48 protein-coding genes (2 of these 48 cut by a window edge) are annotated in these 57671 nt (G+C 60.3%); 24 read left to right on the top strand and 24 right to left on the bottom strand.

The annotated features are described in order from the left end of the window. Positions 1-744 carry the 3' portion of a LysR family transcriptional regulator gene (locus tag ACSOSP_RS24295; protein WP_455313453.1) on the top strand. 165 nt of this gene lie to the left of the window's left edge, so the window shows 744 of its 909 coding nt (coding positions 166-909); its start codon lies off the left edge, out of view; its stop codon occupies positions 742-744. A 1053-nt stretch (positions 745-1797) separates the two neighbouring features. On the opposite strand, the gene ACSOSP_RS24300 is transcribed toward ACSOSP_RS24295, so the two are convergent. The 3 genes from ACSOSP_RS24300 to ACSOSP_RS24310 form a co-directional block, all read right to left on the bottom strand. Further along, a complete protein-coding gene (locus ACSOSP_RS24300) occupies positions 1798-2841 on the bottom strand; it encodes a nucleoside hydrolase (RefSeq protein WP_455313454.1) in 1044 nt (347 codons plus the stop codon). A 2-nt stretch (positions 2842-2843) separates the two neighbouring features. After that, positions 2844-3956 (bottom strand): porin, encoded by a 1113-nt coding sequence (locus ACSOSP_RS24305; protein WP_455313658.1) that lies wholly within the window; start codon positions 3954-3956, stop codon positions 2844-2846. 280 nt (positions 3957-4236) lie between these two features. Next, positions 4237-5001 carry a GntR family transcriptional regulator gene (locus tag ACSOSP_RS24310; protein WP_455313455.1) on the bottom strand — a complete coding sequence of 255 codons (765 nt, stop codon included), beginning with the start codon at positions 4999-5001 and terminating at the stop codon, positions 4237-4239. 157 nt (positions 5002-5158) lie between these two features. Here ACSOSP_RS24310 and ACSOSP_RS24315 point away from each other — a divergent pair, with 157 nt between their 5' ends. From ACSOSP_RS24315 to ACSOSP_RS24340, 6 genes are all read left to right on the top strand, one after another. Further along, entirely contained in the window at positions 5159-6379 is a 1221-nt protein-coding gene (locus tag ACSOSP_RS24315; RefSeq protein ID WP_455313456.1) for a pyridoxal-phosphate-dependent aminotransferase family protein, read from the top strand. A gap of 64 nt (positions 6380-6443) precedes the next feature. After that, a complete protein-coding gene (locus ACSOSP_RS24320) occupies positions 6444-9467 on the top strand; it encodes an FAD-binding and (Fe-S)-binding domain-containing protein (protein ID WP_455313457.1) in 3024 nt (1007 codons plus the stop codon). A gap of 205 nt (positions 9468-9672) precedes the next feature. Next, on the top strand, positions 9673-10974 hold the full coding sequence (locus tag ACSOSP_RS24325; RefSeq protein WP_455313659.1) for an MFS transporter: 1302 nt from the start codon (positions 9673-9675) through the stop codon (positions 10972-10974). Between the two features lie 47 nt (positions 10975-11021). Beyond that, a complete protein-coding gene (locus ACSOSP_RS24330; RefSeq protein ID WP_455313458.1) occupies positions 11022-11804 on the top strand; it encodes an enoyl-CoA hydratase/isomerase family protein in 783 nt (260 codons plus the stop codon). Between the two features lies 1 nt (position 11805). Continuing rightward, on the top strand, positions 11806-13035 hold the full coding sequence (locus tag ACSOSP_RS24335; protein WP_455313459.1) for a CaiB/BaiF CoA transferase family protein: 1230 nt from the start codon (positions 11806-11808) through the stop codon (positions 13033-13035). Between the two features lie 290 nt (positions 13036-13325). Further along, complete coding sequence (locus ACSOSP_RS24340; RefSeq protein ID WP_455313460.1) at positions 13326-14222, top strand: DMT family transporter; 897 nt, start codon at positions 13326-13328, stop codon at positions 14220-14222. Between the two features lie 39 nt (positions 14223-14261). Here the strand turns inward: ACSOSP_RS24340 and ACSOSP_RS24345 are convergent, their stop codons facing one another. The 3 genes from ACSOSP_RS24345 to ACSOSP_RS24355 form a co-directional block, all read right to left on the bottom strand. Continuing rightward, positions 14262-14891: a LysE family translocator gene (locus ACSOSP_RS24345; RefSeq protein ID WP_455313461.1), complete on the bottom strand. Its 630-nt coding sequence runs from the start codon at positions 14889-14891 to the stop codon at positions 14262-14264. Positions 14892-15009: 118 nt separating this feature from the next. After that, a complete protein-coding gene (locus ACSOSP_RS24350) occupies positions 15010-15384 on the bottom strand; it encodes a DUF4406 domain-containing protein (RefSeq protein ID WP_455313462.1) in 375 nt (124 codons plus the stop codon). Next, complete coding sequence (locus tag ACSOSP_RS24355; RefSeq protein ID WP_455313463.1) at positions 15381-15977, bottom strand: NUDIX domain-containing protein; 597 nt, start codon at positions 15975-15977, stop codon at positions 15381-15383. Before ACSOSP_RS24355 ends, ACSOSP_RS24350 begins: the two co-directional genes overlap by 4 nt. A gap of 92 nt (positions 15978-16069) precedes the next feature. On the opposite strand from ACSOSP_RS24355, the gene ACSOSP_RS24360 reads away from it, so the two are divergent. After that, a complete protein-coding gene (locus tag ACSOSP_RS24360) occupies positions 16070-16825 on the top strand; it encodes a DeoR/GlpR family DNA-binding transcription regulator (RefSeq protein ID WP_455313464.1) in 756 nt (251 codons plus the stop codon). An 88-nt stretch (positions 16826-16913) separates the two neighbouring features. Continuing rightward, complete coding sequence (locus tag ACSOSP_RS24365; RefSeq protein WP_455313465.1) at positions 16914-18701, top strand: serine hydrolase domain-containing protein; 1788 nt, start codon at positions 16914-16916, stop codon at positions 18699-18701. Between the two features lie 25 nt (positions 18702-18726). On the opposite strand, the gene ACSOSP_RS24370 is transcribed toward ACSOSP_RS24365, so the two are convergent. The 5 genes from ACSOSP_RS24370 to ACSOSP_RS24390 all read right to left on the bottom strand — a co-directional run bounded on the left by ACSOSP_RS24370 (position 18727) and on the right by ACSOSP_RS24390 (position 22536). Next, on the bottom strand, positions 18727-19416 hold the full coding sequence (locus tag ACSOSP_RS24370) for a nucleoside 2-deoxyribosyltransferase (RefSeq protein ID WP_455313466.1): 690 nt from the start codon (positions 19414-19416) through the stop codon (positions 18727-18729). A gap of 348 nt (positions 19417-19764) precedes the next feature. Then, complete coding sequence (locus ACSOSP_RS24375; protein WP_455313467.1) at positions 19765-20316, bottom strand: shikimate kinase; 552 nt, start codon at positions 20314-20316, stop codon at positions 19765-19767. Positions 20317-20492: 176 nt separating this feature from the next. After that, positions 20493-21296, bottom strand: a complete 804-nt coding sequence (locus ACSOSP_RS24380; protein ID WP_455313468.1) for an enoyl-CoA hydratase/isomerase family protein — start codon at positions 21294-21296, stop codon at positions 20493-20495. Positions 21297-21339: 43 nt separating this feature from the next. Continuing rightward, positions 21340-21876: a hypothetical protein gene (locus tag ACSOSP_RS24385; protein WP_455313469.1), complete on the bottom strand. Its 537-nt coding sequence runs from the start codon at positions 21874-21876 to the stop codon at positions 21340-21342. Between the two features lie 18 nt (positions 21877-21894). Then, entirely contained in the window at positions 21895-22536 is a 642-nt protein-coding gene (locus ACSOSP_RS24390; RefSeq protein ID WP_455313470.1) for an isochorismatase family cysteine hydrolase, read from the bottom strand. 150 nt (positions 22537-22686) lie between these two features. Between ACSOSP_RS24390 and ACSOSP_RS24395 the strand changes: the two genes are divergently transcribed. After that, positions 22687-23298, top strand: coding sequence for a winged helix-turn-helix transcriptional regulator (locus ACSOSP_RS24395; protein WP_455313471.1), 612 nt, complete (start codon positions 22687-22689; stop codon positions 23296-23298). 460 nt (positions 23299-23758) lie between these two features. After that, on the top strand, positions 23759-24874 hold the full coding sequence (locus ACSOSP_RS24400) for a porin (RefSeq protein ID WP_455313472.1): 1116 nt from the start codon (positions 23759-23761) through the stop codon (positions 24872-24874). A gap of 75 nt (positions 24875-24949) precedes the next feature. Here ACSOSP_RS24400 and ACSOSP_RS24405 read toward each other — a convergent pair whose 3' ends face one another. Further along, on the bottom strand, positions 24950-26272 hold the full coding sequence (locus ACSOSP_RS24405) for an MFS transporter (RefSeq protein WP_455313473.1): 1323 nt from the start codon (positions 26270-26272) through the stop codon (positions 24950-24952). 262 nt (positions 26273-26534) lie between these two features. Here ACSOSP_RS24405 and ACSOSP_RS24410 point away from each other — a divergent pair, with 262 nt between their 5' ends. The 6 genes from ACSOSP_RS24410 (at position 26535) to ACSOSP_RS24435 (ending at position 34445) form a co-directional block, all read left to right on the top strand. Continuing rightward, positions 26535-27470: a LysR family transcriptional regulator gene (locus ACSOSP_RS24410; RefSeq protein ID WP_455313474.1), complete on the top strand. Its 936-nt coding sequence runs from the start codon at positions 26535-26537 to the stop codon at positions 27468-27470. 124 nt (positions 27471-27594) lie between these two features. Continuing rightward, positions 27595-28278: a TetR/AcrR family transcriptional regulator gene (locus tag ACSOSP_RS24415; RefSeq protein ID WP_455313475.1), complete on the top strand. Its 684-nt coding sequence runs from the start codon at positions 27595-27597 to the stop codon at positions 28276-28278. Between the two features lie 71 nt (positions 28279-28349). Beyond that, the gene (locus tag ACSOSP_RS24420) at positions 28350-30170 is read left to right on the top strand and encodes an alkyl sulfatase dimerization domain-containing protein (RefSeq protein WP_455313476.1); all 1821 of its coding nucleotides are present in this window, start codon (positions 28350-28352) and stop codon (positions 30168-30170) included. Between the two features lie 42 nt (positions 30171-30212). Further along, positions 30213-31859 (top strand): long-chain-fatty-acid--CoA ligase, encoded by a 1647-nt coding sequence (locus tag ACSOSP_RS24425; RefSeq protein ID WP_455313660.1) that lies wholly within the window; start codon positions 30213-30215, stop codon positions 31857-31859. Between the two features lie 501 nt (positions 31860-32360). Beyond that, positions 32361-33503: a diguanylate cyclase domain-containing protein gene (locus ACSOSP_RS24430; RefSeq protein WP_455313477.1), complete on the top strand. Its 1143-nt coding sequence runs from the start codon at positions 32361-32363 to the stop codon at positions 33501-33503. A 543-nt stretch (positions 33504-34046) separates the two neighbouring features. Then, a complete protein-coding gene (locus tag ACSOSP_RS24435; protein ID WP_455313478.1) occupies positions 34047-34445 on the top strand; it encodes a nuclear transport factor 2 family protein in 399 nt (132 codons plus the stop codon). Between the two features lie 139 nt (positions 34446-34584). On the opposite strand, the gene ACSOSP_RS24440 is transcribed toward ACSOSP_RS24435, so the two are convergent. Continuing rightward, positions 34585-34863: a transcriptional regulator gene (locus ACSOSP_RS24440; protein WP_031358352.1), complete on the bottom strand. Its 279-nt coding sequence runs from the start codon at positions 34861-34863 to the stop codon at positions 34585-34587. A gap of 273 nt (positions 34864-35136) precedes the next feature. On the opposite strand from ACSOSP_RS24440, the gene ACSOSP_RS24445 reads away from it, so the two are divergent. Further along, positions 35137-35961: a DUF2278 family protein gene (locus tag ACSOSP_RS24445; RefSeq protein ID WP_455313479.1), complete on the top strand. Its 825-nt coding sequence runs from the start codon at positions 35137-35139 to the stop codon at positions 35959-35961. Positions 35962-36013: 52 nt separating this feature from the next. Here ACSOSP_RS24445 and ACSOSP_RS24450 read toward each other — a convergent pair whose 3' ends face one another. After that, complete coding sequence (locus ACSOSP_RS24450; protein ID WP_455313480.1) at positions 36014-36355, bottom strand: zinc ribbon domain-containing protein YjdM; 342 nt, start codon at positions 36353-36355, stop codon at positions 36014-36016. Positions 36356-36413: 58 nt separating this feature from the next. After that, the gene (locus ACSOSP_RS24455) at positions 36414-37601 is read right to left on the bottom strand and encodes an alpha-hydroxy acid oxidase (RefSeq protein ID WP_455313481.1); all 1188 of its coding nucleotides are present in this window, start codon (positions 37599-37601) and stop codon (positions 36414-36416) included. A gap of 97 nt (positions 37602-37698) precedes the next feature. Between ACSOSP_RS24455 and ACSOSP_RS24460 the strand changes: the two genes are divergently transcribed. Next, positions 37699-38526 (top strand): IclR family transcriptional regulator, encoded by an 828-nt coding sequence (locus tag ACSOSP_RS24460; RefSeq protein ID WP_455313482.1) that lies wholly within the window; start codon positions 37699-37701, stop codon positions 38524-38526. Positions 38527-39501: 975 nt separating this feature from the next. Here the strand turns inward: ACSOSP_RS24460 and dapA are convergent. The 5 genes from dapA to ACSOSP_RS24485 form a co-directional block, all read right to left on the bottom strand. Next, positions 39502-40410: a 4-hydroxy-tetrahydrodipicolinate synthase gene (dapA, locus tag ACSOSP_RS24465; RefSeq protein ID WP_455313483.1), complete on the bottom strand. Its 909-nt coding sequence runs from the start codon at positions 40408-40410 to the stop codon at positions 39502-39504. Positions 40411-40436: 26 nt separating this feature from the next. Continuing rightward, on the bottom strand, positions 40437-42152 hold the full coding sequence (locus ACSOSP_RS24470; RefSeq protein ID WP_455313661.1) for an ABC transporter permease subunit: 1716 nt from the start codon (positions 42150-42152) through the stop codon (positions 40437-40439). Positions 42153-42249: 97 nt separating this feature from the next. After that, positions 42250-43347 (bottom strand): ABC transporter ATP-binding protein, encoded by a 1098-nt coding sequence (locus tag ACSOSP_RS24475; RefSeq protein WP_455313484.1) that lies wholly within the window; start codon positions 43345-43347, stop codon positions 42250-42252. A gap of 52 nt (positions 43348-43399) precedes the next feature. Beyond that, complete coding sequence (locus ACSOSP_RS24480; RefSeq protein ID WP_455313485.1) at positions 43400-44506, bottom strand: ABC transporter substrate-binding protein; 1107 nt, start codon at positions 44504-44506, stop codon at positions 43400-43402. A 110-nt stretch (positions 44507-44616) separates the two neighbouring features. Beyond that, positions 44617-46044, bottom strand: coding sequence for an FAD-binding oxidoreductase (locus ACSOSP_RS24485; protein WP_455313486.1), 1428 nt, complete (start codon positions 46042-46044; stop codon positions 44617-44619). A gap of 760 nt (positions 46045-46804) precedes the next feature. Here ACSOSP_RS24485 and rpoD point away from each other — a divergent pair. Then, the gene (gene rpoD, locus ACSOSP_RS24490) at positions 46805-48706 is read left to right on the top strand and encodes an RNA polymerase sigma factor RpoD (protein WP_455313662.1); all 1902 of its coding nucleotides are present in this window, start codon (positions 46805-46807) and stop codon (positions 48704-48706) included. An 89-nt stretch (positions 48707-48795) separates the two neighbouring features. Here the strand turns inward: rpoD and ACSOSP_RS24495 are convergent, their stop codons facing one another. Continuing rightward, positions 48796-49422 (bottom strand): ParB-like protein, encoded by a 627-nt coding sequence (locus ACSOSP_RS24495; RefSeq protein WP_455313487.1) that lies wholly within the window; start codon positions 49420-49422, stop codon positions 48796-48798. Positions 49423-49725: 303 nt separating this feature from the next. Between ACSOSP_RS24495 and ACSOSP_RS24500 the strand changes: the two genes are divergently transcribed. Continuing rightward, positions 49726-51624, top strand: a complete 1899-nt coding sequence (locus ACSOSP_RS24500) for a potassium transporter Kup (protein WP_455313488.1) — start codon at positions 49726-49728, stop codon at positions 51622-51624. A 77-nt stretch (positions 51625-51701) separates the two neighbouring features. On the opposite strand, the gene ACSOSP_RS24505 is transcribed toward ACSOSP_RS24500, so the two are convergent. Next, complete coding sequence (locus ACSOSP_RS24505; protein WP_455313489.1) at positions 51702-53258, bottom strand: acid phosphatase; 1557 nt, start codon at positions 53256-53258, stop codon at positions 51702-51704. A 247-nt stretch (positions 53259-53505) separates the two neighbouring features. Here ACSOSP_RS24505 and ACSOSP_RS24510 point away from each other — a divergent pair, with 247 nt between their 5' ends. Then, the gene (locus ACSOSP_RS24510) at positions 53506-54783 is read left to right on the top strand and encodes a cytochrome-c peroxidase (protein WP_455313490.1); all 1278 of its coding nucleotides are present in this window, start codon (positions 53506-53508) and stop codon (positions 54781-54783) included. Positions 54784-54786: 3 nt separating this feature from the next. Here ACSOSP_RS24510 and ACSOSP_RS24515 read toward each other — a convergent pair whose 3' ends face one another. After that, a complete protein-coding gene (locus ACSOSP_RS24515; RefSeq protein WP_455313491.1) occupies positions 54787-55680 on the bottom strand; it encodes a LysR family transcriptional regulator in 894 nt (297 codons plus the stop codon). Positions 55681-55813: 133 nt separating this feature from the next. On the opposite strand from ACSOSP_RS24515, the gene ACSOSP_RS24520 reads away from it, so the two are divergent. Together ACSOSP_RS24520 and ACSOSP_RS24525 are read left to right on the top strand one after the other, a co-directional pair. Beyond that, the gene (locus tag ACSOSP_RS24520; protein WP_455313492.1) at positions 55814-56665 is read left to right on the top strand and encodes an oxidoreductase; all 852 of its coding nucleotides are present in this window, start codon (positions 55814-55816) and stop codon (positions 56663-56665) included. 167 nt (positions 56666-56832) lie between these two features. Then, positions 56833-57282 (top strand): ester cyclase, encoded by a 450-nt coding sequence (locus ACSOSP_RS24525; protein ID WP_455313493.1) that lies wholly within the window; start codon positions 56833-56835, stop codon positions 57280-57282. A 110-nt stretch (positions 57283-57392) separates the two neighbouring features. Here the strand turns inward: ACSOSP_RS24525 and ACSOSP_RS24530 are convergent, their stop codons facing one another. Next, a protein-coding gene (locus tag ACSOSP_RS24530; protein WP_455313494.1) for a hypothetical protein crosses the window boundary here: on the bottom strand, positions 57393-57671 show its final stretch. Its footprint extends 333 nt past the window's final position; the window shows 279 of its 612 coding nt (coding positions 334-612); its start codon lies off the right edge, out of view; its stop codon occupies positions 57393-57395.

Consider the following 57671-nt stretch of genomic DNA (forward strand, 5'->3'; position numbering starts at 1 on the left):
CCATTGTTCGCGCGCTCCGCTCACCGCCTCACGCTGACCGCTGCCGGAGCAAGCATACTGCCGCTCGCGGAGCGCCTGCTCAACCATGCACGCGGCACGTTCGACGACATGGCCAGCACCTTCGCCGAACGCTTGCAGACGGTGCGCATCGCGATGATTCCATCGGTGGCGGGACGTCTGCTGCCCGTGTTGAACGCGTTCCGCGAACAACGGCCGTCGCTGCGCTTTACGCTGACTGACTTGCCGAATACCGCGCTGATCGATGCGGTCCGTGATGGTGTCGTGGATATCGGTATTGGCGTGCATGAGCCGGAAGCCAACCACGAAGCGTTGCGGTTCAAGGACGTCTTCGAAGATGAGATCGTGGTGGTCCTGCGGCGCGACGACCCGCTTGCTAAACGCAAGACCCTGCCGTGGGCGAAGCTGGTCGGTCGGGATCTTGCCGTGTTCGTACGCGGCAGTGTGAGCGACGCGCTGCATCGAACGAGTGGCGATGAAAAGCTGCGTCTCTCGGTGGCGTACCGGATGGAATATTCCGAGCCCCTTTACGCGTTGGCGCGCAACGGTCTTGCGATTGCGGTGCTGCCGAGCCTCTACACGCTGCATCTGCACGATCCCGAACTCGTAGCGCTGCGTCTTGACAAACCGCGCGTCACGCGTGCGATCGCGTTGATCTCGCTGGTCGGTGAGGATCGCGGCCCGCATGTGAAAGCGTGTTGGGACTATATTGCTGCGCATATTTAAATCATTGGTCAATGTTGAGTTGCAAGGTTTTGGGGTTAGTGGTCGGAGTCATTGCCGGGTTGCTGCTTTCGGCGTTAGCGGTCTGCTTGAGTTGGCTATTCTCTTTATCACTATTAGCCACTGCGCGTGGCGGCGCGTCATTTCTTGGTCCTTAGCGACAAAGAAACGAAGCAAAGAAAGCGCTTTCAAAACGAGGGCTCATAAGTTGACCCAGCGTGCACTTTGTGCGTTTTTGGCACCCCAAAAGCACGGTGCTCGCCAGAGCGACGGATGTGTGAACCCCTCTTTCTCCGAACACGGATACCCACACGCTTCGCCACCAGTGACTGAACCTGCCCAAGGAACACCCCGCGCTATCCGCGGAAAACCATCCACCGAATTTGTACGCATGACGAATCACGTCGCCAACCCACCCGGGAAGCAAAGCCGCCAAAACGCGTGAAGCCGTAACCGACGAAATAATCATGCAGCCCACTAGCCGGCTAACCAAAAATTGAAGCAGTAAATAGCCATCACGCCATGATCCGCGAAGCTGACCACACAACCCCTTCAGCGGCGACCGCTCGACCACCAGCCACCAGCCACCAGCCACCAGCCACCAGCCACTGACCACTGACCGAGAAGCGAAGCATTAAATGCGTGTGAGGCCGTGCGGGTTTTCTTGGCAAGGGTGCTTGCCCGAGAGCGTACGGGGCGAAGCGTGTGCGTGTAGGAATTCGCGAGAAGGAGGGGTTCACACATCCGTCGTTCTGGCGAGCACCGTGCTTTTGGGGTGCCAAAAACGCACAAAGTGCACGCTAGGTCAACTTACGAGCCCTCGTTTTGAAAGCGTTTTCTTTGCTTCGTTTCTTTGTCGCTTTGGACAAAGAAATGACGTGCCGCCACGCACAGTGGCTAATAGTGCTAAAGAAATGAGCCAACGCTAGCAGACCACTAACGCAGAAAGCAACAACCCGGCAATGACCCCAACCGCTAACGCTAGAACCAACGGCTAACTCCAAACCCCACCCCAAGCCCCCAACAAACCACCCCCCGAGTGCGAACGAAAATCCCTCACGGCAATGTAGCAATGCTAGCCCGTAACGCGGCATAAAACGCATCGGCGTCAACATCGGTAATCCAGGTCGCATTCGGCGCACGGCCGCTGTGGCCGCTCCAGTCGACCACCGTTTCGCCCAGCGTCCACTGCCCGGTCGTCTCTACCACCACGTTCACCAGGCGGCCCTTGAACAAGGTCGGATCGACGAGATAACCCGCTGCGGTGGGGTCGTACATCGGCGCTTCTTCCACGCCGCGGCGCCCCTTCTGATACTTCACTTCCGCCGCCATGATGTCCGCGACGATCGCGCCGCAGCGGTTGCCGATGGCGCGTATCGGCGCAATGCGGGCCGGTGTGATAGGCGCTTTCACAGCGACATCGCGTGGCAATACGACGATCGGCACGCCGCTCGCGAACACAATGCTCGCCGCTTCCGGATCGACGTAGACGTTGAACTCGGCGGCCGGCGTGATATTGCCGCGCTCGAAGAATGCGCCGCCCATCAGCACGATATCGCGCAAACCGTCGCGGATTTCGGGCGCTTCGGTGAGCGCGGTCGCCAGATTCGTCAGCGGTCCGATCGCGCAGATCGTCACGCTATGGGGCGCCGCCGCTTTCAAGGTGTCGATGAGATACGCCACCGCGTGCTGCTGCGCGACCGGCGCCAGCGGCTCGTGCAATTCCACGCCTTCGAGCCCGGTCTTGCCATGTACGTTTGCCGCTGTGATCAGCGGCCGCATCAGCGGACGCGGGCATCCCGCATACACGGGCAAGGTCTTCGTCTGACCCGCCCAGTCGCGCACGATGCGTGCGTTGCGCTCGGTCAGCTCCAGCGGCACATTGCCCGCGACGGCGGTCAGCGCACGCACGTCCAGCCGATCGCGCGCGCCGAGTGCGAACAGGATGGCGATGGCATCGTCCTGACCCGGATCACAATCGATGATCACCGTGCGGCGCTCGTTGGCCGCTCGCGCTAGCGGGTTGAACAGCGCACCGGCAGCCAGCGCCGCGGATGCCTTGAGGAACGTACGGCGAGGGACGTTAAAAGTTTGGCTCATGTTCAAAATACGTGGCGCATGCCGATGGTCGCGACCAGTTGGCGCGTGGTGGTCGACTGGGCGAACGCGAAGATCTGCGCATGCTGCGCGTCGCCGGCGGCTAGCTGGCCGATCACCGTCAACGCCACATCGGTACGCTTCGAAAGGAAATAGTCCGCCTGCAAGTTCACCTGATGCCACTGCGGCTTCTGGTTGATGACGTCGTACTTGCCGTCGGTGTAGCCATAGGCCGCGCCGAGGAACAGCGACGGGGTCATGGTGTACACCACGTTCACGCCGAAGTTCTGCAAGTGCAGATGGGAGTTGTCGAGGTAATCGTAGTGGACATCGGTGAAGAGCGCGGCGAATTGCGCCTTGCCTATCGTGTAGAAACCGCCGGTGCCGGCAATGCGCTGTTTGCTCGCGAACACGGACGGGTGGGTCGCGCTCTTGTCGAAGATCAGGATGGGGGAAGCGTAGTCGTTGGAGATCGCGCCGTCCGGGTTGGTGGGGCTGTCCGGGTGGTTGTACTGCGCGTAGACCGCGCTCCACTTGAACGGGCCGTTCTCGTAGCCGACTCCGAAGCTGTACGCGTTGTTGTCGCCGAAGCCGGTCGAGTTGCTGAAGCCATAAATGGCGGTGGCCTTCAGCCCGCGATAATCTGGGCTCACATACTTGACCGAATTCTGGACGCGGATGTCGTTATAACCGTTGTCGTTATCGCCGATGTTCACGCCGTTGCTCGCAATGATCACCGGGCCGATGTAATCGTGGATCGCGTCGTACTGGCGGCCGAGGGTCAGCGTGCCGTAGGTCTTATCGGCGAGACCGACATACGCCAGCCGGCCGAATTCGCGGCCGTTCTGCGAGGCCGTGCCGCTCATGATGTTGAAACCGTTCTCGAGCTGGAACACTGCGCTCAAGCCACCGCCAAGGTCTTCGCGTCCCTTGAGGCCCCAGCGCGGATTCTGGTTCGTGCCGCTGAGCGCCTCGTACGCGTTGTGACCACCCTGATTGGTCGCGAAGCCGACACCCCCTGAAATCAGGCCGTAAAGGGTGACGCTGCTCTGTGCATACGACGACGCCGTGAAGGCGCCCAGCACCGCGAGAGGGGCAAGCTTGAGAAGTTTCATGATGGTCCGGTGGCGAGTGGATGTTATTTGTCGCGCTCGGTTTTTGATGCATGGCGCGTTGTGACTACACCGGACTGTACAAAGCCGAAAACCATAAAAATAATTGTGTTTTCTTATAAACCCATCAAATGGATTTATACAAGGGGGCGTGCAGGAGGAATGTCATGCAGCGAAGGGACTTGAAGATGAGCGTGCGCGGCGTGTACTTGCGGGCAAGGCTGCGCTGAATTCGCAGACGGCGTCTACGAATTCAACGTTTTGGTCGTTCCGAACGTCAGTGTAATCAACCCAGCGGCGCGTCAGGCAGCGTGCCGCCTTCCGAGCGCGTGCGCAGCGTCGTCATGGTCCTCTCGGCCAAAACTGCATCGCGCTTGGCCAGCAAATGGCCGCGCATGACCGACGCCATGCGCTTGCCGTCGCGTGCTTCCAGCGCCTCGATCATGGCTTCGTGGTCGCAGATCGCGCTGTCCCACTTCACCGTCTGGAAGTTGGACCGGAACCGTAATGCCTGCAGCCGCCGGTTCACCGATATATAGGTCTGCCGCAGGGCCGAATTGCGCGCGGCGTCATTGATCTTGTCGTGAATGGCCTGATTGCGGCTGTAGTACCCAGACAGGTCGTTCTGCTCGCGGCACGCCAGCATGGCGTAATGCAGCGCCTTGATTTCGCTCAGCTCGGCAGGCGTTATGCGCTCGCATGCGAGTTCGCCCGAGAACGCTTCCAGCCCGCTCATCAGTTCGAACATCTCGCGAATCTCCCCCTCGCTCATTTGCGACACCGACGCGCCCCGGTTCGGCAGGATATCGATCAGGCCCTCGGACGCCAGCACTTTCAGCGCCTCACGCAACGGCGTGCGCGAGATGCCCAGCGTCTCGCACAACGTGCGTTCATTGAGCTTCACGCCCGGCGCGAGCAAGCCCTCGACAATGAAATTGCGCAGGTGCTCAACCACCGTATCGTGCAGCCGCTGGCGCTCGACCTTGGGGAGCGTGGTCGTGATCTGCGCAATCTCCGCGATCTGCGAACCCGCCAGATGATCATTTTGCATTCAATACCTCAACCCTTTCCGTTGACACGATTTTACCGTACGACGCCAGTAAGTTTGGAGGGACGGGTTTCTACCTAAGAAAAACAACCATTTTTCCCTTCCGATCACCGCGACGGTACGTTAAAGTATTTTGCATGCAAAATTCAAAGGACGCATCATGATAAAACTCGATTTCCATCCCGCTGGTCGCCATTTCCTGCAGATTCCGGGTCCCAGTCCGGTTCCGGACCGCATTCTGCGGGCGATGAGTTATCCGACGATCGACCATCGCGGACCGGAATTCGGCGCGTTGGGCCTGAAAGTCCTGGAAGGTATCAAGGCCATCTTCAAGACCGCGCAGCCGGTGGCGATCTATCCGGCCTCCGGTACGGGCGCCTGGGAAGCGGCGCTCTGCAACACGCTCAGCCCCGGCGACACCGTGCTGATGTTCGAGACCGGCCACTTCGCGACGCTCTGGAAAAAGATGGCCGAAAACCTCGGGCTGAAACCGGAGTTCCTGGGCTTGCCCGGCGTCGAGGGATGGCGGCGCGGCGTGCAGGCGGACATGATTGAAGCGCGTCTGCGTGAAGACACGCAGCACACGATCAAGGCCGTTTGCGTGGTGCATAACGAAACTTCGACTGGCGTCACGTCCGACATTGCAGCAGTGCGGCGCGCGATCGATGCGGCCGGGCACCCGGCGCTTTTTCTCGTCGATACGATCTCCGGGCTTGCATCCGCGGACTATCGGCATGACGAATGGGGCGTGGATGTCACGGTGTCCGGCTCGCAAAAAGGCTTGATGCTGCCGCCCGGGATCAGCTTCAACGCGGTCTCGCAGAAAGCGATCAAGGCAAGCAAGGAAGCGAAGTTGCCCCGTGCGTTCTGGGCGTGGGACGAGATCATCGAGATGAACAAGAGCGGCTACTGGCCGTACACGCCGAACACCAACCTGTTGTACGGCTTGTCTGAAGCGCTAGAGATGATCGGTGACGAAGGGCTCGACCAAGTCTTCGCCCGGCATCAGAGACTGGCGGCGGCTTGTCGCGCTGCGGTCAATGCATGGGGACTCGAGATCCAATGCGCGGACCCGGCCGTTTATTCGCCGGTGCTCACCGGCGTGATGACGCCGGACGGAGTCGACGCGGATGCAGTCCGCAAGACCATCTACGAGCACTTCGATATGTCGCTCGGCACCGGCCTCGGCAAGCTCAAGGGCCGCATGTTCCGCATCGGGCATCTGGGCGACTGCAACGACCTCACGCTGATGGCCACGCTCACGGGCTGTGAAATGGGCCTCAAGTTGTCCGGCGTGAAGCTGGCGGGCAGCGGGGTCCTGGCGGCAATGGACTACCTGACGAGCCACACTGCTGCACCGGCTTTGAAAGCGGCGGCGTGACACCAAGCCGGTCCGGAGACAACGCATGACCGGCTTTCCACTACTCAACCGCGCGTAGACGCCGATGCTCACTAAATCTTCCGAAGCGCTCGTCCAGCCGATCCACCTGATGCCGGCTTCGGCGCGCGCCACGCTGTCGCCGCTGGCCATGCGCCTGCGCAAAGAGTTGAAAGGTGATGTGCTGTTCGACCGGGCGGCGCGCGGACGCTACGCGACGGATGCATCGATCTACCAGATCATGCCGCTGGGCGTCGTCGTACCGAACGATCAGGCGGACTTGCTGCTCGCGTTGGAAATTGCACGCGACGCACATGTCCCCGTGCTCGCACGCGGTGCCGGGACGAGCCAGTGCGGGCAAACGATTGGCGAAGCGCTGGTTATCGATACAAGCAAGTGGCTCAACAATATCGTCCACTTCGACCGTGAGGCGCGCACGGTAACGGTGGAGCCGGGCGTGGTCCTGGATCATCTGAACGCGTGGCTGAAACCACATGGCTTGTGGTTTCCCGTCGATGTATCGACCAGTGCGCAATGCACGATCGGCGGCATGGCAGGCAACAACTCGTGCGGCTCGCGGTCGATGGAATACGGGATCATGGTGCACAACGTGGCCGCTATCGACGCCGTGCTGGCCGATGGTCATCAAGCCACGTTCGCAGCGTTGCATGCGATGTCATCCGACGCTCGCACGCTTTCGCTGCTCGAAGGCGTACAGCGCATAGCACAGCGCGAACGCGATGAAATCCGCGAACAGGTGCCCAAGGTGTTGCGGCGAGTAGCGGGCTACAACATCGATCTCTTCGATTGCCAGAGTCCCTTGCCCTTCAGCGCAGACGGCGAGCCGAACCTCGCGCAGTTGCTGGTGGGCTCCGAAGGCACGCTTGCGTTCAGCCGTCAGCTCACGTTGAAACTGTGGCCCTTGCCCGAGCACAAGACGCTCGGCGTCGTGAACTTCCCCACGTTCTACGACGCGATGGACATGACGCAGCACATCGTCAAGCTGGGACCGGTGGCGGTGGAACTGGTCGACCGCACGATGATCGACCTGTCGATGTCCAACCCCGCATTCCGTCCGGTGATCGAACGTGCGCTGGTCGGTCAGCCGCAAGCCGTGTTGCTGGTCGAGTTCGCCGGCGCGGACAAGGCCGTGCAAATCGCGAAGCTTGCGCAACTCGTGGAACTGATGGGCGATCTCGGCTTGCCGGGCTCGGTCGTCGAGATGCCCGATGCCGCGCAACAAAAGGCCTTGTGGGAAGTGCGCAAGGCCGGCCTCAACATCATGATGAGCATGAAGGGCGACGGCAAGCCGGTGTCGTTTATCGAAGATTGCGCCGTGCCGCTCGAACATCTCGCGCAGTACACCACGCGACTGACTGAGGTCTTCCACAAGCATCACACCGAAGGCACCTGGTACGCGCACGCGAGCGTCGGGACGCTGCACGTACGGCCGATTCTCGACATGCGCCGCACTGGCGCGCAGAAGATGCGGGAGATTGCGGAGGAAGCGTCGGCGCTTGTGCGCGAGTACAAGGGCGCGTATTCGGGTGAACACGGCGATGGCCTGTGCCGCGGCGAATGGGTCGCGTGGCAATACGGACCGCGCCTGAACGAAGCGTTCCGCGAGATCAAGACGCTCTTCGATCCCGAGAATCGCATGAGTCCGGATCGCATCGTCAATCCACCGAAAATGGATGACGCGACGAACTTTCGCTTTCCGCCGACGTATCGCGAACGCGAGATCGCGACGCAGCTCGACTGGTCGCAATGGAACGTGACACGTGATCCGCTGACGGGTGTCGAGACCGCGCCGGGAACGGGTGACGATCGCACCGGCGGTCTCGCGAAGGCCGTCGAGATGTGCAACAACAACGGCCATTGCCGCAAGTTCGATGCGGGCACCATGTGCCCGAGCTATCGCATCACCAAGGACGAACAGCATGTCACGCGAGGCCGCGCGAACACGCTGCGGCTCGCGATCAGCGGACAACTCGGTGAGGGCGGCCTTGCAAGCCAGGACGTGAAGGATGTGCTGGACCTGTGCGTATCGTGCAAGGGCTGCAAGCGCGATTGCCCGACCGGCGTCGACATGGCGAAGATCAAGATTGAAGCGCGTGCGGCGTGGACATTGGCGAATGGCTTGCGCATGCGCGACCGGCTAGTGGGCTTTCTGCCGCGATACGCGCCGTATGCGAGCCGCTTGCCGTCGTTGTTCGGCTCGATCGAACGTTTGTCGCGTGTCGCCGGCTGGCTGAAGACGCGCCTGGGCCTTGCCCCGCAACGCGCGTTTCCGCATTTCGTGAAGTCGTTTTTATCGACGGCCGTGCAGCCCTTGCCACCCGTGCAGGGCGACAAGGAAGTGCTGCTTTTCGTCGATACCTTCAATAACTATATGGAACCCGACAACGCGCGTGCCGCGAAGCGCGTGCTCGAGGCGGCGGGGTACACGGTTCATCTGAACGTCAAGGCGGGCGAGCGGCCGTTGTGTTGCGGACGCACGTTTCTATCGGCGGGGCGCGTCGATGAAGCGAAGGTTGAAGCGCGCCGCACGCTGGACACATTGCGCCCTTATATAGAACGCGGGGTTCCGGTCGTCGGCCTTGAACCATCGTGCCTGCTTTCCTTCCGCGATGAATTCCTCGACTACGGTTACGGCGATGAAGCCCGCAAGCTCGCGCAGTCATCGTTCCTGTTCGAGGAGTTCCTGGTTCACGAGAAAGAGGCGGGACGGTTGCGGCTTTCGCTGAAACCCCTCGCTCAGCCGAAGGCGCTGGTTCACGGTCACTGCCATCAAAAGGCCTTCGATGTGTTCCGTCCCGTGCAGGCTGTACTCGGCTGGATTCCTCAGCTGGAGGTCTCGGTGATCGAATCGTCGTGTTGCGGCATGGCCGGGAGTTTTGGCTACGAAGCCGAGCACTACGAAGCATCGAAGGCGATGGCGGAGTTGTCGCTGCTGCCGGCCGTGCGGAAGGCCCAGGATGCAGTCATCGTCGCCGATGGCACCAGTTGCCGTCACCAGATAGCCGATGGCGCCGATGTAAAAGCGCTGCATGTCGCCCAGGTACTGGCTGCGGCGCTCAGGGATTATTGATTAAACACAGCAGCATGGGTTCACATAAACAGCGGACCGCGTCATGTTCCGCGCATTGGAGAGCAGCATGGCACGACCGCGCAAACCCAGGATTCGCACCCTCGCTTTAACGCCCATCCAGTAAAGCCTTATCGAAAGTTCGGGATGCAGTTCGCTTCTGGCGCCCGTGGGCGCCTTGATGAAGCACGCCTTAATCAAGGAGACGATGATGTTCCGTCGAGCTACGACGCGCGTTCTGTTGCTGCTGTGCGCAATGTATTTCATTACCTATATCGACCGTGTCAACGTCAGTACCGCTGCCTCGCAGTTCGGCGCGGAACTGCACTTGTCGCATGTCCAGATCGGCTTTGTTTTTTCCGCATTTGCCTATCCGTATCTCGTGTTCCAGATCATTGGCGGATGGCTGGGAGACCGCTTCGGACCGCGCCGCACGCTTGCTGTGTGCGCCGTGATCTGGGCGGGCGCCACGATCATGACCGGGCTTGCCGGCGGGTTTGTATCGCTGATCATTGCGCGCTTGTTGCTGGGGCTGGGCGAAGGGGCCACGTTCCCCACCGCCACCCGCGCCATGTCGAACTGGATGCCGGCTGACAAACGCGGTTTCGCGCAAGGGACCACGCATGCCGCGTCGCGCATTGGTAATGCGGTGGCTCCCCCGTTGATTGTCTGGTTGATGATTGCAACGAGCTGGCGCGGTGCATTTATTGTGACGGGGGTCATCAGTTTCCTGTGGGCAGTCATCTGGATTTTCTATTTCCGCGATAACCCCCGCGACCACAAGAGCATTACCGCCGATGAGTGCGCCACACTTTCGTCGTTCTCGGGGATCAAGCAGCGCGTGCCCGTGCCCTGGCGCGCATTGCTGGGACGGATGGCGCCGGTGACCGCCGTGTACTTCTGCTACGGCTGGGTGTTGTGGCTCTTCCTCGGCTGGATTCCGCAGTACTTTCTCCACAACTATCACATGGAGTTGGGGAAGTCGGCGTTGTTCGCCTCGGGCGTCTTTTTTGCCGGCGTGCTTGGCGACTGGCTCGGCGGCTCGGTCACGGACCGCATCCTGCGGCGCAGCGGGAATATCCGCATGGCTCGCAACGTGATGGTCGGTGTCTGCATGCTCCTGACGCTGCTTTCGCTCGCGCCCATCATGCTGGTCTCCAACATGTCGATCACGTTGGCCGCGGTTTGCCTGAGCGGCGGGTTCTTCTTCAACGAGATGACGATCGGACCCATGTGGGCCGTGCCGATGGACATTGCCCCCAAACATGCCGGCACCGCCAGCGGCATCATGAATTCGGGCTCCGCGTTGGCCGCGATCATCAGTCCCGTTGTGGGAGGTTTCCTGATCGACAAGACCGGGAACTGGAACCTGCCTTTCACGGTTTCCATGATCCTGATGGCGGTTGGCATCGTGCTCTCGTTCACCATGCGGCCCGATCGGGCGCTGGACGACGCCACTACGGGCGCTGAGGGAAAGGAAGGCACACAGCCGGCGAGGAAGTTCGTCTAGAAGTCCGCACGCACCGGACGCTGCTGTTTTTTCCCGAAGGAGACGATGTGGCTGAACCATCCATCTTGATTGAACGCGAGGGGTATATCGCGACGGTTGTCATCGACCGGCCCGCGAAGCTCAACGCGATGACGAAACCGCTCTGGCAGTCGCTGGGTGAAACCATCGACGCGCTCTCCGCCGATGACTCCATCCGCTGCATCATCCTGCGCGGCGCCGGCGAGAAAGCCTTCTCGCCGGGCAACGACATAGCCGAGTTCCAGACCGATCGCTCCAATGTCGAACAGGCCCGTGCTTATGGCGCGATCATGCATCGAACGCTTTCGTCGCTGGGTGCATGCAGACATCCGATCGTCGCGATGATTCATGGGATCTGCGTGGGCGGTGGACTCGAGATTGCCGCCATGTGCGACCTGCGCATCTGCGGGGAATCCAGCCGCTTTGGCGTGCCGATCAAGAACCTTGGCCTGGTGATGGCGCATGCGGAACTCGATGCGCTCGTGCAACTCGCGGGTCCTGCCATTGCGCTGGAAATACTGCTGGAAGGGCGCATTTTCGGGGCGCAAGAGGCATTGGCCAAGAGGCTTGTCACGCGAGTCGTAGCCGACGATCAGGTCACCGCCGAAACGCTTGCAACAGCGCAGCGGATTGCAGATGGCGCGCCTCTGGTTGCACGCTGGCACAAGCAGTTCGTGAAGCGTGCAATGAACCCGGCGCCGCTCACATCCGAGGAGCGTGACGAAGGTTTCGCGTGCTTTGGCACGGAAGACTTTCGCAGCGGCTATCAAGCCTTCCTCGACAAGGTCAAACCCGAATTCAAGGGGCGTTGAAATGCTCGAAACAGAAGCAGGAGGCAAGGGCCCGCTTGCCGGGATGCGCGTCATCGAACTGGCTCACATCATGTCCGGGCCCATCTGCGGGATGATGCTCGCCGACATGGGCGCCGATGTCATCAAGGTCGAAAAGATCCCCGGCGGCGACGACTGCCGCCGCTTCGCTCCCATCCTGGAAGGCGGGGAGTCGGCGTCGTTCATGATCGTGAACCGCAATAAACGTGGCGTCGCGATCAATCTCAAGACCGACGGTGGACGTGAGGTGCTGCGCAAGATGCTCGCCACCGCCGACGTAGTTACGGAGAACTATCGACGCGGCACGATGGAAAAACTCGGCATGGGGTATGACGCGCTCAAGGCGGAGAATCCCGGCCTGATCTATTGCGCGATCTCGGGTTTCGGCCGCAGCGGACCCATGGCCGACAAGGGCGGTTTCGACCTGATCGCGCAAGGCATGAGCGGTCTCATGAGCATGACCGGCGAACCCGGTCAGGCGCCGATCAAGGCTGGCTCGCCGGTCACCGATATCAACGCGGGCATTCTCGCCGCGCTCGGCATCTGCGCGGCTTATGCGGGCAAGCAAAAGACCGGGCTGGGCCAGATGGTGGATACATCGCTCTTCGAAGCGGGTTTGCAGCAGATGTACTGGGCCTTCGCCAACTACTTCGCTGACGGCACGGTGCTGCCCAAGGCCGGCTCGGCCAATCCGACCAGCGCGCCGTATCAGGCGTTCCGGACTCGCGACGGCTGGGTGAACATCGGCGCGGCGAATCAGAGCAACTACGAGCGGCTGGTCGGCGCGCTGGAGATTCCGGGGCTTGAAGAGGACGAGCGTTTCAGGACTAACGCCGGGCGGTTGAAGCACCGCGGCGCACTGGTGGACATCCTGACAGCCCGGCTTGTCGAGCGAACGACAAACGAATGGCTTGCCACATTCGATGCAATCGGCCTGCCGTCGGGGCCAGTGCTGGGTGTACCCGAAGCGTCGGCGCATGAACAAGCGCTGGCGCGCGGAATGATTGTCGAGACGACGCATCCGCTAGCGGGGCGCATGCGTGGTATCGGCTTGCCGATTCATTTCTCCGATGGTCTGCCGCAATCGCCCGTGCCCGCGCCGCTGCTGGGTCAACACACGGCGGAAGTGCTGCGAGAATACGGCTTCTCCGATGAACGTATTCACGCGCTCAAAGAGGAAGGCGCCGTTATAGCGTGCGATGCAGCGGCTTGAGTCAACGCTTGGTCCGCACATCACCAAAGACGCTTAAGCACATTCCCGCTAAAGAGGAATGTCTTAAGCCGCCAGCAAGATGATTTAATCCGTCATCGCGTGAAAATGCCTTGTCGCATTTGATCAAGAGCGTGAGCAAAAGCGTGGCCTGATACCCGGTCATCCGGTGATAAGCTACGCGATGTCCAGACAAGCTGGTTCTCTTATCGGCCTTGGCAAGGCCGCGACCGCCTGCTCTATCCCAGGACGCTTGCGCGAGCACCCCGCGCTACCTCCGATCGTGAATCACTATGCCTGCAACCATTGTCCAAAGCAGAGCGGTGCCGCTGCGCAGCATCGCGCAAATCCTCGCCGCCATGTTTTGCTTTGCAGTGGTCGATGCACTAGCGAAGTCGGTCAGCCTGAAATACCCCGCTAACGAGATCACGTTCTTTCGAATGATCTTTGGCCTGTTGCCCGCCTTTGCGATGTGCTTGCAAGGCAAACCGCTAAGCGAGCGCTTGAGGACTCTGGACTTTCCGGCGCAGACGCTACGCGCGGTTACCTTGCTTTGCGCGCTCGGGCTGTTTTTCGCGGGCTTGCCTTACGTGCCGTTGAGCGAAGCGGTTGCCATCGTCTACTCAGAGACCATCTTCGTGATCGTGCTGGCGCCTTTGCTTCTCAAGGAAACGCTAAGACGTCGTGACGCCGGGGCGGCCGCGATCGGTTTCATCGGCGTGCTTTTAGTCGTGCGTCCAAGCAGCGACCAGACGAGTTGGCTCGGTCCCGTGCTTCTTTTAGCGAGTGCGATTTTCGGAGCGTTGTCGATCCTGCAAATCAAGCGTATCCGTGCATCGAATGATTCGAGTGTCACGGTGCTTTACTTCACCATGATCGGTGCGCTCGTCAGCGGGCTTTCGCTTGTGTTCGCGTGGCAAACGCCGACGCTGGATTTCCTCGCCGTCATGGCCTTGCTCGGTGTCCTGGCCGGCACCGGGCAACTGCTGCTGACCATGGCGTTTCGACAAGCCGATGCCAGCGCACTCGCGCCGTATAACTACACGAGCATCGTCTGGGCATCGATCTTTGGGTTCGTGGTCTGGGGCGAGACGGTCGGTTTGCTGTCGCTGCTGGGCATCCTGCTGATTGTCGGCAGTTCAATCCTGGTGGCGATCAGGAGCAAGCAATCCGACGGTCCGCTGGTTTAATCAAGGTTGTCTCATTCAATCGATATCATTCAATCGATATCATTCAATCGACAACCTCAACGCAAACGCCAGCAAGGCGACCGAGAACGTCCAGCGCTGCACGACTTGAGCGCGCGGATGACTGCGCAGCCAGCGCGACAGCCGCACGGCGGAAACTGCCAGCGTTGTGTCGAACACCGCGCCTATGACGACCAGCACCACGCCCAGCTCAAGAACTTGCGACCAGATCGCGCCCGCTTCCGGATGCACGAATTGCGGCAGCAGGACCGAACAAAACAGCAGCGCCTTCGGATTCAGCAGACTGCTGAGCACGCCCTTCGACAAGGCGGCGCGCAACGGCGGACGCGTCTTCGATGTCATGGCGTTGTCGTCGAGACCGAATGCCGGCGAGCGGAAAATCTGGATCGCCACGTAGGCGAGATACAGCGCGCCCGCAATACGTACGCCGTCATAGAGCCACGGCGCGTTGCGCAGCAGCGCCGCGACGCCAAGGGCCGACAACGTGACGTGCAGAGTGCGCGCCATCGCCAGACCGGCAGCGGTCGAGAGCCCGTGCTTCAGGCCATGCGATGAACTGGTCTGCAGGATGAGCGCCATGTCCGGGCCGGGAAGGGCATAAACGACCGCGAGGGCTCCGATAAAAACAATCAGCAATTGCAGCGAGACCATGATCAACCTCCATTTCGAAGGTTTGATAATGCTGCCAATCGATGAGCGTTTTCTGGCGTTGTTGCGTCTGTTTTGAAGCTTGCTTAGGGGAAAGCGCCAAACATCTTGGCTTGCTCTTTCAGACCGTCGTCGGCACCTGTGGAATCTCGCCCAGACTTCTATAAACAGGCAAGCCGAGTTCTTCGGCGAGTCGGACATCGCCATCGGCGCCTTGGGACGCGCCATCGATCCGATACACCGCATCGCATTGCCGTATCAAGCGATTCGCGACGGGGTACAAGAACGTCTCGCTAATCGGATCGCCCACCGCTGTGGAGCCTGCTGCAGCCGCTAACGGAAGCGCGACCCACTCGCCGATCATCGGCATATGTCCGAGCCGGTAGACCTGCAACGCAGCCTCCTCCAGCCGACGAAGATTGCCGGCAATCAACTCGGCATTCCCGTTGGCGCCGCTGCGGTACGGTCCCGCGATGAGTATGAGTTGAGGTCTCACGACACACTCCTTTCAAGCACAGGGTTCAAAGCAACGAACTGCAGCAGCATGATGGTTTTCGCATCGACGATCTCGCCGCGGTGCACGGCATTCAGCGCATCGTCCAGCGTCAATTCGATCACTTCAAGATCCTCGCCCTCCGCCTCCACGCCGCCGCCGTGTCCTACGCGCGTCGACGCGTCATATTCGGCGATGAAGAAATGCAGCTTCTCCGTGACCGAACCGGGGCTCATATACGCTTCAAAAACCTTCCGCACGTTATCCACCCGATACCCCGTTTCCTCTTCCGCTTCGGCGCGGATCCGCTCTTCCGGCGTTGCGTTGTCGAGCAGTCCGGCGGCTGCCTCGATCATCATGCCGTCGTGGCCGTTGACGAACGCGGGCAGCCTGAACTGCCGGGTCAGCACGACGGTCCGCCGGTCGCGGTTGAACAGGAGGATCGTCGCTCCGTTGCCCCGGTCGTAGGTCTCGCGGCTTTGACGCTGCCACACGCCGTCGCGACGCAGGAAATCGAACGTCGTCTTCTTCAGCACGTACCAGTCGTTGGACAGCACAGTCGTGTCGATAATGCGAATCCGGTCTTTTGTAGCCATAGGCACCATCTCGTCCGCTCCATATCGCGCAAAAGGAGTAGTCATGGTATCGTGCAGATTCGTGCAATATCAAGATATTTCGTGCAAACGCCATGCTGACCTCTCAACGCAAGAAAGCGATCCTCAAGACTCTGGCGCGCGACGGGCAAGTGCTCGCCAAGCAACTGAGCGAGACGTTCGGCGTGTCCGAAGACACGGTGCGGCGCGACCTGCGCGAGTTAGCGGGCGAGGGATTACTGCAGCGCGTTCACGGCGGCGCGCTGCCCGCTTCTACGGCCGTGGCGCCGTTCGCCGAGCGGCGCGACCTGGAGTCGACGGCCAAGCGCGCGATTGCTGCAGCGGCGGCGGCCATGATCGAAACCGGACAGGTGGTGATCATCGACGGCGGCACGACATCGGCCGAGCTAGTCCGCCAGATCCCGCACGATTTATCGGCTACGGTGGTGACGCATAGTCCTAGCGTTGCGGTCGGTTTGGTCGATCATCCGTTGATCGAGGTGATTGTCATCGGCGGCCGGCTTTTCAAGCATTCGATCGTGACGGTCGGCGCCGCCGCCGTTGAAGCGATGTCGCATATCCAGGCCGATATCTATTTCATGGGCGTGACCGGCGTGCATCCGACCGCGGGCTTGAGCACCGGCAATTTCGAGGAAGCGTTTGTGAAGCGGGCGCTTGCCGCTCGCGCAGCGGAAACGGTTGTGCTGGCTTCGTCCGATAAGATCAATGCCGCGTCGCAGTATGTGATCGGCGACATCACGCTGGCTCAGACGATCATCGTCGAGCGGGAAACTGAGCTTGCGCTGACCAGGCCGCTGGAGGACGCAGGCATGACGATAGTGCGGGCTTGATAGCGCAAACTGGAATGACACAAACTGGAATGACACAAGCGCGCTCACTCCTGAACCGACTTCACGGGGTCGTCGCATGAGATGCTGTTTGTTACGACTCGCACGGAAGATCGGTGTGCTCGCCCTTATCGTTCTCACTCAATCCATTGCCATGGCACAGCAACCAGCGAATTTAAGCGGCGAGTACGCAGGCGACGTCGCTGGGCTTCTCATCAAACTGCATTTGACGGAGAGTCCGGACGGAACGCTTGGCGGGACGGTGGATAGTCCGGACCAGGGCGCGGCGGGCATTCCTTGTGCCGACTTTCATCGCGACGGCGACTCGCTAAGCTTCACGATGCCGTCAATACATGGCGCCTGGAACGGCAAGATTGAAAGCAACGGCTTGACGCTTTCCGGTATCTGGAATCAGGGCACGCCAACGCTAGTCGTTTTTGCGCGCGATACCTTTGTCGCTGCGAAGAATCCATCCCCCATCGATGGATACTGGTTAGGCTCGCTGGGAATCGAGCCTAACCGTTTACGTATTCAGATCACTACCAGGAGCGATCAAGACGGGCAGGAATTCTGTAGTCTCGACAGCCTCGACCAGCACGCAACGGGTCTGCCGTGCACGAACGTCGCGTTTGACGGGCACACCTTTTCCTTCGATGTGCCGACGGTAGGAGGACGTTGGGCCGGAACGCTTTCGTCGAATGGCAATGCGCTCAAGGGAACGTGGACGCAGGGCGGACCCGTGACGCTCGACTTCGATCGGCAGACGCGGGCGCTCACCGTCACGCCAATAGCTTTCGATGCCGCGATCGCGCCCGTGCCTGTGGCCGAACTCGGACAGGTGCTCGCTCGCGACCTGGCGACGGCGTTGAAGTCCGGCGCTTTGAAGGCGGGGACGGGAGCGGGCGTATCGATTGGGGTGGTGCAGCATGGTGTACAAAAGATGTTCGCGTACGGGGCTGCGCAACCCGACTCCATCTATGAAATAGGGTCGATCACCAAGACTTTTACAGGGCTGATACTTTCGCAAATGGTCTTGCAGGGGAAAGTGCGGTTGGACCAGCCGGTGCGTGAACTGCTGCCCGCCGGCACGGTAGCCAAACCCAGCGGTGATGAGATCGGGCTGGTGGATTTATCGACCCAGCATTCCGGTTTGCCGCGTATGCCCGACAATTTCAATCCGGCGGATAACGCGAATCCTTATGCGGACTACGGGACCGCCGCCTTGTATTCGTACATGTCGAAACACGGCGTGGCTAAGCCCTCTCATGCGCTGTTTCTCTACAGCAACCTGGGAGTCGGACTGTTAGGTCAGGCGCTTGCGAATCGCGCGGGAACGTCTTATGAGGACTTGCTCGAAGAAGAGATCACGCGTCCGCTCGGGATGACTGAGACGGTCGTCACGATGCGGCCGGATCTGCGTGCGCGATTTATCGTTGGGCACGACGCGAACCATCAGCCGGTCTCCGAATGGGACCTGACCGCGCTGGCCGGAGCTGGCGCGATTCGTTCATCGGCCAAAGACATGCTGACTTATCTCGACGCTAACCTGCACCCGGAAAAATACGTGGCGACGCGCAGCCCGGAAAGCCGATCCATGGCGGCGGCGCTCACGCAGGCTCACGAACTGAGGGCGCAGGCGTGGCGGGGTGAGCGCATCGGCCTCGGGTGGCTCTATGATCCAAGCGCCCAGATGTATTGGCACAGTGGCGGAACCGGCGGTTACACGTCCTATGCGATGTTCAACCGCCAGGCGGACTACGCAGTGATCGTACTTTCAAATACTGCCGGTGGATCCAACGGAACGTTTGCGGATTTGCTGGCTTTGCATGTCCGCCAAAGGCTGGAAGGCAAGCCCGCTATATCGCTAAGTGGCCTCTGATAGCCGTGCGGCATGGCGCTAAGAATTAGAACTGCCCGCTTGCGAGCATGGCGTCCAGGCACGCCTGCGGGCCGCCCACGACAATACGGGCGGTGCACGCCAGCATCAGATTCATGTTCAAGCCGAAGTCTTCGACCAGGAAGCCGTTCGCGCAATACGCGGCGGAGTCGTCGGTCGTGACCGATACACGCTCGTGCAGCGATCGGTCGTCATCGACATACGCCCATATCGGCTTGCCAAGCGCCGCGGCGAAACCCACTTCGAACGCGGTTCCGCTGTCCGGCTCGCCGGCTCCGCGAAAGTCGTTCAGGTTGGCGAGGACGACATCGGCGGAACGAATGGCATCCATGTTGGCGCGGCAAATCCACTGCGCCTTGGCGCGCGGCTCGAGTTCGTCGGGAACCTGTCCGTCCAGCGGATAGAGACCGATCATTCCGCGGGCCTGGCAGAGCGCTTTCAGATGCTGACCGTGACTGAGCGCGTCGCGGCGGAAGACGTCGAACCCGGCGAGGTAGACGCGCGGAGTGGCCGCAGCTCGCTCGATGGGCAGAGGGGAAGGTGCGAAATGCCCTTCGCGCACTTTGCGTCGAACCCGGTTCAATTGCTTATGAACCGACGCCACCAGTTTTCCTGTACGCGTCGCAATTTCTTCGACGCTCAAGCCCTGGTCGACCAGTTCGATCAAAGTCAGTTGCTTCTTGGTAGGGCCGCGCATTGCTCTCCTTATAGTCCGCTTTCGGCAGATATTCCCCGACAGGCTTCCAGTAGGGTCCACGCGGGGGCGTAAGTAGAATAGTGAACGCGGGTCAAGTCAAGAACCCCGTCGTGTGCGCCCAAAGCCTAGGATACGACAGTAGCGGGAAAGTCTGCGACCTCGACGCAATCCGCTTTCGCTTGACGCGATTTAGCGGGAGAGCGGGGGTCGATTGGCAAGATTCATTTAGGTCTGAATTTCCTGCCGGCTGACAGTCTGCGAAGCGGGGGGCGCCCGAATCGCCGATGCGTCGAGTGTCAACGTAATTGTGGATGAACTTTAGGGACGTTCAGGGCAATCACGTTTGCATTATGACGCGGGACGTTTGGCGACGCCGGCCATATCGAGTTGCGTCAGGACCATGTTGACCAGCCCTTCGACCGACGGCCGGCCGGTATCGATGACGAAATGCGCGCATTCGCGATACAGCGGATCGCGCACCTCGTAGAGCGCTTCAAGGCGCGCCTTGGGATCGTCGGTCTGCAGCAGCGGGCGATTCTTGTCGCGCCCTATGCGCAGCCACAGGTCGTGCGGATTGGCGCGCAGATAGATGACGAAGCCGCGCTTTTGCAGCGCTTCGCGGTTTTCAGGCCGCAACACGGCGCCGCCGCCCGTCGCCAGCACGATGTTCTCGCGGCCGGTCAGCTCGGTGATCACGTGGGCCTCCCGCTCACGAAAGCCGGCTTCGCCTTCCAGTTCGAAGATCGCGGGGATGCGCGCACCCGAGCGCGCCTCGATTTCATGGTCGGAATCGAAAAAGGGGCGTTGCAGCCGGCGCGCAAGCGGAAGGCCCACGGAGGTCTTGCCTGCTCCCATGAGTCCAACGAAGAATACGTTGGCGTTTGCGTCCCGCGCTTGCATCGGTGTCCTCTGGCTTTTCCGGTAAGGTTCGAGTCGCAGCTTACTGGCAAAGCGACTGCCTTGTCGAGCCTGCGGGTGCCGGGACAGCCAACCCCTGATTTATTTGCACCACTCGGTGTCCCGCGGGATAGCCAAGGCGTCCTCGACTTCGGCCTCCGGTTTCCCCTCCAGATCGCCTACAAATTCCCGATGTGATCGCCGAGGTTCAGTTCGAACTCCCCCGCGGTCCCAATGCCCCGTGCACGCAGCTTGGGCATCCGGTCGATTGCTCCTGGCCATCCGAATGTCGTAAAGAATGTGTCCTGGGTCAGTTGAAGCTGAGCGAGCTCCGGCAAGCCGAACTGGTTGATGGTCTGTTTGGCTGTGCTTAGCGCCTGCTTGTCGAAGGACAGAATACGTCGCACGAACCTGGCGACGAAATCATCAAGCTCCGCCTCCGGTACAGCGCGGTTGATCCAGCCGTAGCGTTCGGCAGTCTCAGCGTCGAAGTCCTCCGCGCCGAGAATGATCTCCATGGCCCTTGAGCGCCCAACCAGGAGTGGCAAGCGCTGCAAGGCGCCACCACCTGGAATGAGACCGGTACCGACCTCGGGTTGACCGAAGATCGCTTTCTCTTTGCTGGCGAAGCGGATGTCGCAAGCCAAGGCGAACTCGCTGCCGCCGCCGCGTGCTCTGCCGCGTATGACAGCGATGCTTAGGACTTTGCTTTGAGCCAGGCGCGTAGCCGCTTCAATCCAGCGTGGTGTGCCAAATCGGCTGCGGGGTTCGGCCGTGCTGTAGTGGGCGATGAAGAAGTCGGGATTCGCGCTCTCGAAAGTGACGACCTTCAGCGACGGCGCAGTCTCAATCTCCTCGACCAGGTCGTAGAACTCATCGTACATTCGATCGTCGATGGCGTTGATCGGCGGATTATCAAGCGTGACGCGCCAATATCCTGGTGTCGTCTTGTCAGTGACGATGGTCGTGCGGACCTTGCTCATGGAGCCTCCATTTTCAAGCGCTTCATTTCTGACAGGCGCCATCTCATCCCCACCGCCTGGCAAGCGCTTTACCCTCGATGTCCTTGGCGAACAGGGGCGTCTCCTCGGCATTGTGCGCGGCTAAAGCCTGCTGCGCGAACTCGCTTGCCTTGGCGAAAGGCACGCCACGCTTTTCCAGCACTTCGAGATAGCCCGGGGCGGATCGGACTTCAACGCTGTTGGTCAACTTCGTCGTGTCCGCATCGATCGCGTCGACGTTGAAAGACCAGATCACGACGATCTTGACGCTGCTGCCAGTGTCCGGACCGATTGAGTCCGACAACGACACGAGACGACACCGGCTTCGCTCTGCGATGTCCTCCACATAGTGCTGCACCATCAGATTGCCAACGCGCTCCACATTGATGGACATACGCTTGCCCTCAGGGGTGAGCGTTGCAGCCGCAGCGATGTGATTCTTCGAACAGGCCTGATATTCGCTATCGGTCAGTGTGAAGACCCATTCGCTCAGATCGATGGACGCCAGCGGCGCATGAATGGTGGCTTCGGCCACCGATTTGGCGATGACTTCATCGGTCATTTATCAATCTCCGGATGGTCAAACTGACAGCTTCGCGACGATCTCGCCGGTCGTGACAATAGCGTTCGCGTAAGCCGGCAAGTTGAACTGCAGCGAGGCGTCCATCTCGGCGTGACCAAAGCTGCCGATGGCGTCTTTCACGAGCGTGACTTCGTAGCCGAGCTCGGCGGCAAAGCGCACGGTGGACTCGATGCACGTGTTCGCGCGCATGCCGATCACGATGACCTTGCGCACGCCGTGCTTCTTGAGCTGGAGGTCGAGATCCGTATTGGCGAATCCGCTTGAGAGCCAATGTTCTTGCGCCACGACCTCGCCGGGACGCGGCTCGAAATCGGGATGAAAGCTTCCACCCCAGGTTCCGTCTGCGAAACTGCGCCCTTTGGCAGCGGCCGCGCCGATAGGCGGTGTCGTCTTCCAATGACTGTGCAGATCACCTTCACGCCAACGATGGTGGGGCGCGATGAAGACCTGCACGTTCGCTGCACGCGCTGCAGCGAGGACCTGCCGCATATGCTCGACGACATTGTTCGCTTCGAGGGTCGTGCGGCTGAGTTCGTAGAGCTTGCCACCCTCCGACAGGAAGTCGTTGTAGGGATCGACGATCAGCAGCCCCGTCAGCTCAGGTTCGTACGTCAGTTCGGAGTTCGACTGGTTTGCCATACCGGATGCCTCTTTGGTTGGATGATCTAGTTGCTACAATATTTGAAGTCACTGGACTTGTAAAGAACATAACGCTGGATCGGCGAACGGTAGCGATCTTGGATTGCAGAGCCGACAGGTTCACAATGCGGGGTTCTTCGAGAGATCAAGATGAAACAACAGACTACTGGCGAGACGCTTTGCCCCCTCGCTCGCGCGGCTGCCATCATTGCGGATCGCTGGACGATCCTGATCCTGCGCGAGCTGAGGATGGGAAATGATCGCTTCGACGGCATTCAGGCGCAGACCGGGATGTCGCCGAACCTGCTTACGCAGCGCCTTAAATCAATGGAGGACAACGGGCTCATCGAGCGTCGGGTCTATCAGGAGCGGCCCAGGCGGCACGCCTACTGCATCACCGACAAGGCGCGCGAGCTTGACGCAATGATGCTGAGCCTTCGCTTGTGGGGAATGCGGCACTGCGGGCTGGACCCGAAGGCTGAAGGCGCTGTGACGATGAAGCATCGTCGAACGGGTGCGGTCATCGGCATCGATTGGCAACCCGAAGAAGCGGATCTGCCGTTTTCCTTTAGCCAGGTCGAGACTCGGGTAAATCCGGCATGGGCTGCCGAGCGTGCCGCTCGCGCGGAAGCCTTTTCGGCAGGACGGCGCATTCAGGTTTCCAACCGCACGCCGCAAACAAAGCGTGCCGAGCACGCGTTGAAAACGAAAGGCGAAAAGCGCGCTCCGCGAAAGCGCGGTTCTGTTCCCGTGAAGGGTTGACCTTTTATGCGGACCCGGTAGCTAGCGGCACGTAGAACCGAGTTTGTCTTTCGTCAACCGCCCAACGAGCAATCCCGAGAAAGAGGACTGAGGCGGCTGTACAACGCTTGCTATCTTCAGATCGCTTGTTGCAGGCTCGCGCCTCGTGACAACGCGTTCGTGTTCATCTCCCCCTGTGAACTTGCAAAAGGGCCGTTGGGCGGCTGGCAGCAGCCTATCCGGCCTTGAAACCTCTGTCGCCCCTCCAGCGCACTCCACATCCATGCAACCAGTGCATTCAGACGATAACAACAATGCACTGGAATTATCATTGGCTTCCCGTCAAATTGAAGACACAAGCATCGTCTTGTAACTCAGCAGGAGGAATCGACAAGCTTTTGCGTGGAGATGCACAAGGCTGTCGATCCGGGCGCAAAGCCACCCATTCGCGGGAAGCGAAACTGAAAAACGGGGAGACACTATGAGGAAGTTGAGCAAGTGGCGTTATGCATTGCTGCCGGTCGCGCTGGCTTGTCAGCAAGCGCATGCGCAATCGAGCGTCACGTTGTATGGCGTTGCGGATGAAAGCGTCCGATACATGACGAACGCCAACAAAGCGGGGGATTCAAGCGTGGCGCTTGGCAATGGCGGCATCACGCAAAGTCGCTGGGGCCTGAAGGGTGTCGAGGATCTGGGCGACGGATGGTCAACCTTCTTCAAGCTCGAAAATCGATTCGACATCAACAACGGGCAAAGCGATCCCACGTTGCCGTATTTCAACGAGGCACAGGTCGGAGTGAGGTCGAGTACATATGGCCAGCTCATTATAGGTCGTCAGTACAACGTGATGATCGAAGGGGTCACGATTGGCGGATACGGCAGCAATCCGTGGGTACCTTACGACTTCAGCTTTCAGCCCGAGGTGACAATGACCGGGGGTATCTGGACGAGCAATCAGGTCCAGTACCAGTTCCATGCTCACGACCTCGTGGTCGCGGCGGGCTATGCGTTCGGTGGTGTCGCGGGTCACATGTCTTATGGCAGCGAGATGGGCCTGGCCGCCGCCTACGCGCCAGCGGGCGGTCCGGTCTCGCTGGGTGGCGCCTATAAGGAATCGAAGGACTCAGTCAACGGCAGCGATTCGAAGTCATGGACCTTCGGGGGATCGTACACATGGGACAAGACGAGGTTCGCGCTGGGGTATATCGTCGACCAGAACGCTGCCGGATTCTCCAATTTCGCTAACGGGCCGTTCACGGCCGCCGCGCTGACGGCGCTCAAGTACACCGACTTTTCGAAGCGTCGGATGATCATGGGCGGCGTTACGCAGACGGTGGGCAACGCGTGGCACTTTGCGGCGAACGTCTGGCGCACGCTGCAGGAGGGAAAGACCCAATCGAAGGACGGGTCGGCGTGGCAGTATCAGCTGGTGGGCGACTACAACTTGTCCAAGCGTACCGACGTCTACCTGGAGACGGATTACTCGCAATACCGGGGAGATTTGATCGGCGCGCAATTGCAGGGTGTCAACGGTGTCGGGCTGGCTCAGAAGGGTACGCAATTGGGCGTGATGGCAGGTCTGCGTCACCAGTTCTAACGATACTGCCTGGCTGGATAAAAAACTGCGGCGCCCGGTTGAATACCGGGCGCCGCAGTTTATTTGAAAGTCTTTTCAAACGGTGCGGGATTGTTGCAAGCGTCTATGCGAGCGTTGCGGATCGAGCAACAGGAATCCTGCAGCGCCCGCCACGATCAACAGCACGCCCGTGGCGGTAAAGCCCAACTCATAGCCTCGATTATTCGCTACCACGCCGAGCACCTTGCCCATCGCCGCAGGGGCAACCAAACCCGCCAACGTTGCAATTGAATTCGTGATCGCGAGCATCGCTCCGCGCTGTGAGCCGGGCGTGACTTCGGCCACCAGCAGCGGGCCGAACGTGAACGCCTGGAGAGCCAGCGCGCTCGCTAGCGCCATCACCGCGACTTTCGCGAGCGGCGGGGCATCGACATAAAGCATGCAGTAGGCTATTCCACTCACGACGAATGCGCCGCTGACCAGCGCGCCACGCGCCAGCCGCGACGATACCCCGCGTGCGAGCATCCGATGTGACCACATCGCCAGCGCGAGCCCTATCGGAATTTGCGCCGCTACTTGCAGCGCGAAGAGCCAGCCGGCCTCGGTAGCGCTGAACCCGAGCGCGGCCCGAAAATAGCTGGGTACCCAGGTTACCCCGATCGCTATCACCGAATAGGCGACAAGTCCCTGCAGCAGCACGCCGATCACGGTCCGATCGGTGAGGAGGCGCCGATACTTCACACTCGTGCGGATCGGCGCCCAGCCAGCGCGCAGCGCATTCGTGAGCGGTTGCGCGTGATGTGCGTCGCCGCTTTTCCCTACGCTCAACCAAAGAATCGTCCACATGACGCCGACCACGCCCAGCGTCAGAAAGGCCGCGTGCCAGTACCACCGTTGAGCGATAAAGGTAAGCACCGGTCCCGCCAGGATGATGCCCGTCGTGGCGCCTTGCTGGACGATGGTGGTCGGCAGGCTGCGTTCATGATCCTCGAACCAGGTGTACACGACGTGAAGCGCGAGCGGCGATGCCGGCCCTTCTCCGGCGCCGAGCAGGATGCGGCAGCCGAGCAGCACGGCGAAGCTGGTTGGCCACGCAAGCGGCAACTGCGAGACCGCCCACACCATCGCAAGGCCCGCCAACAGCCATTTCACGTTGAGCCGGTCGGCAACCAGCCCGAAGCCGATTCCCGATAACGCGAATAGCAGGAAAAACGCGCTGCCGACGAGTCCGAACTGAGCATGCGTCAGTTGCATGTCCCGCATGAGTGGGAGCGCGACGAGGCCCAGCACGGCCTTGTCGGCGAAATTGATGGCCATGAAAAGAAACAGCGTCGCTACGATCACCCAGCGCCGACGGTTCGCCGTTGCCATGGGTGCAGCGCGCTCCAGCACGAATCCGGAATCTTTTGCTTCAAACATCAAATGCTCCTGGGAAGGCCCTGGCAGTGGGATCGACGAACTGATACTCCGACGCTTTACCACTTGTGATGGCAGCACATGGACAAGCTAGCGTACAAGGCGGGTTTTGGAGCGGTGCGCGATGGTGTGGTTTTCAATAACGTCTCCTCCGCGGTGCGGGTATTGCGCTTGTCGAGGCATTTCCGCCCAAATCTTTGCGTCCATTTGAGGTGGTATAACGCAATAGTTCAAGTGCAATCTCTTTATCGGAACGTTGCAGACAATGCATGAAATCAATTCGCGCCGGCTCTCTCACGTGGTTGCGCTGGCTGAGGAAGGAAGTTTCGCCCGTGCGGCCGGCCGGGTCCATTTGAGCCAGCCCGCGCTGAGCCGAAGCATTCAGGCGCTCGAGGACGAACTCGGCATGAAGCTCTTCGATCGTGCCGCGCGAGGCGTAGCGCTGACCGCTGCCGGCCGCCTGCTGGTCGAGCGCGCGCGGCGCGTTCTGTTCGAAACACGGTGCATGTTCCGTGATGTCGAGTTGCTCAAGGCGCACGAACTCGGTGAGGTGAAGATCGGCCTCGGGCCCTATGCGGCTGTCGTGCTGCTGCCGGACTTGCTCGTCGAGTTTTCACGGCGCTTTCCCAAGATAAAGGTACTGATCGAGTTGAGGGAAGGCGACGAATTGATGCAGAAACTTCGCGAGGAGCGTGTCGATTTCGTCGTGACGGACCGGCGCGTGCCGCCCGTCGCGCCAGACCTGGCGTTGCACCGGTTGCCGCGTCACGAAGGCGGCTGGTTCGCGCGGCCGGATCATCCTTTGCTGGCGCGCGGCGCGGTGGCGCTGTCGGCGTTGCGGGAGTTTCCGCTCGTTTCAGTATCGCTGCCTGGATTTATGAAGGACGCGCTGCATCGTCTGCTCAAGTATCGCGCGCACGAGGAAATTCCGTTGCAGGTCGAGTGCAACGATGTTGCCGTGCTTAAAGACGTCGTGGCGAGAACAGATGCGGTGTTGTTCGCGACGGCCTCGGCGGTCCGGCACGACCTGGCGGCTCAGCGTCTCGCGCGCATTGCGCTCACCCATCCGCCGAAACTGAGCCTTGAGTTCGCACTCGTGTCCCTGGCTGAGCGAACCCATTCGCCGGCGGCCAGCGCGGCGCTGGCGTTGACAGAGCAAGTCATGGACGACGCCAATACGGCTGCACGCGGATTGATGTGAATGGCGGGCAAGATGCAATCGCCAGACATAGGGCTTTCCCTTGGGCGGGTTGACAAAGCACGAGCGTTCACCGAGGATCCGGAATCCCGATTCCGTTTTTATGCAGCAGCGCTTGCAAGACCCCATGACCCGACCCCAGCCACGAAGCCGCGCAGCAATTGAATCCGCCCTCCCGGTACCGCGGCAGGCGCGCAGCCAGATCGGGCTGGAGAAGATGCTGCAGGCCGGCCGCGAGCTGATTGAGGCGAGCGGCAATCTGGACGATCTGTCCATCACGGATATCGTCGAACGATCGGGTACCTCCATTGGCGCGTTTTATCGGCGCTTCGATAGCAAGGACATGTTTTTCGACGTCGTGCTCGACCGCGCAATGGCCGAGGGCCGTGACCGCGTGCGCGACATGGTGGCCAGCGGGCCCGAATGGCGCTCAGGTGACGCGCGAAAAGTCGCGGACGCGATCGTCGAGATGTATGTGCTGTCGTTTCGCCGCAATCGCGGACTGTTCCATGCGTCGCTGTTACGCGTATCGCGACCGAGAGCGACGTGGGACGTTGTCAAGGAAGCGAACCGCGATGTACTCGCGTTGATCGTACCGCCGCTCGTCGCCGCTATTATGAAGGAACGCCATGCGAAAAAAGCGGATGCGGAGTCGATCGAATTCGAGGTACAGGCCGCGCTTCAACTGATCCTCGGGATGCTGGTCAATATCGTTTTGAACGATCCTGGTCCGCTGTCGCTGGCGAGCCGCCGTCTGGCGCCCTGGCTCAAGACACAGTTTTGCCGATGCCTGATTCTGGCCGGTGCCTGATTTTTTCAGTAAAAACGGAACAAGAATTCCGGTTTCGGTTTTATTTTTTCGATTACCGCAAGGAGACATCCATGACCCAATGTTGCGCCGGCCTGTCGCGCCAACCCGCTTTTGACGCGCCACACATTGGCGATCCTCTGGATGTCGCATTCGACGCCGGCGTGAACCTCGCCTACGCAATGACCGCACCGACCGTCCCGCCGCGGCTGACCGAACATTCGCAGCGCATGGCTCAGCGCATTTACCGCGTGGCGGAGCGGGTGTACTGCGCCGTCGGCTATGCGATTGCGAACATCATTTTCGTGGTCGGTGATGACGGCATTGTGGTGATCGATACAACCGAAGCGGTTTCGGCGGCTAAACGAATCTATCAGGACTTCTGTGCAATCGATCCGCGCCACGCGCAACTGCCGGTGAAGGCGGTGGTGTATACGCACAACCACACGGACCACACGGGCGGTGTGCGTGCGTTTGCCGACGAGGCCCAACTCGCGGTGGGAAGTGTGGAGATCATTGCGCATAGCTCGCTGATGGAGACGGTCATCAACAACGCGAACCTTGTCGCGCCCATCCTCGCCGCGCGCTCGGCATACAGCTTCGGCACGCTACTGCCCGCGGGCCCGACCGGCAAGGTCAATGCAGGCATCGGGCCGGTGCTGATTGCCGAACCGGCGAGTTTTCTCGCGCCCACGCGCGTATTCGACGATACCCTTGACATCGTGCTCGCCGGGGTGCGTTTCGAGTTCCACCATGCGCCATCGGAGGCCGATGACGAGATCGTGATGTGGCTGCCCGACCTTGGCGTCCTGCTGTCGGCGGAGGTGATCCAGGGCGAGTGTCTGGCCAACGTGCATACGTTGCGTGGCACGCGCTATCGCGATCCGGTGCGCTGGTATCGAAGCATCGACATGATGCGGGACTTCCACGCGGCGCACATGGTGCCGGCGCATGGCCGTCCGGTGTCGGGCGAAGCTGCCGTGGCGGACGTATTGTCCGTGTATCGCGACGCGATCCAGTTCATCCACGACCAGGCGATCCGCCATATGAATCGCGGTCTCACGCAGGACGAACTCGCCGACGCCATTCCGTCACTGCCGCCGCATCTGGCCCGGCATGCGTGGCTCGGCGAGTACTACGGCACGGTCAAGCATTCCGTGCGGCAGGTGTACACCGGACAACTGGGGTGGTTCGACGGCGATCCCGCTTCTCTCGATCCATTGCCACGGGAAGAGCGGGCACGTCGCACGGTCGACATGATGAACGGTGCCGAAGCCGTGCGCTCGGTCGCCCGGGTGGCGCTCAGGGACGGCGACTGGCGCTGGGCTGCCGAGCTCGCCACGTTGCTCGTGCGACTCGATACAACGGATACCGACGCACGTGCGATCAAGGCGGAGGCGTTGCGCGAGCTGGGGTATCGCACTGAGAACACGAATTGGCGCAACTGGTACTTGAGCGCGGCACGCGAGCTGGAACATGCTTATGACGAGCTGCCGTTCGCGGGCGGCGGCGGACTGTCATCCATGGACGTGATGCGCGCGCAACCGCTTGGCAACGTATTGCAGCGCCTCTGTGTTTCTGTCGACCCTGTGCTGTCCGCCGATGTCCACATGATCCTCACGCTGTGGCTGACGGATCGGGACGCCATGTTCGCGCTGGAATTGCGCAAGGGGGTGCTTCAGGTGCACGAGCGTCCGTGGCCAAATGCTCACCTTCAGCTTGCACTCGATACCGCAGCTTTGTACACGATGCTGCGCGACATCGCGGGCCAGGTGCCGGAGTTGCTTAAAGAGGGAACCGTCGTGCTCGAGCGCGGAACGATCGATCAACTGCGTACGTTCACAGGCTGCTTTGACCGGCCGCAGCGACGCTTGCCCGCGCTTGCGGCACGTTAGGGATCGAGGAGAAGCGCAATGAGAAGCACAATGAAAAGCAAGATGGAAAGAATCTGGTTGAAAGCCTACCCGCCTGGCGTTCCCGCGGATATCGACCCGATGCAATACCGTTCACTGCCGGACCTGCTCGATGAGAGCTTTAGGGCGTTTGCGCCACGGCAAGCGTTTGCCTGCATGGGCCGGACGCTCACGTATGCGGAACTCGACGTGCAGTCGCGCAATCTTGGCGCGTGGCTGCAATCGAAGGGGCTCGCCCAAGGCGCGCGGGTCGCGATCATGCTGCCGAATGTGCTGCAGTATCCGGTCGCAATGGCCGCTATCCTGCGCGCGGGCTACGTGGTCGTGAACGTGAATCCGCTCTATACGCCCCGCGAACTCGAACATCAACTGGTGGACAGCGGGGCGGAGGCGATCGTCCTGCTCGAACCATTCGATGCAGTCCTGCAGGCGGTTCAACGCAACACCCGGGTGTTGCATGTCGTGGTCGCATCGATTGGCGAGATGATGGGCGTGCCGAACCCGCTTGCGTCCGGCGGGCAGGCGCCTGGCCCGCGCACTAGCTTTGGCGAGGCTCTGGCGCAAGGCGCCCGCAGCCCGTTCAAGCGTCCCGATCTCGCGCCCGATGACCTGGCTGTGCTGCAATACACCGGCGGCACGACGGGCGTTTCCAAAGGGGCGATGTTGCTGCACAGGAACCTGATCGCCAACGTGCTTCAGAGCGAAGTATGGCGTGAGCCGTTGACCCGGGAGCGTGCAGATACCGATGATCCCATTGTCACCGTGATCGCGTTGCCGCTGTATCACATCTTCGGGCTGACGGTATGCGCGTTCCTGACCATGCGGGCCGGCGGGCTCGGTATCCTCATTCCGAACCCACGCGATATCCCCGGCATGATAAAGGCGCTGCAGGCTTACGCGATCACCTCGTTCCCGGCCGTCAACACGCTTTACAACGCGCTGTTGAACGACCCCGGTTTCGCCTCGCTCGACCTGTCCAGGCTGATGCTTGCGAACGGCGGCGGCATGGCGATCCAGCAAGGAGTGGCGGCGCGCTGGTTTGAGAAGACGGGCAAGCCGATCATTGAAGGATATGGGCTATCCGAGACTTCGCCGTGCGCAACCAGCAACCCGTCCAATGCCAGCGCGTTCAGCGGGTCGGTCGGGGTACCGCTGCCTTCCACTTTCATTGCGATTCGCGATGACGATGGGCGTGACGTCGCCCTCGGCGAGCCCGGCGAAATCTGCATTTCCGGGCCGCAGGTAATGGCGGGATATTGGAACCGTCCCGATGAAACCGCCAGCGTCATGACACCCGACGGCTACTTCAAATCCGGCGACATCGGCATCATGGATGAACGCGGCTTCGTGAGGATTGTCGATCGCAAGAAGGACATGGTCATCGTGTCCGGCTTCAACGTGTATCCGAACGAAATCGAGGACGTGGTCGCCTCGCATCCTGGCGTCTTCGAGGTCGCGGCAATCGGCGTGCGCGACGAGCATTCAGGTGAGGCCGTGAAGCTTTTCGTCGTGCGTCGTGACACGGGTCTCACTGAGGGCGACGTCATGGCGTTTTGCCGGGAACGGCTGACCGGTTACAAGCGACCGAAGGCCGTAGAGTTTTGCGACGAACTGCCCAAGAGCAACGTAGGAAAGATTTTGAGGCGCAAGCTTCGCGATAGGGAGAGTTAGTAAGCGGGCGTCATCGGCAGAGTCCGAATTGGACTCTGCCGGAACCAGACCTTGGACCACGGGTTGGCCAGCGTTGCAATCAAATCTAAAAACGCGATGGTGCAGGCCACCATCGCTGAAAAATGCCCGTTGGCCGTCTATGCTGCGAACCGGTCGCAGCCGCCCGTCCGTCCCTCGTCCCTCACCCGATACGACGGCGTCCCGCAGTTCATTTCGAGAATTTCTCCGTCGGCACCAGGCTGCGTTGGTACACCGGCCGCGTGTGATTCCCGTCGAACATCGCCATACGGCACGCGACAGCCACGCTCGTGAAAGTGCTTGATGACGCCCGGAACGCGCTCCCGCCAGGCAGCGCGCATCCCATTGCAGTGCACGTAATCGCGTAACTTAAGCAAGTATAGAATACGGGCTTATTCGGCTAAACCGCTCGGACGGACGCCGGCGCCGTGACGAACAACCATGAGACCATGACACGGCAGTCGCGCATAAACGATACGATCCATGGATACGAAAATTGCGCCGTTTAGCTTGCCTCGCTGGCGATTCACCACCTGGTTATGTTATTCCGGGCCCGACGTACCCGATGACATCCGGGTCGCGCTGATCGGAAGTCTGTTCGGCACACTGCCTATTTTCGCTGGCGGCGTCCTCAATACCATCGCTGTTTCCGTTGCGATCGCCATGCGCGAGCCCTCGGCGGCATTTATCGCGTGGGTGGTGATCGAAGTCGTCCTGTGCAGCACGCGCCTGATCTTGCTGATCGCGGCGCATCGTGCGGCGAGGCGCGGCCAGCCGACCTTCACCGACGTCTATTTGCTCCTCGGCGTTCTTTGGGGCGCGAGCGTGGGCTACGGCGCATTTATCAGCATCCAGAGTACGGACTGGATCGCCGCCACGCTCTCCTGCTTGTCCGCTGCCGCGATGGTCGGGGGCATCTGCTTCCGGAATTTCGGCGCGCCCCGGCTGGTCGGGATCATGATTCTTTTGTCGCTTGGTCCGTGCTGTATTGCAGCGGCCATGTCGAAAGAGCTCATCCTGAGCCTGACGCTGATTCAAATTCCGTTTTACCTCGTCGCAATGAGCATCGCGGCATTTCGCCTGAACGGACTGCTTGTCTCAACCATGAAGGCGGAACGGGAGAACGATTACCGTGCGCGCCATGACGCGCTGACCAGCCTGCCGAATCGCGCCGGGTTGATCCATGCGTCGCAGAACCGTTACAGGACGGCGCCGGAAAGCGGCGTAAAAACGGCCGTCCTTTATATCGACCTGGACGGTTTCAAACCCGTCAACGACCAGTACGGCCACGAAGCGGGAGACCTTTTGCTGGTCATGATCGGTGGGCGTCTCAACGCATTGAAGGGACCGGAAGACATGGTGTTCCGCATTGGCGGCGATGAATTTGTCGTCACGGTCAGAGCGCGGAACCATGAGGAAGCGGCCGCATTTGCGGATCGCCTGATCAGCGAAATGTCGGCGTCGTTTGCGCTGACCGCGCATGTTTCGGTCAGCGTGGGCGCGAGTATCGGCGTGGCTTTGATTCCCGATCACGGCAGCGACGTGCTGACGGCGCTCAATGCCGCCGACAAGGCGCTCAACGTCGCGAAGGCAATGGGCAAATCGCGCTGGAGTTTCGCGTCATAGAGGGGGCAAATCTTCGCTGATACGTTGGCGTGCTCATCCGCTTCAGTACAGACGAATCGAATCGGCTCAGCCGGGCGGTCGTAATGCCGTTTGCAACGCGCGTTCGCAGTAAGCGACTTAATACTTAGGCATCCTTGCTTAAGCATGTCCCGCTGCCGCTCTAGTCGATCCGCACTCGACACTCTGGATTTATATCCGGGCACAACCTATAACACCCTTAATCGTGCTGGTTAGGACATTGCGTTTAAGGCCAGCCCATGCTCGTTCCTATGATGATTCTCCAAGCTTCGTGACCTGCGAATCCCGAAGCGGGAGAAACCCCGGTCAGTCCAATCGAGCCGCTTTAACAAGCTGGCCCGTTGTTATCGACGCTGAGAGGCTGACCGCCTTACGCGGGGCAACGTGTCGAGCGTAGGCGAGGGTCCCGCCTGATGCCGGTGCAGCCTTGATCAAGGCGCTCCGCCAACGAGCATCGGCCTTTGCGGCAACTCGATTCTTTCGGTGAGCCGTCCCGCGCCACCCTTTTACCCCAAGGAGGATTTCATGGACACGCCCATGGAAGTTGTGAAGCGAGCTTATCAGGCGTTTGGGCGCAACGACATCGAGGCCGTGCTCGAGTGCGTCGCGCCGACGCTTGACTGGCGGATCGTAGGCCCCGCGTCGTTACCTTTTGCAACGCAGTGTCGAACCCGGCAGGAAGTCGGGCAGTTTTTCAAGGACATGGCCGCGGACGGGGAGATCACGGTGTGGGAACCCCGGGAGTTTATCGACGCGAACGAGCATATTGTCGTTCTCGGGTTTGTCCGGGTGACGCTAAAAGAAACCGGCAAGCCATTCGAGTCGGAGTGGGTTCACATCTGCACGATAAAGGACGGCTTGCTGACCCGCTGGATCGAGTTCTTCGATACCGCGGCGCGTTTGACCGCTTCACTGCGCGATTGACTCGGGTTGAGGTGCGGCACACGTGAGCCGGTGCCGCATTCGTCAGGCTCACTGCTATTTTGATGGCGGAATGTGCCGGGCAATTGTCCGGCACATTGCATGAAGGCCGCAAAATCGCATTCACCCTGCCGGGCCTGCACTAGCCTTCGCCAACTGGCTTCGATCCCCCGTTGAGCCATGCCATCTCCACGTGCAGCAGTTCCGACAAGCGACGGCAGTCGGCAGCTCTCGGCAGCGTGATACCTGCTCGCCACAGAGTGACGTCCCCCTCGGTGACACCCAGCGATTTCGCCACGCGCCCGGACGAAAGCCCTGAACGCTTGATGGTCATGTCGAGCCTCGCCGCGAATGCGCGGCCCGCCCGTTGGCGATCAGGGGCTTCGCTGACGTGATGGTCGGAAAGGGCGTGGGCGTTCATGAATGTCGCAGGATCTGATACACGGTTACGGTGCTCGAACGGGGCACTCTACGCGACGAAAGAGTCGTCATGGTGACATTACATACCGCTGGAAAGAGCCGATGTGTCTGCGAGCGTACACAAGATCAGCGGCGCCTCGATCGAAAGCCGCGCCTACGCTTTTTTAATGATGTTTTGATGGCAACCGAACATTGAACGGATGTTTCTCGACACTCGCCGTTTCGATGGCACTTCTCGGCAGACAGTCTGTCGAACCGGCCGGCGAGAACTGCAATGCGCATCGCCTCGAACACATCAATCGATTGTGCGCATTCCGCGGCGCTCGATCCCGGTCGTCCGGCAGCCGCGGCAACGTTTGCGCAAGGGCGCTCGCGGGAGCAGGGAGGACGAGGCTGGATCTCGCTGGAGCAGCAACTGCTGCCGGTTTTACTACGAGGAGGATGCATGGGAGTGAACTACGGGGTGCTCAAGGGCACCGTGACCGGTCATCTTCGCAACGCGGACGACGACCACTATCAAATCCTGGTGCACGCGGGAACGACGGTATTCCGGATTGCGTCGAACGTGAAGTCGTCGGCGCCTCACGCGCCTTCAACGGTTTTGTTCGTAGAGCAGGATACGTTGCCCGGGGCATTGACGAGCGGTCTGGGCGCGTTGACGCCAGGTTTCACCCCGCTGCCTTCTACGCCCGGCGGTCTTGCCATCGACTATGTGCGCGGCGGCCTGGTCGATACCAAGACAATGACGCCCGTTCCCGCCGACGCACCCGGCTCGACCAACGACCTGAAAGACAAACTGGAAAGCGCGGTGGTTGCGGCGATGGCCATGGAGGGGTCGATCGTTTACGCATTCGGATCGAGATGGGGTCCTGAAGAAAACAAGCCGGATCAGTATTTCAAATTCGTCCCCGGCAATGGCGTCCACGACATCCATATGAACCAGGGCAACGGCGCGCCATACGAGCAGGATAACGGCGCGTATCAGGATGGAGCGCTGATGATCGCGTACGCGGACGGTACGTGGCGCGCGTTTTTCTTCGCGTTCCAGTCGCAGACCTTCGATACCGACGACCAGGGCAATCCGATAGCAGGGGCATGAGATCTTCGAGAAGTCATCCTTGCCGGATGACTTCTCGAATGCCGGCCAGGTGTCAAACCTTCTTCAAATAGCAGGCTTTCAGCATAAAGCTGCCGGCGTCCATCTTGCAGTCGACCTCGTGGTCACCGCCTACCAGCCGAATGCTCTTCACCTTCGAACCCACCTTCAGCGTGATCGACGAACCCTTCACTTTCAGGTCCTTGATCAGCACCACGGAATCGCCGTTGGCCAGCACATTGCCATTGGCGTCCTTCACGACTGCGTTCGCGTCGTCATCGGCTGGTGCCGCTTCTGACGCTGACCATTCGTGACCGCAGTCTGCGCAAATGATGCGATCGGCGTCCGCGTAGGTATTCTCCATCGCGCAAAGTGGGCAGGCTGGGAATGGTGTCATGGTTTCTTCCAATAATCGTAACGGTCGGGGAGGCGCGAGCGCGCTCCGGCGGCCGGGATTATAAGAGGCTCGCCGATTGCATTGTTAAATCCAGGACCGCATCACGCGAACCATCGCGGCCGACGAACTCCGGGCCGAGATCCGGGATTCCCTGGCACCCCAGCAAGCGCAGAGAAATCACCATCTCGTCCATCATCAGCGCGAGCACTTCGCCGGCCCCGGACGCCCCGCGTGAGGCGAGTCCATACAGCGGCGCTCGCCCGAGCAACACGCCTCGTGCGCCTAACGCGACGGCCTTCAGTGCATCGCTGCCGCGCCGTACTCCGCCATCGATAAAAACCTCCGTCTTTCCGCGTACTGCCGCAACGATTCCCGGCAGCAGCTCCAACGGCGCGAACGTGCTTCCCAACTGCCGCCCCCCATGATTCGATATCACCACGCCATCGACGCCATGCGCAGCGGCCAGCAACGCGTCTCCCGCACTCATGATGCCCTTGACGATCACCTTGCCGCTCCAGTGCCGTCGTACCCACTCCAGATCCGTCCAGCCCAGCGTTAAATCCATCTGCCGGCTCAGCATGGCGGCGTGACGCGACAGGTCCGCATGCTCCCCCACGCTCTTGGCAATGTTCTTCAATTGCGGCGAACCCGCGCGCGCCATCTGCCAGCACCAATGCGGATGCGTCAGGCAATCAGCGAGAAGCCTGGGCGATAAACGCAGCGGCAATCGGAAACCATTGCGCGTGTCGTGATCGCGTTTGCCGTGCACGGGGACATCGACGGTTAGAACCAGCGTTGAATAACCCGCAGCGCTTGCGCGCCGCATCAGGTCTTCGGCAATGCCGCGATCCTGTTGCACATAGAGCTGCATCCACAGGTCGCCTTGCGGCGCGGCGGCGCGTACATCTTCCAGCAGCGAGGTCGACGCGGTCGACAAAACGAATGGCAAGTTCACGCGGCTCGCAGCTTGCGCGAGCAGTTCGTCGGCACGTGGCCAGAAGAGACCGTTCAGGCCCGTCGGTCCCACGATCAACGGCGCGGCCGCTTCGCGTTCAAAAAATTGCGTCGTGCTTGAACAGCGCGACACGTCGGTAAGCACGCGCGGTTTGAACAGCCATTGCCTATAAGCATCGCTATTGCGCCGCAACGCGTCGCCGTCTTCGGCGCCGCCATCCAGATAGTCAAACGCAAGCCGCGGCAAGCGCCGCCGTGCAGCGATCCGGTACTCAGCAACAGAGGCAAGCATCAACGCTCCGCGAAATGGAAATCGGCCACAAACACGTGATTCGATTGCACTACAATTGAGACAATCACCATCCGATACTTTCAAACCTCACACGAGCATGTCAAAAAGCGCCGCTGGCACGCCGGAAAAGCCCGAAGAGAAAGCGCTTCAGCGTTCATCGCTCTTCGTCGGGTCGACGGAAAAAGCCTTCCAGGTCCTGCACGCCTTCGACGGTGCGAGCCGTCACATGACCCTCGTCGATATCGCCCGCGCATCCGGCCTCGACCGCAGCGCGACCCAGCGTCTTGTTCATACGCTCGAAGCGCTCGGCTACCTTTATCGCGTGCCCGAAACGCGAAACTACGCGCTGACAACGAAGGTGCTGCAGTTTTCGTACAACTACGTGCGGGCCAACGAACTCATCGACAAAGCCTCGCCGTATCTGCTCGATATCAGCCGTCGTCTCGGTGAAACCACCAACCTGCTGGAACTCGATGGCCACGAGATCGTGTTCGTCGCGCGTTTTCCCGGGCAGCATCTGGTGAACATCGACATTGTGGTCGGCGCTCGTTTGCCGGCCATGTTCACCGCCGCGGGCATAGCAATACTTTCGCGTTTGTCGGACGAGCGCGTGCGCGAAATCCTGGCGCAGACGCCACTCGATCCGCTTACGCACTACACCGAAACTCATCCCGACAAACTGCTCGAACGCGTCCGCAGGGTCGCGCGACGGGGTTACGCGGTGATCGAGAACGAGACCGTGCTCGGCGATATTTCCGTCGCCGCGCCGGTCACGGATCACGGCGGCATGGCTGTTGCCGCGATCAACATTTCGGTGCCCACATCACGGTGGACGATCGAACGCGTGGAGGCCGAACTCGCGCAGCACGTGCAAGTCGTCGCGACTTCGATTTCGAAAGCGCGGCTGTCGACTTACAAGCGTTGAGAGGGGGATTTTCGTTCGCACTCGGGGTTGGTGGGCGGTCGGGGTGGTGCTTTCGGGGTTAGTGGTCGGGGTTAGTGCCGGGTTGCTGCTTTCGGCCTTAGCGGTCTGCTTGCGTTGGCTTATTTTTTTATCACTATTAGCCACTGCGCGTGGCGGCGCGTCATTTCTTTGTCCAAAGCGACAAAGAAACGAAGCAAAGAAAGCGCTTTCAAAACGCGGGCCCATAAGTTGACCTAGCGTGCAGTTCCTGCGTTTTTGGCACCCCAAAAGCACGGTGCTCGCAAGAGCGACGGATGTGTGAAACCCTCTTTCTCCGAACACGGATACCCACACGCTTCGCCACCAGTGACTGAACCTGCCCAAGGGACACCCCGCGCTATCCGCGTGAACCACCCATCGAGTTTGTACGCATCTCGAACCGCGCGGCCAACCGACCAAGTGACAAGGTCCCACCATGCGTAAGCCCTTACCCAACTAAAATAACCGTGCAGGCGGCCCATCCAACTTACCAAAACCTCAGGCAGTAGCATGCGTCGAACTGTGATCTACGAACATGGCCGCGCGGACCAAGCAGCTAACCCAGCAAAAAACTGCAGTCATGAATACGCGTAGAGTCGTGCGGGTTCCTTAACAAGTGTGCTTGCCCGAGAGCGTACGGGGCGAAGCGTGTGCGTGTAAGAATTCGCGAGAAGGAGGGTTTCACACATCCGTGGCTCTGGCGAGCACCGTGCTTTTGGGGCACCCATGAATGAAAACTGCACGCTGTGGACACTTAGGGTAGAGCGGTGAAAGCGTTTTCTTTGCTTCGTTTCTTTGTCGCTAAGGACCAAGAAATGACGTGCCGCCACGCACAGTGGCTAACAGTGATAAAGAGAAAAGCCAACTCACGCAGACCACTAAGGCCGAAAGCAGCAACCCGGCATAGACCCCGACCACTAACTCTGAACACGGGCACCTCCACCCACCACCCTCATACTATTCCTCCCCCCGTTCAAACAAGTCGAGTTGTTTCTCCAACTCCACGCGCAAGCTCGCCGATAACCCCGGTTCCGCCTGAACCAGCGGCGCAAGCATCGCGGGCGCGTGGACATCGATCAGGTCCATCACGGACTTCATCGGACCGGGATTCGTCTCGGCGAACGCCAGGTTCATCAGCGGAATCAGCGAACGATGCAACGTCAACGCTTCCCGCGTTTTCCCCTCTGACGCCAACTGATAGATTTTTCGCCATGCAGTGGGCAGCAACGTTGCCGTCACCACAATCCCACCCTTGGCGCCGGCCGCCACATGCAACGGGAACAACGTATCTTCGCCGCTCAGCACGGCGAACGATTCGTCCACGCCCGCAACGGTGCGCAGGAAGTGCCACATGTCCGTGTTGCATGCCTTCATGCCGATGATCCGCTCATGCTTCGACAACTCGTGCAGCACTTCGGGCGCTATCGCAATCCGCGTGCGGTACGGGATTTCATAGATGAGGATCGGCAGCGGCGATTCATCGGCGTAACGCATGAAGTAATCGCGAATGCCGCCTTGCGTCGGATTCGTGTAGTAGGGCGTCAAAACGAGCAGGCCATCGGCGCCGGCGGCCGCGAAGTCCTTGCCCGCTTGCATCGCATCGTGATAACCGGGATCGAGCACGCCCGCGATAACGGGAACCTTGCCCGCTGCCTGCTGCGCCGTTATCTCGGCCATGCGAATGCGCTCAGCGCGCGAGAGTGCGCCATATTCACCGGTGCCGCCAAGCGGCACGACGCCGTCCACGCCCTGCTTCAGCAGATAGCGCATGAGCGCGCGAGCGGCGTCGGCGTTGATGGTGTCGTCGGGATTGACGGGAGTCGGAATGGCCGGCAAGACGCCACGCAGTTGGTGTGCTGAAAGCATGAGTTAGTCCTAGAAAACAAGGTTATTCAAGAAGCGAGGCTGCGGCGGCGCAAGCGGTCCGCCACCCAGATCAAGGCTGCGATAAATACGAACAGGCACGTGGAAACGGCCGCAATGACCGGTGAAATCTGCATCGTGATTTCGTCCCAGAACTGCTTGGGCAAGGTCGTACTCAAGCCGCCGGACGAGAACAGCGCGATGGTCAGTTCATCGAAGGAGGTCGCGAAAGCGAACAGGAACGACGACATCAAGCCTGCGCCGAGAATCGGGAACGTGACGCGGCGCAGCGTGGCCCACGGGCGTGCGCCCATGCTGTGCGCGGCGAGATCGAGCCGCGTGTCGTAGTTGCGCAGCACCGCCATCATGGTGATCACCACGTAAGGCACGGCCACCACCGTGTGCCCCAGCACGAGGCCGAACGACGAACCGATCAGACCAATCTTCGCGAAGAAGTAGAACACGCCCACTGCGATGATCATGCGCGGCACCACGATCGGCGCGAGGATGAAAGCAAGCATGGCCGCCTTGCCCTTCATGCCGCCGCGCACCAGCAGGAACGCGGCGGGCGTGCCGATCAGCATCGAGAGAATGCCGGTGCCGATACCCACCAGCATCGAGCGCGTAATCGCTTGCATCCACAACGGCGAATCAGTGATCTGCCGATACCACTGCAACGAGAAACCGTGCGGCGGCCACGCAAGACCGGACGCGGAATCGAACGAGAGCGGAATCATCAGGAATGCAGGCGCGCTCAGGAAGACCAGCAGCAGGATCACCACCACGCGCAACGTCAGGCTTTCGCCATTGGCGGCGCGGCGTTTGCGGCGTTTGGGCAATACGCCGATGACCGCATCGGTGGCGTTGCCCAGCGCGGTCAGGATCACGTCGCCGAGTTTGCGGCTCCAGCCGCCGCCGCGCTTCGGACCACGCGCGGCCGAGCTGCCGCCGGCCATGGTGGAGAGGCCGACCATGCGGTCATAGATCAGGAACACAAGCAGCACGACCGCCAGCAGCAGCACGGAGATTGCGCCCGCAAAACCCCAGTTCAGCGCCTGCATCACCTGGTCGATGATCAGTTGCGTGATCATGGTCTGATGGCGTCCGCCGAGCAGCGTGGGCGTGATGAAGAAGCCGATGGCCGTGACGAACACCATCAACGCGCCCGCGGCCACGCCCGGCAGCGACAGCGGGAAATACACCTTCCAGAACACGGTGCCAGGACGCGCGCCGAGCGTGGCGGCAGCGCTTGGCAAGCGGCGGTCGATGTTCTCCATCACCGAGAGCATGGTCAGCACCGCGAGCGGCATCAGCGCGTGGACCATGCCGACGATCACGGCGGAAAAGTTATAGAGCAGGCTCAACGGCCGGTCGATGATGCCAAGTCCAAGCAGCACCTGGTTGATCACGCCGTTGCGCCCGAGCAGCACGACCCATGCAAATGTGCGTACGAGAAAGCTGGTCCAGAAGGAGAGCAGGACCCAGAACAGGAGGCGGTTCTTGCGTTCACGCGTCAGGGAGGAAATCAGATACGCGATCGGATAGCCGGTGAGCACGGAGAAGAAGGTCGTCCACAACGAGACCTTGAGCGTGATCAGCAATACATCCACATACACCGACGACGCAAAGAGCCGCTTGTATTCGACGAGCGTAAAGCCGCTGCCGTTGTGCACGCTCAGCAGCAACAACTGGCCGACGGGGTACACCAGCATCACGAGCAGCAACACGATAATCGGCGCACTCATCGCGCCGGGCCGCAACCACGCGCGCCATCGGGCAGGGCGTGGCGGCGGCGCGTCGGGATGCATTTGTTCAGCGATCAGGGCGGAACGATTCATCGCTTCACCCCGCAATGGCAACAGCGTCTGCAGTCAGCCACGACAGGCCGAGCGTCTGCCCGATCTCGTACTGGCGGCCGAGCCGGTTGGTGGGAAACGCCGCGACCAGTGGCGGGGCATTGCTGATATGCGACTGCAGATAAAGCTTCGTCATGCTGCCTGTGACCATGATGTCGGTGAGCTTCGCCGACAACGTGCCGCCGTTGATCGATGCGGCCGGCGGTCCATCGTGGATCTGCAGGTTCTGCGGACGCAACATCAGCTTCACGGGCTTGCCGTTGCGAATCACAGAGTCGTATGCCATCGCGTTGACGTTCGCGCCACCCTGCACGCTGATCTGCACCTGATCGCCGCTGCGCCCTGTGACCACCGCGTCGAGCAGGTTCGATTCGCCCAGGAAGTCCGCGACGAACACGCTCTTCGGACGGAAATATAAATCTGCGGGCGTGCCGAGTTGCGCAATCGATCCGGCGTTCATCAGGCAGATGCGGTCGGACATGGTCATCGCCTCTTCCTGGTCGTGCGTGACGTAGACAATCGTCGTGCCCAGGTCCCGATGAATCCGCTTGATCTCCAGTTGCATCTGGTCGCGCAATTTCTTGTCGAGTGCGCCGAGCGGTTCGTCCATCAGGATGATCGACGGCCGGTAGACCATGCAGCGCGCGAGCGCAATCCGCTGCTGCTGACCACCCGACAATTCCCGCGGATAACGCCCTGCCACATGCGGCAGATGCACCATCTCGAGCGCTTGCATGACCTTCTCGCGCGTCGCTTTGGCATCCGTCTTGCGCATCTGCAACGGGAACGAAATGTTCTCCGCCACCGTCATGTGCGGGAACAGCGCGTAGTTCTGAAACACCATGCCGATGTCCCGTTCATACGGTGCGCCGTATGTCACGTCGACACCATTGATCCGCACCTGGCCATCGTCCGGCTGCGCGAGCCCGGCGATCAGGCTGAGCAGCGTCGTCTTGCCTGATCCGCTGGGCCCAAGCAGGGTCAGGAATTCGCCCTGGGCGACATCGAGATCGGTGGGCGCGAGGGCAACGAAGTCGCCATAACGCTTGCAGAGTCCCGTGATTTGAAGGTTCGAGGCAGGCATGGAATCGGCATCCGTGACGGTGAAAACACAAAGGAAGCGATAAAAACAGCGCTCAGGTCAGGATCCAGCTATTGAAGCGTTCCAGCGCGACGCTTTGTTTTTCCTGCCAGAACTTCGCATCGATATGCAGGCCGTTCTTCATGTTCTCCGGGAACGTCGGGCAGTTCTTCGCAATCTCGGGCTTGATGTAGTTGAATGCTTCGGGCTGCGTAACACCGGCCGGGAAATACTCGACCAGTGAGGCCTGACGTTTCGGGTCGGACGCGAACTTGATGAACTCGCGGCAGGCGGCGGCATTCGGCGTGCCTTTGAGGATCGACCAGTTGTCGACGCCCCAGATGTTCTGGTTCCAGACGATTGCCACCGGCGCGCCGTTTGCAATAGCCGATTGCGCTCGCGATACCCACGTGCTGATCATGTCGACTTCGCCGGAGCCCAGCATCTGTTCGACTTGCGAGCCCGTGGTCCACCACACATCGACGTGTTTGGAAATCTTGTCGAGGCTCGCGATGCCCTTGTCGAAGTTGACCGGATAGACCTGCGAGGGTGACGCGCCGTCGGCCATCATCGCTTCTTCGAACGTATCGAACGGATACTTGCGCAGGCCGCGACGGCCCGGGTAGTCCTTGACGTTCCACATATCGGCCCATGAATTCGGGGCTTTGCGGCCCTTGAAGGCGTCAGTGCGATACGCGAGCACGGTCGTATAAATGTTGGTGCCAACGCCATAGGGGGACATGTATTGCGATGGGATCTTCGCGATCACCGGGTCAGCCTCGAGCCCGTGCTTCTCCAGGTATTCCTTGCCACCACCCGTCAACAGAAGGATTGCTGGCTGACTGATCTTGGCCATGTCCCACGTGTAGCTACCAGTTTCGACCATGCTCTTGATCTGTGCGGTAGGTTCGGCGTTCGCTTGCACGCCGATTACCTCGATCCCAGTCTTCTCCGTGAACGGCTTGTAGAAAACCGCCCCATACGCCTTGGTGTAGATGCCGCCATCGTCGCGAATGACGATCCGTTTATTCGCCGCACGCGACGGCGTCCAGACGAACGGGAACGCCACTGCGGCAGCGCCGGCGACAGCCGTCTTGATGACCGTGCGTCGGCCGGGTTGTTCAAGCTGTTGAATCTCATCGCGTGCGGGCTGCTTTTTCATGTCGGCTCCAAGGGTGTGGATAGAAACAGAAACGCTGTGATGTGAACGTCCAGGCTTCTTCTTTGGCCTGGATCGATGGTCCCGAGAATCAAAAAACGGGACCCGGAAATTCAGGGCAGCAAGCGTCCCGGATTGAACAGGTTGTGCGGATCGAGCGCGTTCTTCACCGCGCGCATCAGGCCGAGTTCAGCCGCGGATTTGTAGTGCGCCATCTCCGGCAGCCCGGTTTGCCCGACGCCGTGTTCCGCGCTGAACGTGCCGCGTAATTCATGCGCGACGTCGTTCACGCAGTGGCGCATGGTGTTGGCCATCGAGGAGCGATCGGCGAGCTGGCGCCATGCTTCGAAGGTGAAGAATGGGATGAAATGCGCGTTGCCGTCGCCAAGGTGCGCGACCACGATGATGTCGAGCCCGGGAACAATGGCGTGCACCGCCTGCGTGGCGCGTTCAATAAAAAGCGGCACCGCCGACACCGGCACCGCACAGTCGGTCGTCAGGCCCACTCCCGCTTTCTTGTTGGCTTCCGACACGCTATGGCGAATTTCCCAGAGCGCGGCGCGTTGCGTCTCGTTGCTGGCGAGAACGGCGTCGTGGATCAACCCGGCTTCGGCCGCGTGTTCGAGCGTTTGCTGCATCAACGCGGTCATTTCCTCGCCGCCGTGGGTGTCGCCCAGTTCGACCAGCACGTGCCATTCGTGCAGTTCCGAGAGCGGATTGCGTCGCCCGGGAACATGCTCGATTACGAGTTCGAGCTGAAGGCGGTTGATCATCTCGAAGGCGCTCAGCCGCGACCCGCACGCGGCCTGGAACATCCCCAGGATGTGCAGCGCGGCGGCGGGGTCCACCGGAGCGAACCACGCGAGCGCGTGTTGCGCCGGCAGCGGATGCAGCTTCAACGTAGCCGCCGTGATGATCCCGAGCGTGCCTTCCGCGCCGATGAACAAGTGCTTCAGGTCAAGCCCCGTGTTGTCCTTGCGCAAGGCGCGCAGGCCGTTCCAGACGGTGCCGTCGGCGAGTACGACCTCGAGTCCCAGCACGTTGTCGCGCGTATTGCCGTAGCGCAGGACGGCGGTGCCGCCCGCATTAGTCGATAAATTCCCGCCGATCTGGCACGAACCCTCGGCGCCGAGGCTGACCGCATACAGGCGTTGTTCGGCGGCGGCCGCCTCCTGAATGGTCTTCAGCACGCAACCGGCTTCGACTTCCATCGAGCAGTTGGCGGCATCTATATGACGAATGCGCCGCATGCGCGTCAAATTGACGATGACCGGCGGCAGGCCCGCATTCGCCGGCACCGCGCCCGCGCACAGGCTGGTATTGCCGCCTTGCGGCAGGACCGGGACGCCGTACTCCGCGCACAGGCGCACGACGGCCGACACCTGCGAGGTGTTAGAGGGTTGGACGAGCGCCGCCGCCGGACCTTTGTAGCGGCCTCGCCAGTCTTCCGTAAAAGGCGCGAGGTCGGATTCGGCCGTCAGTACCGCATCGGCTCCGAGTTCCGCTTCCAGGGCTGCGATCAGCGCCGTGACGTTTTTCATGTCGACTTCCTCGATAGGCATCGACGGCCTCCCGGATCAGCAAAGGATCATCGGAAGCGCTGCGTCTGACGAACAGAGTAGGAAGAAAAAAATCGCATTGAAATGCGTTTGATCGCAATGCGATTAAAGTAGGCGTTTTCGCCAATCCTTTCGCCAATCCGATAGTCAGCGAGGTGACGCACACGGCTGTCTGCAAAGCTGCGGCGCGAAAAAACCACCTCACGGCAAGCAAAGTCGACGAAAATCGTCCGTCACCGAACCGGCGCACATTAATCGGGGTCGGAATACCGGACCAATTTTCAGGCTCATTTAAGGGGCTTTATGCGGCTTGCACGGTCTTGAATCGAGCTAATTCGTCCGCAATTGACTACTTGTCCGAGCTAAATGTTGTAGTTTTGCTGCGCTCGGCTACTAAATACGCCTGATATTGGCGTTTACCTCACTAGCCGCAACCAAGTTGCTATAGACTGTACGACCCGCGCGAGTACTGCGCTCGTTAGCGCGCCCCGCCTCCAAACTGATTCAGTTTTGCTCGAATCAACGCATCGAATTGGCTGAATAAGCTGAACTGCTGAACCCGAGGTGATGATCCCGTCGGTCGTCACGGTAGTGCTCGTGTCTAACCGCTTGTGCACTGGTTTGTTATTACAGAGCAAAGCTGTCGAGGAAATGTATGACAAGTTTTGATCCAACCGAATCTACCGCCGGCAACGGCGTTCCTGCAAAAAAATCGAAAGCCCGCCGTGGGGCTGCGGACAAGATGTCGCGCCCAATGGACGAAAGCGTTTGCTCGCCCGAGCAGGCCGATGAACGTCAACGCCAGATGCGCGCGTTGATTCAACTGGGAAAACAGCAAGGTTTCCTGACCCACGCGGAGATCAACGATCACCTGCCGGGTAACTTTGCGCAGACATCGGCTATCGAAACCATTGTCAGCACGTTCCGCGACATGGGTGTGGCCGTCTACGAAGAAGCGCCGGACTCGGAAACGCTGCTGCTGAACGATTCCGCCCCCACGGCGGTGTCGGACGAGCAATCGGACGAGGAAGCGGAAGTCACGCTGGCGACCGTCGACTCGGAATTCGGCCGCACGACCGATCCCGTGCGTATGTATATGCGCGAAATGGGCAGCACCGAACTGCTGACCCGCGCGGGTGAGATCGAAATCGCGAAGCGCATCGAAGATGGCCTCGGCGAGATGATCAAGGCGGCGTTCGCGTGCCCGTCGACCGTGGTCACGCTGCTCACGACCGTGGACAAGATTGTCGCGGGCGAGCTGCGCATCGACGAACTGGTCGACGGCTTCAAGGACACCACGCTGGACGAAGACGCGGTCGCGGCGGATGCCGATACCGACGCCGAACTCGACGAAGCCGAACTCGCGTCGGAAAGCGACGACGAAGACGGCGAGACCGAAGACGAGCAGGCCACGCGTGCGAACGCAACGCGCCTCAAGCATTTGCTGCGCGACTGCCTGCCTATTTTCTCGAACGTGCGGGACCGTTTCGACGCGTTCCATGCGGCTTATACCGCCGACGACTCGCGCACCGGCGAATGGCCGAGCGTGCAGGAACACATCCAGCAAGAACTGGCGACGATCCGCTTTACCGCTCGTACCATCGACAAGCTGTGCGCCGAGGTCCACGAGCAAGTGGAACAGGTTCGCGCTATCGAGCGCCGCATCCTGAAGATCGCGGTCGATGTAGCGGGCATGCCGCGTGAGAAGTTCGTGGAAGTGTTCCCAGGCCACGAGACGGATCTTGAGTGGACCATGCGTCACGCTACCTCGAGCGTCTATGGCAAGGCGCTGGAACGCAGCCTGCCGGCCATCCAGGCGGAACAGGAAAAGCTGATCCAGATTGAGTCGAACCTGATGTTGCCGCTGTTGCAACTGAAGGCGCTGAACAAGCAGATGACGTCCGCCGAGCACAAGATGCGTCAGGCGAAGCGCGAAATGACGGAAGCGAACCTGCGTCTGGTGATTTCGATCGCGAAGAAGTACGTGAACCGCGGCATGCATTTCCTGGATCTGATCCAGGAAGGCAATATCGGCTTGATGAAGGCCGTGGACAAGTTCGAATACCGGCGTGGCTGGAAGTTCTCGACGTACGCCACGTGGTGGGTTCGTCAGGCTGTGACGCGTTCGCTCGCCGATCAGGGCCGGACTATTCGCGTGCCGGTGCACATGATCGAGACGATCAACAAGCTGAACCGCGTATCGCGCGAAATCCTGCAGCAGACGGGACAGGAAGCGCATCCGTCGGTGCTGGCGGTTCGCCTCGATTTGTCGGAAGAAAAGGTTCGCAGCATCTTGAAGATCGCGCGCCAGCCGGTTTCGCTGGAAACGCCTTTGGGCGAAGACGGTGACACCACGCTGGGCGACATGGTGGAAGATTCGGCCACGGAATCCCCGGCCGATGCCGCCATGCACGCCGACATGCGTCTGGCGATCAAGGATGCGCTGGATTCATTGTCGCCGCGTGAAGCGAAGGTGCTGCGCATGCGCTTTGGTATCGACACCGTGTCCGACCATACGCTGGAAGAAGTCGGCAAGCAGTTTGATGTAACGCGTGAGCGGATTCGCCAGATTGAAAGCAAGGCGATGCGCAAGCTCGTGCATCCCAGCCGGTCGGAGAAGTTGCGCTCGTTCCTGGCGCATTAAGGATCGCTGCAGGATCTAAACGCCGTTGGACTCGAAAGGGTCCAACGGCGTTTTTGTATCTGGCTGCCGCTTACCCGTCGAGCCAGCCATCAAGCGCCTGGCGTGGCTCCGATGCCAACCTTGCTTTTGTAGAACCCTGGCAGTACCAACGCGTCCGGACTTCTGGCAAGATGCACCCCCTGCCGGACGGCAGCGTTGAATTGAAACGACGTGCTCCACAAGCGGATGCGAGTGCGGAAGAAGTCCGCCCACTGGAATTCGGCAAACGGCTCTGGCGTTTTATTGTATCCGCCCGCATTGCGAACAAACGCTGACAGGCTCCGGTACGGATCGTCTATCAGCCCCGAGACATTGGGCGGAATCGCGGCAACGCCATGCAGGATGCCGTGCTCGTCATAGGGGTGTACCCATCGCCGGTTTGCCATCTCCAGCCAGAAGGCATCGCCTTTCAGTTTCGACAGGTCGGCCATGACTTCAACGTAAGCGTAATTAATCTGGGCGTCGAATAGCGCCCGCGCAAGGTGATGATGATCGGTTGCGAAGTGGGTGCCATCCCGGCCCAACACGGCGGGAATGGGCAAGGCCTTGAGCGCGCGCTTCAGTTCTTCCGCGGACAGGGACGCGAAGTGCTTGCGTTTCTCATCGACTTCCAGCATTCCTGCGGTTATTTGCGTTGGATGGATTTGCTGCAATTCCAGCCTGACTAATTTTTTCATAGCGTGTATGCCGGGTCTTTAGTATGTGGCAAGCGTACCCGACGCAGTGCGAGCCAACAAGTTTGCGCAAGCAGCCCGGGCGGCGCGCGCAGGTTCGGGTCCTGGTCACGTTATTCAAACGCGCGCGCTTCGCATTTTCTTTTACATGACCTATCGTCATTTTTCGCGGTTATTGTTATGGGGCGTGTTATTGAATTGATGAGGCGCGCTTGGTGTAAATGCTGAGGTCCATGCCGATGAAACCGGTTAGCCTGTGGGCCATCCCGGTTAGCGGTGGTGATTAACAAATCGAGCGAAAGGCATATGTCAGCATCAGTCGCAAACTCTTCGACCAAAGTTGTACAAGGGGCGCCGGTTCTCATGCTCGGTGCTGTAGGCGTTGTTTTTGGCGACATCGGCACAAGTCCGCTTTATACCCTCAGGGAGTGCCTCAAGGCCGCGGGCGGGGTCAGTCAGACTAACGTGTTCGGCATCGTGTCGCTCATTCTCTGGTCGATCCTGATCGTCGTCACGCTCAAATATGTCAGCTTCGTGATGCGCGCGGGCAATGACGGCGAAGGCGGCATTCTTGCGCTGACCGCGTTGGCATCGGGTGTTGCTCCCGAGCGCTTGCGTAATGTCCTGCTAACGCTCGGTGTATTCGGCGCGGCCATGTTCTATGGCGACTCCATGATTACGCCCGCTATTTCCGTCATTTCGGCGGTGGAAGGCGTGACGCTGATCGACGCTCAGCTCACCGCCTGGATCGTGCCGATTTCATTGGTTATCCTGACGGGTTTGTTCGCCATCCAGAAGCACGGCACCAGTGCCGTGGGGAAGGTCTTTGGCCCAATCATGGTGGTGTGGTTCGTCACCTTGGCCGCGTTGGGCTTGCTGCATATCGTGCAGCATCCGGTCATTCTTGAAGCGGCGTCGCCGACCTTCGCCATCGCTTTCCTGGCACATAGCCCGGGCACTGCATTCATCGTGCTGGGTTCGGTTTTCCTCGCGCTGACGGGTGGTGAGGCCTTGTATGCGGACATGGGGCATTTCGGTAAAAAGCCGATCCGTCTAGCGTGGATGTTCCTCGTCTGGCCAAGTCTGGTCATGAACTATTTCGGTCAGGGTGCGCTTGTCATGATGCATCCGGATACGCTCAAGCAACCGTTCTTCGAGTCCGCTCCCGGCTGGGCGCTTGTCCCGCTTGTCATCCTGGCGACGGCGGCGACCATCATCGCGTCGCAAGCGGTGATCTCGGGCGCGTTCTCCATGACGAAGCAAGCCGTGCAGCTTGGCTTTCTGCCGCGCATTCCGATCGTCCATACGTCGACGCATGAGATCGGTCAGGTCTACGTGCCGTTCATCAACCTCTCGTTGTTCGCGGCGGTTGTGTTCCTGGTGGTGTTCTTCAAATCGTCCGATAACCTGGCCTCCGCCTACGGTATCGCGGTGGCCTCCACCATGCTGCTCACCACGTTGCTGATGTACTTCATCACGCATTGCCTGTGGCACTGGAAACCGCTGGCAACGGCGCTTGTCATCGGGCCTTTTGCGGTGGTCGACGCGGTGTTTGTATCGAGTAACGTCAGCAAGGTGCTCGACGGCGGCTGGTTTCCGTTGCTGGCAGGCGCTACGTTGTTCACGATCATGACGACCTGGCACAAGGGCCGCGAAATGCTCGTCGACCGGATGAAATCAGATAACTTGCCGCTCAAGGACATCATCTATTCGCTGTGCAGGAGCAGTCACCCACCGTCGCGTGTTGAAGGCACGGCGGTGTTTCCCGGCGGTGTGGCCGGCATGACCCCGACGGCGTTCATGCACAACCTCAAGCACAACCGCGTGCTGCACAATACGAACATCTTTCTTGCTGGCACGACCGACAACGTGCCCCATGTCAGGGACGCCGACAAGGCCGTGGTCGAGGATCTGGGTGATGGTTGTTATGCGGTCAGGGTGCGTCACGGCTTCATGGAGATTCCGGACGTGCCGGTGCTTCTGACGTTGATCCAGAAGCAGATTCCCGGCTGGACCTACGACGCTGCCGATACCTCGTTCTTTCTCGCTCGCGACACGATTCGTGCGACCGGCGAAAGCAAGGCGATGGCGCTTTGGCGCGAGAAATTGTTCGCATTCCTGGGCCGCAATGCGGCGCAAGCGGCGGAGTACTACAGCTTGCCGCCTAATCGCGTGGTGGAGCTGGGCGGACAGATCAATATGTAGGTGCGCCCATTAAAAAAGCGCGATAGGTCCATAACCCCATCGCGCTTCTTAGCTAGCTGCTAAGCAAAACCTCAACTTCAGAACTGTAGCGCAGCCGTCAGGTCGCCCATCGGCTTGCCGCCTGCCGCGACCATCGCAGCATCGCGAGCGATGAGTCCTGGAAGCTTCGGCAGCGAGTAGCGTGTAGTGATCAAACGCAGGATGGACGTCGTATCGTATTGCGTGTGATCGACGAAACCCTTCTTCGCGTACGGCGAAATCACCAGTGCCGGTATGCGCGTACCCGGACCCCAGCGGTCGCCCTTCGGTGGCGAGACGTGATCCCAGAAGCCGCCGTTTTCATCGTACGTCACGACCACGATCATGTTCTTCCACTGCGGGCTCGCCTGCAAATGCGCAATCACATTCGCGATGTGCGCATCGCCCGATGCCACGTCCGTATAACCCGCATGCTCGTTCAGGTTGCCCTGTGGTTTATAGAACGCCACGGCGGGCAGGGTGCCCGCATCGATCGCCGCGATGAACCCCGCGCCGTCCGTGCCGCCATCCAGCAAGTGCTGCGCGCGGTTCGTCGTACCCGGCGCGAGGTCGGCGAAATAGTTGAACGGCTGATGATGCGTCTGGAAATTCGGCACTGAATTTGTCGATCCGCTGATCTTCGTGCGATCCGCCAATGCGGCGCCCCACGAGCCGCCATACCAGGCCCACGAAACGTTCGCCGTATTCAACAGGTCTCCTATATGCGTCTGCGTTTGCGGGGGCAGCGTGGTCGCAACCGTCGGGTCGGCGAGCGCTGGATCACCGCCTGTCGCCGGCGTGTTGCCGCTCGGCTGATACGGCGGCTGCATCGTATTGATGGCGTAGAAGTCCGGCGTCAGGTTGCCCGAGTTGACGAACTTCGGGATGCCCGTGATGGCGGAAGCGGGTGAAGCGGCCGTCAGCTTCAGCGATACCCCGTCAGCATTCACCGATGAAATTGACCCTGACGCCACGCTCTTGTCCGCGTTCGGATAGACCGGTGTGCACGCGCAAACAAGCCACTGGTGGTTCAGGAACGACCCGCCGAACGCACCCATGAAGAAGTTGTCGGCGAGCGTGTATTGCTGCGCGATCTTGTACAGCGGCAGCTTGTCGGCGTTGGTGTTGTAGTGACCCATGACGAAACCGCCCGAGTCGGCCCACGCGGCGAACTTGTCGTTCTTGCCGCCATCGATCTGCATCTGGTTTTCATAGAAACGGTGATACAGGTCACGCGTCGTCAGCGACAAAGGCGTGTTGAAGCCAGCCGGATCATCGATAGCGAAAGGCGAGTTGGGCAAGTTCACCGTCATGGCCTGGGTCACGGCAGGCGTCACGCCCGTTCCGGTCAACCCGTTCCAGATGGGCGGCAACGTGGCCAGCACGCTGCCGTCGCGATCGAGCTGCTGCGCGCTCGCGGCGGTGACATTCTGCAGGCCATTAGCACCCGGGAAGCTGCCGTAGAGGTTGTCGAAGCTGCGGTTCTCCGCATAGATCACGACAATGTTCTTCACCGAGTTGAGGTCGGCGTGGTTGTCGTCATTGCCGCCGCACGCGTACAAGCCAAGTGCGATCGACGCCGTGAGTGGCACGGCGAGGACGAGTTTCTTATTCATCGATAGGTCTCTGTCGTTGGGGGACCGGCCTGGTTGTCGCTTAGCGCTGCCGCTTGATTTGATAAGCCGTTAAGCGATTCTTACCGGTGCCGCAGTGTCCCAATGACATTTGACAGGAACATTTAATATAGCTTTCAATAAGTAAGAATATGTCAGATTGCATTAGATAAGCGAAGGGCATTTGTCATGTCATGGACGTGACATATGAACGTCATACGCTTCGGCTTCCCTCCAATGCCTTATGCACATGCCATCCATCACTTCCCTGCTGCTGCCCCTGGCCGCAATTTGCGTTTCGGCAGTCGTGCTGACCGGCTGCGATTCGCACGCTGCTTCAACGGCTTCGCAAGCCGGGCCTTACAGTGCAGGCGAAGCAAAAACTCGCGCACAGGTTTTCGCGCAGGTTAAGCAGATGACGTCGGTGGGAGAAAAGATGTTCCTCGACCCGTCGTTGTCCGGCTCCGGCAAACTGGCTTGCGCGTCGTGCCATAGCCCGGATCGTGCGTTCGGGCCGCCCAATGCGTTGTCGGTGCAACTGGGCGGCAGCGACTTGCGGCAGCCGGGATTTCGCGCGGTGCCGTCGCTGCGCTATTTGCAATCGGTGCCGCAATTCACGCAGCATTTCCACGATTCCGATGACGAAGGCGATGAAAGTGTCGACGCCGGTCCGACCGGTGGTTTGACCTGGGACGGCCGTGTCGATCATGGTGCGGATCAGGCGCGGATTCCGCTGACGTCGTCGTTTGAAATGGGCAGCACGCCGGCGCAAGTGGTCGCGGCGGTAAAGGCCGCGCCCTATGCGGGAGAGTTGCGCGATGCGTTCGGCGCCACCATTTTCGATAACGACGCAAAGGCCTTCGACGCTATCCTCCGTTCGCTTGAAGCGTTCGAGCAGACGCCGCAGAAGTTCTATCCGTACACCAGCAAGTTCGATGCGTTTCTTGCGGGCAAGGCAAAGCTGAACGAAGCCGAAATGCGCGGGCTGGAATTATTCAACGATGAGAAGAAGGGCAATTGCGCCGCATGTCATATCAGCCAGCGCGCGAAGGACGGTTCGCCACCGCAGTTCAGCGACTTTGGTTTGATTGCGCTGGGTGTGCCGCGCAATCGTGCGCTACATATCAATAGGAACCCGAAGTATTTCGACCTCGGCGCGTGCGGTCCGGAGCGTCGCGACCTCAAGGGTCAGTCGGAGTATTGCGGCATCTTCAGAACACCGTCGCTGCGCAATGTGGCCACGCGCAAGGTGTTTTTCCACAACGGCATTTATCATTCGTTGGACGAAGCCGTGCGCTTTTATGTTCAACGCGATACGAACCCCGAGAAGTTCTATCCGGTCGTTCACGGCAAGGTCCAGAAGTTCGACGATCTGCCCAGGCGCTATTGGGCGAATGTGAATACCGAACCTCCGTTTGATCGCAAGCCCGGCGAAAAGCCTGCTTTGGACGAGGCGGAAATCAAGGACGTGGTCGCGTTCTTGAATACGCTGACTGATGGGTATCAAGGCTATCAGGCGGTTAAATAAAGCTTAGCGCTCAGGCTTCAACGCATCGATCAATGCCCTGAGCTTTGCCTGCGATTGCGTGCGGACAGGGAAATACAAATACAGGCCGTCGCCGGGAGGGGTAAAGGGCAGCAACACTTGTTCGAGTTCACCCGCCGCCAGCTCACGCCCGGCTTCGAAATCTGCGACGTACGCAAGCCCAAGCCCCATGCGTGCAAAGCTGATCAAGGATCTTCGATCATTAACCGTCAAGCGGCTGTCGACGTCGATCATGACTTTGCCGCCGTCGACCAGAAAATCCCATCGGTGGATGACGCCCGATTTCACGAAGCGATACTGAATGCCTTCGTGATTCATCAAGTCTTGCGGTGTCTTGGGACGTCCCGCCCTGGCGAAATACGCGGGGCTGCCGACCACCGACCAGACGGCGTCCGGCGTGAGGCGCAAAGCCACCATGTCTTTCGCGAGGGCTTCGCCCAGGCGGATGCCGGCATCGAAGCCGCTTTCCACGAGATCCACGAAGCCTTCATCGAGCGTCAGGTCCAGATGCACGTCGGGATGCGCCACGCGAAACTGTTCGATCATCGGCTCGATCAGCAGCGTGCAGGCGGAACGGGTCATCGTGATGCGTAGCGTGCCGGAGGCATTGTCGCGAAAGCTGTTGAGCGCCTCAAACGCACCGTCGATGTCTTCAACGGCCGGACGCAAGCGCTCGAATAGCGAGACCCCTGCCTCGGTCAACGCGACTTTCCGGGTGGTGCGCTGAAACAGCGACACGCCGTGACGCCGCTCCAGCAGCCGGATCGATTTACTGACTGCCGTGGGCGAAACCTGCAGGCGAGAGGCCGCGGTTGTAAAGCTCTTATGCTCGGCCACCGCAAGGAACATGGCCACGCCGTCCAGGAGATCCTTGTCCATGCATCGCTCCATTATGAACTTGCAGTTCAAAGCGAATGTACCTCGATACGCTTTTTCAAGCTGAATCGGATGCGTAGGATTTGCGTCATGGCAACCGGATTCCCGGTCGCCGAATCGACCGGAGAGCTTCGAAATGACCGAGCAAACAGGCTTCAGGCGCGTCTGGATGATCACTGGCGCATCGCGTGGAATGGGCGCCGAGATTACCGCTGCGGCGCTCGCTCAAGGTGACGCCGTGGTTGCCACGGCCCGGAAATCGAGCGCAGTAACCGACGCGCTTGGTTCGCAGCCGGGCCTGTTGGCTGTCGATCTGGATGTCACCAGCGAGGCCGCGGCTCATCAAGCCGTCAAGCTGGCGGTGGAGCGTTTCGGCCGCATCGACGTGCTTGTCAACAACGCCGGTTATGGCTTGGCGGGGGCAGTCGAAGAGACCAGTGCCGACGAGGTCCGTAGTATTTTCGACACCAACGTGATGGGTCTGCTGAATGTCACACGCGCCGTGCTGCCGCAAATGCGCAGCCAGAGATCGGGGCATGTGATCAACATGTCGTCGCTGGGCGGGTATCGGGTGGGTGCGGGTTTCGGCGTGTACGGCTCGACCAAGTTCGCCGTGGAAGGGCTTTCCGAAGCGCTTCACGCAGAACTTTCGCCGCTCGGCGTTCATGTCACGGTCGTCGAGCCAGGTTATTTCCGAACCGACTTTCTCGACTCATCGTCTGCGATGGAAGCTAAGGACGTGATCGCGGATTATGCCGAAACCGCCGGCAAGGTGCGGGCGTCAGCGAGCGCATTCAACGGTCGGCAACCCGGAGACCCCAAGAGGCTCGCGCAAGCGCTGCTGACGTTGGTGTCGGCCGCGAATCCGCCGTTGCGGCTTCAGTTAGGCACGGACGCGCTGACGCGGGTTCGTGAGAAGCATGCCTTTGTCGAGCAGGAGCTGCAGACCTGGGAGACGTTGTCGCGTTCGACGGACTTTCCTGCGTGAGTAAAGCGTTCTGTTGCGTGCTCAGATGCTGTCTGCCAAGTGGCTTATCATTGCTAAAACCCTGTCCTGTGCGAATGTGCAGATGCGATACGGCATAAGGAAGCGGGGCCGACTGCTTGCCTATGCGCGTCTCATGAACGCCTCATGAGCGCCGATAAGGACCGACCATGACTGCATCGAACGACACCGGGCACGCCGCCACGAACGAGGTCATCACGCGCTTTTATCGCGCCATCGAGCTTGCGGATATAGCGCTCCTGCGCACGGCCGTCACACCTGACTGGCAGTATCTGCCAAGCGCATCGGGACAGGCGATCGGCGCGGAGCAGATCGCGCCCATGCTTGCGGATCTATTGCACGCATTGCCCGATATGAAAATCACGCTGCTCAATGTCCTGATCCACGATGCGATGGTCGGCGTGCGTGCAAAGGTGACGGGCACGCAGTCGGGACCGCTCATGGGCATTCCAGCGACATCCAAGGTGGTCGAGTTCGCGATTCATTCCTTCCATGAATTCCGCGATGACCGCGTCGCCAAGACGTGGCACCTCGAGGACTGGCTGGGCTTGTTCCGGCAAATTGGCGAGTTGCCGCCCGGCCTGAACGGTCCCGCTTAGGAAATCAGGCAACTGCCACGGGCTCGTTACGTCAGACTCCATTTGAGAGTCAGGTGTTTCCCGCGGGGTGACCGCATATGTTGGTAAAAGCGCACATGCCGGCTACTGTGTCAGCTGGCTCGTGCACCGTTGTAGAGGTCGTAAGGTGTGCCGCACGCGGGGTCGGCGCGGGCGAAATGCGCGATGATGCGAGGCTGGCCAGGACCCTTTGCAGCTCGGCTCCGCAAGGCGCGCAGGCCCGTCAGACGCAGCGGAGTGCCGGGTGGCACGACGACATGATCGGCGAGCAGGGCTGTCGACAGATTCTTCTGCGGGACCGATTCGTCAAAGATCGAGAATAGCCGGTACGCACTGTCGTGCGCTTGCGCTTGCACAGCGTTAATCGCCCA

The sequence above is a fragment of the Caballeronia sp. KNU42 genome (assembly GCF_053760385.1).

What these genes read in the sequence shown, in the direction of transcription:
- ACSOSP_RS24355 (WP_455313463.1), bottom strand. Translation starts at nt 15,977, where the DNA reads ATGGCTACAAAAGACCGGATTCGCATTATCGACACGACTGTGCTGTCC.
- ACSOSP_RS24315 (WP_455313456.1), top strand. Translation starts at nt 5,159, where the DNA reads ATGATAAAACTCGATTTCCATCCCGCTGGTCGCCATTTCCTGCAGATT.
- ACSOSP_RS24505 (WP_455313489.1), bottom strand. Translation starts at nt 53,258, where the DNA reads ATGAATAAGAAACTCGTCCTCGCCGTGCCACTCACGGCGTCGATCGCA.
- ACSOSP_RS24340 (WP_455313460.1), top strand. Translation starts at nt 13,326, where the DNA reads ATGCCTGCAACCATTGTCCAAAGCAGAGCGGTGCCGCTGCGCAGCATC.
- ACSOSP_RS24445 (WP_455313479.1), top strand. Translation starts at nt 35,137, where the DNA reads ATGCGCATCGCCTCGAACACATCAATCGATTGTGCGCATTCCGCGGCG.
- ACSOSP_RS24410 (WP_455313474.1), top strand. Translation starts at nt 26,535, where the DNA reads ATGCATGAAATCAATTCGCGCCGGCTCTCTCACGTGGTTGCGCTGGCT.
- ACSOSP_RS24335 (WP_455313459.1), top strand. Translation starts at nt 11,806, where the DNA reads ATGCTCGAAACAGAAGCAGGAGGCAAGGGCCCGCTTGCCGGGATGCGC.
- ACSOSP_RS24405 (WP_455313473.1), bottom strand. Translation starts at nt 26,272, where the DNA reads ATGTTTGAAGCAAAAGATTCCGGATTCGTGCTGGAGCGCGCTGCACCC.
- ACSOSP_RS24375 (WP_455313467.1), bottom strand. Translation starts at nt 20,316, where the DNA reads ATGCAAGCGCGGGACGCAAACGCCAACGTATTCTTCGTTGGACTCATG.
- ACSOSP_RS24300 (WP_455313454.1), bottom strand. Translation starts at nt 2,841, where the DNA reads ATGAGCCAAACTTTTAACGTCCCTCGCCGTACGTTCCTCAAGGCATCC.
- ACSOSP_RS24430 (WP_455313477.1), top strand. Translation starts at nt 32,361, where the DNA reads ATGGATACGAAAATTGCGCCGTTTAGCTTGCCTCGCTGGCGATTCACC.
- ACSOSP_RS24310 (WP_455313455.1), bottom strand. Translation starts at nt 5,001, where the DNA reads ATGCAAAATGATCATCTGGCGGGTTCGCAGATCGCGGAGATTGCGCAG.
- ACSOSP_RS24510 (WP_455313490.1), top strand. Translation starts at nt 53,506, where the DNA reads ATGCCATCCATCACTTCCCTGCTGCTGCCCCTGGCCGCAATTTGCGTT.
- ACSOSP_RS24320 (WP_455313457.1), top strand. Translation starts at nt 6,444, where the DNA reads ATGCTCACTAAATCTTCCGAAGCGCTCGTCCAGCCGATCCACCTGATG.
- ACSOSP_RS24435 (WP_455313478.1), top strand. Translation starts at nt 34,047, where the DNA reads ATGGACACGCCCATGGAAGTTGTGAAGCGAGCTTATCAGGCGTTTGGG.
- ACSOSP_RS24470 (WP_455313661.1), bottom strand. Translation starts at nt 42,152, where the DNA reads ATGAGTGCGCCGATTATCGTGTTGCTGCTCGTGATGCTGGTGTACCCC.
- ACSOSP_RS24380 (WP_455313468.1), bottom strand. Translation starts at nt 21,296, where the DNA reads ATGAGCAAGGTCCGCACGACCATCGTCACTGACAAGACGACACCAGGA.
- ACSOSP_RS24345 (WP_455313461.1), bottom strand. Translation starts at nt 14,891, where the DNA reads ATGGTCTCGCTGCAATTGCTGATTGTTTTTATCGGAGCCCTCGCGGTC.
- ACSOSP_RS24525 (WP_455313493.1), top strand. Translation starts at nt 56,833, where the DNA reads ATGACTGCATCGAACGACACCGGGCACGCCGCCACGAACGAGGTCATC.
- ACSOSP_RS24360 (WP_455313464.1), top strand. Translation starts at nt 16,070, where the DNA reads ATGCTGACCTCTCAACGCAAGAAAGCGATCCTCAAGACTCTGGCGCGC.
- ACSOSP_RS24370 (WP_455313466.1), bottom strand. Translation starts at nt 19,416, where the DNA reads ATGCGCGGCCCTACCAAGAAGCAACTGACTTTGATCGAACTGGTCGAC.
- ACSOSP_RS24495 (WP_455313487.1), bottom strand. Translation starts at nt 49,422, where the DNA reads ATGAAAAAATTAGTCAGGCTGGAATTGCAGCAAATCCATCCAACGCAA.
- ACSOSP_RS24450 (WP_455313480.1), bottom strand. Translation starts at nt 36,355, where the DNA reads ATGACACCATTCCCAGCCTGCCCACTTTGCGCGATGGAGAATACCTAC.
- dapA (WP_455313483.1), bottom strand. Translation starts at nt 40,410, where the DNA reads ATGCTTTCAGCACACCAACTGCGTGGCGTCTTGCCGGCCATTCCGACT.
- ACSOSP_RS24485 (WP_455313486.1), bottom strand. Translation starts at nt 46,044, where the DNA reads ATGAAAAACGTCACGGCGCTGATCGCAGCCCTGGAAGCGGAACTCGGA.
- ACSOSP_RS24395 (WP_455313471.1), top strand. Translation starts at nt 22,687, where the DNA reads ATGAAACAACAGACTACTGGCGAGACGCTTTGCCCCCTCGCTCGCGCG.
- ACSOSP_RS24415 (WP_455313475.1), top strand. Translation starts at nt 27,595, where the DNA reads ATGACCCGACCCCAGCCACGAAGCCGCGCAGCAATTGAATCCGCCCTC.
- rpoD (WP_455313662.1), top strand. Translation starts at nt 46,805, where the DNA reads ATGTCGCGCCCAATGGACGAAAGCGTTTGCTCGCCCGAGCAGGCCGAT.
- ACSOSP_RS24475 (WP_455313484.1), bottom strand. Translation starts at nt 43,347, where the DNA reads ATGCCTGCCTCGAACCTTCAAATCACGGGACTCTGCAAGCGTTATGGC.
- ACSOSP_RS24390 (WP_455313470.1), bottom strand. Translation starts at nt 22,536, where the DNA reads ATGGCAAACCAGTCGAACTCCGAACTGACGTACGAACCTGAGCTGACG.
- ACSOSP_RS24325 (WP_455313659.1), top strand. Translation starts at nt 9,673, where the DNA reads ATGATGTTCCGTCGAGCTACGACGCGCGTTCTGTTGCTGCTGTGCGCA.
- ACSOSP_RS24420 (WP_455313476.1), top strand. Translation starts at nt 28,350, where the DNA reads ATGACCCAATGTTGCGCCGGCCTGTCGCGCCAACCCGCTTTTGACGCG.
- ACSOSP_RS24440 (WP_031358352.1), bottom strand. Translation starts at nt 34,863, where the DNA reads ATGAACGCCCACGCCCTTTCCGACCATCACGTCAGCGAAGCCCCTGAT.
- ACSOSP_RS24455 (WP_455313481.1), bottom strand. Translation starts at nt 37,601, where the DNA reads ATGCTTGCCTCTGTTGCTGAGTACCGGATCGCTGCACGGCGGCGCTTG.
- ACSOSP_RS24385 (WP_455313469.1), bottom strand. Translation starts at nt 21,876, where the DNA reads ATGACCGATGAAGTCATCGCCAAATCGGTGGCCGAAGCCACCATTCAT.
- ACSOSP_RS24520 (WP_455313492.1), top strand. Translation starts at nt 55,814, where the DNA reads ATGACCGAGCAAACAGGCTTCAGGCGCGTCTGGATGATCACTGGCGCA.
- ACSOSP_RS24480 (WP_455313485.1), bottom strand. Translation starts at nt 44,506, where the DNA reads ATGAAAAAGCAGCCCGCACGCGATGAGATTCAACAGCTTGAACAACCC.
- ACSOSP_RS24500 (WP_455313488.1), top strand. Translation starts at nt 49,726, where the DNA reads ATGTCAGCATCAGTCGCAAACTCTTCGACCAAAGTTGTACAAGGGGCG.
- ACSOSP_RS24515 (WP_455313491.1), bottom strand. Translation starts at nt 55,680, where the DNA reads ATGGACAAGGATCTCCTGGACGGCGTGGCCATGTTCCTTGCGGTGGCC.
- ACSOSP_RS24425 (WP_455313660.1), top strand. Translation starts at nt 30,213, where the DNA reads ATGGAAAGAATCTGGTTGAAAGCCTACCCGCCTGGCGTTCCCGCGGAT.
- ACSOSP_RS24460 (WP_455313482.1), top strand. Translation starts at nt 37,699, where the DNA reads ATGTCAAAAAGCGCCGCTGGCACGCCGGAAAAGCCCGAAGAGAAAGCG.
- ACSOSP_RS24400 (WP_455313472.1), top strand. Translation starts at nt 23,759, where the DNA reads ATGAGGAAGTTGAGCAAGTGGCGTTATGCATTGCTGCCGGTCGCGCTG.